The organism is Bradyrhizobium tropiciagri (genome assembly GCF_018130545.1).
In the GTDB taxonomy this organism is placed as follows: domain Bacteria; phylum Pseudomonadota; class Alphaproteobacteria; order Rhizobiales; family Xanthobacteraceae; genus Bradyrhizobium; species Bradyrhizobium tropiciagri_A.
In genome coordinates, this window is record NZ_JAFCKF010000001.1 from 170558 (window position 1) to 224712 (window position 54155).

The window sequence follows — 54155 nt, forward strand, 5'->3', positions numbered from 1 at the left end:
GCGCAAGAGCGCACCGCGACCGTGATCGCAACCGGGATCGGCGGGTTTCCCGCGATCGCCGACGCCGTGCGCACGGTGGAGAAGAGCGGGACACGCCGCCTGTCGCCATTCACCGTGCCCGCCTTCCTGGCCAATCTCGCGGCCGGGCACATCAGCATCCGCTACGGCTTCAAGGGTGCGATCGGCGCGCCGGTGACCGCTTGCGCCGCGAGCGTGCAGGCAATCGGCGATGCCGCGCGCCTGATCAGGTCCGGCGAGGCCGAAATTGCGATCTGCGGCGGCGCGGAGGCCTGCATCGATCCGGTGAGCCTTGGCGGCTTTGCCGCGGCGCGGGCGCTTTCGACGTCGTTCAACGATACGCCGACCCGCGCCTCGCGGCCGTTCGACCGCGACCGCGACGGGTTCGTGATGGGCGAGGGCGCCGGCGTGCTCGTCATCGAGGAGCTCGACCACGCGCTGCGGCGCGGCGCAAAGCCGATCGCCGAGCTCTCAGGCTACGGCACCACGGCGGACGCCTATCACATCACCGCAGGTCCCGAAGACGGCGACGGCGCCCGCCGCGCGATGCAGGCGGCGCTCGAGCAGGCCGGCTTGCGGCCCGACCAGATCCAGCATCTCAACGCGCATTCGACATCGACACCGGTCGGCGACCTCAGCGAATTGGAGGCGATCAAGCGCGTGTTCGGGCGCGAGGGCGGGATTGCCGTCAGCGCGACGAAGTCGGCGACCGGACATCTGCTCGGTGCTGCCGGCGGCGTCGAGGCGATCTTCACGGTCCTGGCGCTGCGCGATCAGGTCGCGCCGCCCACGCTCAATCTGAAGAACGCCGATCCGGCGGCGCAGGGTATCGACCTCGTCGCTGATGTCGCGCGGCCCATGGCGATCGAACACGCGATCTCGAACGGCTTTGGATTTGGCGGCGTCAACGCCAGCCTGGTGTTTCGACGCTGGTCGTGAGGCGGCCGGCTGAGCCGCCGGTCAATCGCCTCACGGCTTCACGACGCTCGCATCGATCAGGAGCTTCGCCACCGTGAGCGCCGACTGCGCCGGCCCGCCTTCCGACTGCTGGCCGGTGACGTAGATGCCTTCGATCAGCAGCAGCAGGGCGTCGCCGAGCACGGCGGGCTGGCGCGCGCCCATGCCAGATGCGAGCTCGCGCAGGCGCTTGCGGAATAGCCTCTTGTGCGCTTCTGCGACCTGCCGCGCGGGATTGTCGCGCGACGGATATTCCACGGTGGCGTTGGTGAGGCCGCAGCCGCGATAGCCCTCGGCCACGGCGTTGGTCGACAGCACGCGGATATAGGCGAGCACGTGCTCGCGCGGATCGCTGTATGATTTTCCGCCGGGCTTCTCGAACTTCTCCCAGAAGTTCGCTTCGTAGTCGCGCATATAGGCGGCGGCGAGATCGTCCTTGGAGGCGAAGCTGCGATAGAGGCTCGGCTTGGTGACGCCGGCCCGCTCCACCACCTCATCGACGCCGACGGCGCGGATGCCCTCGCGATAGAACAATTCGCTCGCGGAGGCGCGGATCCGGTCCGCCGCTTTGGCCGGGCGCTCCGCTGACGGTTCGACGGTTTTCTTCATGGCAGCCATCCGGATCCTCCCGCGCGACGCTCTTGACAATGTTACTGACCGGTACGTATACAGGCCGCATCGCAATACGTACCGGTAAGTAACATGCTCGACACATCCCTTCAAGCCGCCGCCGTCCGGAAACGCCCGTTCGGCCAGAACTACGCCTTCGTCGTCGTCGCCGTGATCTTCCTCGCGCTGCTCGCGTCCGCCGGCCTGCGCGCGACGCCCGGCGTGCTGATGCTGCCACTGCAACAGGCATTCGGCTGGGACGTCGGCGTGATCTCGTCGTCGGCCGCGGTCGGCATCTTCCTCTATGGCCTCGCCGGCCCGTTCGCCGCGGCGGTGATGCAGCGCTTCGGCATCCGCCGCACCGTGCTCGGCGCGCTGCTGCTGATGTCGGCCTCGACAGGCGCGAGCTATTTCATGACCGCGCCGTGGCAATTGTTCCTGACCTGGGGGCTGCTGTCGGGCATCGGCTCCGGTGCGGTCGCCAACGTGCTCGGCGCCACCATCGTCAATCGCTGGTTCACCACCAATCGCGGCCTCGTCATGGGGCTTTTGACTGCGTCGACCGCGACCGGCACGCTGATCTTCATGCCGGGCCTCGCGACGCTGGTGGCATGGGGCGGCTGGAAGCCGGTGGTGCTGACGGTGGCCGCATGCAGCGCGGCGCTGATCCCGCTGGTGTATTTTCTGGTGCCCGAGCGGCCCGCATCGGTCGGCCTGCGCTCGTTCGGCAGCCGGCACGACGATCAACCCGCGCCGCCGGCTGCGGGCAATCCGTTCGTCGCCGCACTCAGCAACCTCGCGCGCGCCGCCAGGACGCGGGCGTTCTGGTTCCTGTTCGCGACCTTCTTCATCTGCGGCTTCACCACCAACGGTCTGGTCGGCACCCATCTGATCGCGTTCTGCGGCGACCATGGCATCGTCGAGGTGCAGGCCGCGAGCCTGCTCGCCTTGATGGGATTCTTCGACCTGTTCGGCACCACGCTGTCGGGCTGGCTCACCGACCGCTTCGATCCGCGCAAGCTGTTGTTCCTGTATTACGGGCTGCGCGGCCTGTCGCTGATCTACCTGCCCTATTCGGACTTCTCGCTGGTCAGCCTGTCGGTGTTCGCGGTGTTCTATGGTCTCGACTGGATCGCGACCGTGCCGCCGACCGTGCGGATCGCCAACGAAGCGTTCGGCGACAAGAACGCGCCGCTGGTGTTCGGCTGGGTGGTCGCCGGCCATCAGCTCGGCGCCGCCTGCGCCGCGTTCTTCGCCGGCTTCATGCGCTCCGCCCAGGGCGATTACCTGCAGGCCTTCATGATCGCGGGCCTGACCGGCATCGTCGCCGCCGTGCTGTCGCTGATGATCACGCGGCGGCCGGCGCAACCGGTGCTCGCCGCGGCGTGAGGCCCTCTCCGCGCTAAACCTTGTGCACGGCGTTGTCGCCGGTGGTGACCTTGATATCGGCATAGCGGCAGGCGCCGTGGCGGCGCTGAAACGGCGCCACGGCCAGCAGCCAGATTTTCGAGATCGCCTTTGCCGATCCGCCGATATGGGCGGCGTAGTCTGCGGCGATGTCGCGTTGCTGCGCCTGCCAGGTTCCGAGATCCGCCTTCCCGGAACGGACGATCATATGCGTCTCGATCGCTTTCCAGGCCGGCAGCGGGCAGCGGAAGACCTTGCCTTCGGGCAGATGCTCGCTCCAGATGTAGGTCAGGTCCTGGCCGTCCTCGAACTTCACGCCGATCGACAGATAGTCGTGGGTCGCAGCCTGATCCTCCGCGACGACGGATGGCAGTTGATCGATCTTCCAGCGCCATGCGAGCTGCGGACGGGAGGCCAACGCAAGCGGCAGCGGCCGCTCGATGATGCTGACATGGCCCGTGGTGTCGCAGACGATCTCGCCGTCGGCGCCCTGGCTGAAGACCTCCTGTCCACCGCCGAACCCGAGCAGGTTCGACCAGCCTGCCGGCAGCTTGCCGCCACGCTCGAGACGCGCAAGCTCGGACTTGAGCGCACCGCCGACGTCGCCATGCGCCAGCAGGCTCCTGATGCCCGCAGCCGCATCGCCGCGCCACAGCAGAGCGATCCCGGTGATCCTGACGTCCGCCTTCCTGTAGATGTCTTCCGGTGTTGCCAGCACGCCGTCCTCATTGGCCCATTCCGCGGCCGAACGTGCGACCTCGATCCGTCCATCATGGGAGGCCGTCATGGTCCCGGTATCGAGCATCGGATTGTAGATCGGCCGCTGCCCGCGCGTGCGCGCGCTGAAGACGAGGCCGGGACCGAACCAGAGATCGTGTTCGCGCGACAGCCACATCCGGCCGCCCAGCAGGAACGTCATCTGTTGGCCCTGCGCCGCGTCGAGACCGAGATCGGTCCATGGCAGATCGGCGCCGTTGATCTCAAAGACCCTGAAGGCCAGGAGCTCCGGCGAATTCGCCTTGGCAATGATATCCTTGATCCCGCTCACGAGGTCGGCTGCGGCCGGTCCGCCCTGCTCTGCCGCTTGCGCCAGGTGCAACGCGGGCCCGGCAAACGGCAGCACCAGACCGAGCGCCGATGCACGCAACATCGCATCACGTCGGGAAATTTTCCCGCTGCGGCCAGCGGGCGACGACACGCCAAAACCAAGACAATCGAAGCACATGCATTCCTCCCTGGTCCCGCTCGACGCCGGCGTTCGGCCGTGTTCATCGCGCGAGTTTCGAATGCTATGCTTTCGCCGCGAATTCAGCCTGCCATGACGCGCCGATGTGGCAGCCGATTTGGCGCGTGAGGGCAGATGCACCAGACTGGTTACACACGCGCGAGCACGCTTGGTCCGATCGCAGCGGTCGTGACGGCCGCCGGCGGATCGATCGAGCGGGTGTTTCGCCGCGCCGAACTTCCGCTCGGTTTGCTCGACGCGCCTGATGCGCTGTTGCCGCTGCGCGATCATTTCCGGCTGTTGATGGTGACCTCGCGCGAATTGCACGACGAGGTCTTTGCAGTCCGGCTCGGCCGCCAGACGTCGATGGCGGGGCTTGGAATTTTCGGCCGATGGGTGGCGCAGGCCCCGACCTTGCTCGAGGCGATCCACCGCGCCGGCACGAGCCTGCCGCACATGCTGCAGAACGCCACCCAGCTGGTGGTCCGCCGCCACGGCAGCGAAATTCACTGGTCGTATGAATTGAGCGACCCTGCGCGCGACGGACGTCTGCAGAACGAGATGCTCGCGATCTGGTACATGATCGCGGTCGTCAGGCATTTTGCCGGTGCCTGCTGGCTGCCGAGCCGGATCATCTTCGCCGACCTGCCGGACCGGCTGCGCTCTCCGATCGGCGCGTTGACGCATACCGACACGGCCAGCGGCGACGCCGCCAGCGCGATCGTGTTCGATCGGCGGCTGCTGACGGCGGTCAATCCAGATCTCGGCGCGGGCGATGGGCTGAACGCGAGCGAACTCGGACGCATCTTCGACCTGCCGGATCCGGAAGACCTGCCGGGCCGTCTCTCCGTGCTGATCGAATTGGAACTGCTCGGCCGGCGCCCGACCCTTTCGCGCATCGGAAGCCGGTCGGGACTGACACCACGAACGCTGCAGCGCCGGCTCGGCGAAGCCGGACTGAGCTATCGCGACCTGTTGCGAAACGCGCTGCAGCGACGCGCGGTGAAGTTGCTGTGCGAGAACGACCGGTCGATCGGCGAGATCGCGTCAATGCTCGGCTATGACGACCCCGCCCATTTCAGCCGCGCCTTCGAGCGCTGGAGCGGCGCTGCGCCCACCCGCTGGCGGCGTCTGCTTGAATCGGGAGTGCGGCCGGAAGCGAAGGGGTTGCGAGGATGAGGCGACTTGGTCGGCGGGCTCGCATTACCCGTTCCGCGATCAGCAGCCGAAAAGTTCGCAAATTGATGCGGAATGGCGCTCCCTAGGGGAATCGAACCCCTGTTTCAGCCTTGAGAGGGCCGCGTCCTAACCGCTAGACGAAGGGAGCGTTGAGAGGCAAGGCAATAGCCTCGAAATCGCCCCGCCGCAAGATGGCTTGTGCATTGCGGCGGGGATTTTGTCATCCATGCTTACCATGCCGTGCCTGCGGTTTCGGCACGACAGCAGCCCGGAAACGCCCCGTGCGCGTGCCCCGAGGGGTCGCACGTGTCGGATCCGCGCGGAGCAGCGATGCGGCCCGCGCCGATTGCATGATGACCACCCTTGATGACCACCCTTGGATGTCATCTCCGCATCGTACACGGCCCTGCTTTCGCCAAATGGAAATGCAAAACACCTGGCTGTGAAGTCACCCGTCGCCTGCCTCTGCTAACATCGCAGCCCTTCACCATGCTGCGCCCGCACGGCGCCGGACAAGCAAGAGGAGTGCTTGGAACAAAGCGCAGGCCCGCAGGCACGACCATTTGGCTCACCAACATCTTGGCAACAACAAACATCAGCGGACGCTGGCGATGGAAGACGTTCCGCGCCCCGCGCCGCAACCGGTCAATAGCTTAAAAAAGAGCGAGGACAGACCATGATCAAACTAAAAATCAACGGCCAGGAACAGAATTGGGACGGCGACCCGAACCTTTCGCTGCTGTGGTATCTCCGTGACGAAGCCGGCCTCACCGGCACCAAGTTCGGCTGCGGCCAGGCGCTGTGCGGCGCCTGCACCGTGATCGTCGACAAGGAGGCGGTGCGCGCCTGCATCACCGCAGTGTCCGACGTCGTCGGCCGCGAGGTCACCACCATCGAGGGCCTGCACCCGTCCGGCGACCATCCGGTGCAGAAGGCGTGGCGCCAGGTCAATGTGCCGCAATGCGGCTACTGCCAGGCCGGCCAGATCATGCAGGCCGCGGCGCTCTTGGACCAGAACCCGAAGCCGAGCCACGACCAGATCCGCGAAGCCATGTCGGGCAATATCTGCCGCTGCGGCTGCTATCAGCGGATCGAGAATGCCGTGCATCTCGCATCGACGGGGGTGTGACATGAATATCCGCACCAATCCCGGAAAGCTTCGCGGCTTCGAGAAGCAAGTGAAGGTCGAGAACCTTTCGCGCCGCAGCATCCTCAAAGGGCTCGGCATCGCCGGCTCTTTCGTGCTCGCTGCGCCGGTGATGACGCGCCAGGCGTTCGCCTATGAAACCGGTGCCGGCAAGATGCCGCACGGCGTCGTGGTCGACCCGCGCGTGTTCGTCGCGATCGCGCCCGACGGCACCGTCACCATCCTGGCGCACCGCTCCGAGATGGGAACCGGCGTCCGCACCAGCCTGCCCCTGATCGTCGCCGAGGAGATGGAGGCCGACTGGTCGCGCGTCCATGTCCAGCAGGCGCATGGCGACGAAGTCAAGTTCGGCAACCAGGACACCGACGGCTCGCGCAGCACGCGGCACTATCTGATCCCGATGCGCCAGATCGGCGCCTCGGCGCGCGGAATGCTGGAAGCCGCCGCCGCCAAGAAATGGGGCGTGCCGGTCACCGAGGTGAAGGCGCAGAACCACGAGGTCGTTCACAGCGCGAGCGGGCGCAAGATCGGCTTCGGCGATCTCGCGGCCGACGCCGCCAAGGAGCCGGTGCCCGATATCGCCGGTCTCAAGCTGAAGGATCCGAAAGACTTCCGCTATCTCGGCAAGGGCAAGGTCTCGATCGTCGATCTGCACGACATCACCACCGGCAAGGCGCATTACGGCGCCGACACCCGCTTGCCCGGCATGAAATACGCGGTCATTGCCCGCCCGCCGGTCACCGGCGGCAAGGTCAAGTCTTTCGATGACGGCGAGGCGATGAAGGTGCCTGGAGTCGAGAAGGTGATGGAGGTCAAGGGCTGGCCCTGGCCGTCCAAGTTCCAGCCGCTCGGCGGCGTGGCCGTGATCGCACGCAACACGGGCGCCGCGATCAAGGGCCGCGACGCGCTGAAGATCGTCTGGGACGACGGCGCCAACGCCAAATACGACTCTGTCACCTATCGTGCGTCGCTCGAAGAGGCCGCGCGCAAGCCCGGCCTCGTGGTGCGCAAGGAAGGCGATGTCGACGCGGCCCTGAAGAGCGCCGACAAGGTGATCACAGGCGAATATTACCTGCCGCATCTCGCCCATGTCAGCATGGAGCCGCCGGTCGCGGTTGCCAATGTGACGGGCGACAAGGCCGAGATCTGGGCGCCGGTGCAGAGCCCCGGCGGCACCCGCGAGGATGTCGCCAAGACGCTCGGGATTCCCGAGGACAATGTCACCGTCAACGTGACGCTGCTCGGCGGCGGCTTCGGCCGCAAGTCGAAATGCGACTTCGCGCTGGAGGCGGCGTTGCTCTCCAAGGAACTCGGCGTGCCGGTCAAGGTGCAGTGGACCCGTGAGGACGACGTGCACCACGACTTCCTGCACACGGTCTCGGTGGAGCGGATCGAGGCCGGCCTCGACAAGAGCGGCAAGGTGATTGCGTGGCGGCACCGCAGCGTGGCGCCGACCATCGCCTCGACCTTCGCCGCCGGCGCCAACCACGAAGCGCCGTTCGAGCTCGGCATGGGCCTGATCGACAACCCGTTCGAGATCGCCAACCTGCAATGCGAGAATCCGGAAGCGGCCGCCTTCACGCGGATCGGCTGGTTCCGCTCGGTCTCCAACATCCCGCGCGCCTTCGCGGTGCAATCCATGGTCGGGGAAATCGCGCATGCGACCAACCGCGACCAGAAGGAGATGCTGCTGGAGCTGATCGGAAGTCCGCGGATCGTCAACCTGTCTTCGGTGAAGGATCCCTGGAACTACGGCGAGCCCTATGAGAGCTACCCGATCGACACCGCGCGCTTGCGCAAGGTGGTCGAGCTGGTCGCCGAGAAGGGCGAGTGGGGCCGTACCGTGCCGAAAGGCCATGGCCTCGGCATCGCGGTACACCGCTCGTTCGTCAGCTACATCGCGACCATCGTCGAGGTGGCGATCGACGACAAGGGCAAGCTCACGGTGCCGCGGGTCGATACCGCGATCGATTGCGGCACCTACGTCAATCCGGAGCGCATCCACTCGCAGATCGAGGGCGCTGCGATCATGGGGCTGAGCCTCGCCAAATATGGCGAGATCAGCTTCAAGGACGGCAAGGTGCAGCAGAGCAATTTCGACGACTTCCCGGTGATCCGGATCGACGAGTCGCCTGCGATCACCAATGTCTACATCGTGCCGCCCGCAGCCGACACGCCACCCAGCGGCGTCGGCGAACCCGGCGTGCCGCCGTTCGCGCCGGCCCTGATCAACGCGATCTTCGCCGCCACCGGCAAGCGCATCCGCGCGCTGCCGATCGGCAAGCAACTGGAGACCTGAGGAACGTTAGGCGAGACGGGTCGTTCTCATCGAAACTCCGGAGGAGATCGATGAGAACCCCACCTCAGACATTCGGGACGCTCGCGGCAGCCTTGTTCGCGGGCGTCTTTCTTTTTGCTGCGCAGGCTTTCGCCCAAACAGCTTCGCCGCCGAGCACAACGGCCACGCGGCCGGCCAAGGTGCTGCCCGACCAGACTTCGGTTCCAAGCAACGGCCCGCCGGCGACCACCGGCCAAACCACCGGTGAGACGAGCCGTGATCCGACGATCAAGAAGATGAACGACGACGAGAAGCGGAAGGTCGACGAGAAGGGGAAATAGAAAAAGAGCAGATCGGGAAGCGGCCGGTCTCCCCAACCGCCGCTTCCCGATCGCATCGCCCCCTGTCGGTTGAAAGCGTTTGAGAGCTTCGGCTCTGATTCAATCAGAACCGAAGCTCTTATCGTGCGCTTACTTCTTGTCGAGCGCGAACACCCAGATCACGCCGCCTTGCGGGACGTTGTTCTCGAAGCCCTTGACCTTGCCGGCCAGCGCATCCTGGATGCGCTGCGCATCGACACCCCAGCCCGACTGGACCGCGATGTATTGCTTGCCGTCGACCTCATAGGACATCGGCATCGCCATGATGCCGGAGTTGGTCTTCTGCTCCCACAGCAACTCGCCGGTCTTGGCGTTGAAGATGCGGAAGGCACGGTCGTTGGTGCCGCCGGAGAGAACCAGATCGCCCGCGGTCGCAGTCACCGCGCCGAACAGCTGCGAGGTCTTGTAGTCGTGCTGCCAGACCTTCTTGCCGGTCGCCGGATCCCACGCCTGCAACTCGCCGAAATGATCGGCATTCGGCGCCGGGATCAGGCCGATGTCCTCCGGCTTGGTGCCGAGCCAGAGCTGGCCGGGAACCAATGGCTGCTTCTCGCCGGTGAAGCCGCCACAGAAGTTCTCGTTGGCCGGAACGTAGACCAGCTTGGTGTTGGGGCTGTAGGCCGCCGACGGCCAATCCTTGCCGCCCCACAGCGACGGGCAGAACTCGACCCGCTTGCCGAGCACCGGCTTGTGGTCGGGATCGAGGATCGGCCGGCCGGTCTCGGCCTCGACACCCTTCCAGACGTTGGTCTTCACGAACGGCCAGCCGGCGACATAGTTGATCTTGTCCGCCTTGCGCTCCAGCACCCAGAAGATCGCATCGCGGCCGGGATGGACCAGGCTCTTGAACGATTTTCCGTCGCGCTGCATGTCGATCAGCATCGGCGCGTCGACCTCGTCCCAGTCCCAGGAATCGTTCTGGTGATACTGGAAGTGGGTCTTGATCTTGCCGGTGTCGGGATCGAGCGCGATCACCGAGCTGGTGTAGAGGTTGTCGCCGGGATGCATCGAGCCGGGCCATGGCGCGGCGTTGCCGACGCCCCAATAGACCGTCTTGGTATCCTTGTCGTAGGTACCGGTCATCCAGGCGGAGCCGCCGCCCGACTTCCAGTCGTCGCCGCTCCAGGTCTCGTGACCGGGCTCGCCCTCACCGGGAATGGTGAAAGTGCGCCACAGCTCCTTGCCGCTGTTGGCGTCATACGCGGCAACATAGCCGCGCACGCCGAACTCACCGCCGGAGCCGCCGACGATCACCTTGCCGTCGACGGTGAGCGGCATCAGGGTCATGTACTGACCCTTCTTGTAGTCCTGGACCTTGGTGTCCCAGACGACCTTGCCGGTCTTGGCGTCGAGCGCGACGACGTGGTCGTCGGTCGTTGCGAGATAGAGCTTGTCCTCCCACAGGCCGACGCCGCGGCTGGTCGGATGCAGCTGGAACAGATCGTCGGGCAGCTGCCGCTTGTAGCGCCAGTACTCTTCACCGGTCTTGGCATTGAGGGCGATCACCTGCCCCATCGGAGTCGCGACGAACATCACGCCGTTGTTGACGATCGGCGGCGCCTCGTGGCCTTCGATCACGCCGGTCGAGAAGGTCCAGACCGGCTTGAGGTCCTTGACGTTGGATGTGTTGATCTCGGTGAGCGGACTGAAGCCCTGTCCGTCATAGGTCCGGCGATAGAGCATCCAGTTGCCGGGTTCGGGATTTTCCAGGCGCGCTGACGTCACCGAACTGTAGTTTTCGATCGGCCCCGCGATGGCATAGGTCGACATCAGGCACGTGAATGCGACACAACTCGACAGTAACCACTGCTTGCTTGTCATGAGATGCTACCTCCCTGCTCTGTTTTGTTTTTTCAGTTTTGTTTTGAGCATGATCTCCACGCAAACGCGTTCCGCGTTTGTCGCGCCGGAAAACCGCTACGCACTTTTCCGGATCATGCTTTAGGTCATACAGAACTCCCGGTGCGTCCTCATCCTCCTTGCTGAGCACCCACCTTCCCGACGAATGGCGCTGCGACCGTGATCGCGCCGTCGGCAACCGTCAGCGGCAATGCCGCGAGGCGACGTGGCGCCGGCCCGAACACGACCTGCGCATTCTGCCGCGGATCGTATTCGGAGTTATGACACATGCATTTCAGAACGTTCTTGTCGCCCTGCTCTTCCTTCACCCAGGCGGTGATCGGACATCCGGCATGCGAACAGATGACGGAGTAGCAGACGATGCCGTCGGCCGCGCGGGCGCGCGTGGCATCGTCGAGCTCGTTCGGATCGAGCTTGACCAGCACGACCTCGTTGAGCCGCGAACCCTTGCGGATGACGGAGCTCTTCGGATCCTGCGGCCAGGCGCGAATGGGCGGTCCGCCGAGCTTCAGATCATCCGACTTGATGACCTGGCCGGCCTTGTCGCCTTCGGCGCGCACCAGCAGATCGGCTTTTTGCGGTCGCTCACTGGCGCCGGGCTGTTCGTCATCGTCGGCGGCTGCGGGCTCGATCGCGGCGAGACAGGCGCAGCCCGCGAGCGCGGTCAGCAGCGCGCGGCGTGTCGGGTCGGTGCACGCCCCTGCTGCATCGGCTTCACCGGATTGTTCGATGGAAGCGCTGGGGTTGGATTGCGGCATGACGCAAGCTGAACGTGCAACTCGGCCGAAAAGATGGCGGCACACCTTCTCGATGCGCGAACGCAGGCGTAAAAAATATGCAGCGAATAGTTTGCAGCTTTTGGTTGATCAAAGCGTGCAGCTTCGCGATTGCGAACGTCAGGGCTCGTTGACGAAGCTCAACCTGCCGGCAGGTTTCAGCGTCTTTGCATCAAATGTGCGGATCTCTGTTGCACCGCCTATATCGAGTGTGACCACCAGCCGATCGCCGGCGACGCCGGTTGCGACGATGCGGGCGCCCTTCGGCAGCGCAGCAGTGACGTCGGAGACCGAAACAGGGCTTCCCTCGCTGCGATAAAGGCGGTAGCCGATGGCAATCAACACGACGGCCACGGCCAGTGCCGAGGTCAGGCCCGCGATCAGCATCATGCGCCGCACCCGCGCGATCAGCGCGGCCTGGTCGGGGGTCGGTTCGGTCACAGCGGTGTCGGTCATCACAAGGCTCTATCTTTGCAAGTTACTTCGCAGCAGGTCTCTTCGAATGGCGGTCAGAAGCTGGAGGTCATCGTCGCTGGCGACGAGGGCTCGGCCCGGCTCGACCGCGTACTCGCACAGCGCACTCCGGAGCTGTCGCGGTCCCGGCTGAAGGCGCTGATCCTCGCCGGTTCCGTGACCGTCAAGGACGCCGTCGTCCGCGACCCCGCTTATCATGTCGCCAAGGGCGATACGATCATAATCGACGTCCCGGAGGCCGCGCCCGCCGAGCCGAAGGGCGAGGACATCGCGCTCGATATCGTGTTCGAGGATGACGACATCATCGTCATCGACAAGCCGAGGGGCCTGGTCGTGCATCCCGCCGCCGGCCACGCCACCGGAACGCTGGTCAACGCGCTGATCGCGCATTGCGGCACCAGCCTGTCCGGCATCGGCGGGGTCAAGCGGCCAGGCATCGTGCACCGGCTCGACAAGGACACCACCGGGCTGATGGTGGTGGCCAAGAACGATCAGGCCCACCAGTCGCTGACCGCGCAGTTCGCCGACCATGGCCGCACCGGCCCGATGGAGCGCGGCTACATGGCGTTCGCCTGGGGCGTGCCGAACCGGCCGCACGGCACCATCGACGCGCCGATCGACCGCCACCCGCACGCCCGCGAGAAGATGGCTGTGCGCCAGGGCGGCCGCGAGGCGATCACCCATTTCGAGGTGCTCTCGAGCTTTGCCGGCCGTGACGGCAAGCCGGTCGCCTCACTCTTGGCCTGCCGGCTCGAGACCGGGCGCACCCATCAGATCCGGGTCCACCTCGCCCATCTCGGCCATCCCCTGATGGGCGACAGCGTCTACGGCCCGCACTTCAAGACCAAGGCCGGCCATCTCGGGCCGGAAGGTAAGGACGCACTTACCGCCCTCGACCGGCAAGCCCTCCACGCCTATCTGCTGGCTTTGGAACACCCCCGCACCGGGGAACTTTTGCACTGGGAAGCGCCTTTGCCGGAGGATTTGCTTCTCCTGCAACGGGCGCTGACAGCGGCGGTATGACGCACCCCTCCCGGAAAAGGCACGTCATGACAACAGGTTATACCTGCCACACGGGGACGTGACGTCAGCAATCCTTCCCTATCACGGACCGTTTAGTGTATGTTGCACCTGCGCTGAATATCCAGCGCGGAACATCGCAGCATGGCCGGCTTTAACCCAGCGGCCACCTGCCGGGCCCGCCGCTATCGGGGGTCTGAACCACTGGAGGGCGCTCGAATGGCCCGTACAGCTACGTTGCCGGTTCTCAATGGAGAATCTGGCCTTTCACGTTACCTCGCCGAGATCCGCAAGTTCCCCATGCTGGAGCCCCAGCAGGAGTACATGCTCGCCAAGCGTTGGCGCGAGCATGACGATCGCGACGCGGCGCATAAACTCGTCACCAGCCATCTCAGGCTCGTGGCCAAGATCGCCATGGGCTATCGCGGCTACGGCTTGCCGATCTCCGAGGTCGTCTCGGAAGGCAATGTCGGCCTGATGCAGGCGGTGAAGCGATTCGAGCCCGAGAAGGGCTTCCGTCTCGCCACCTACGCCATGTGGTGGATCAAGGCGTCAATACAAGAGTACATTCTGCGTTCCTGGTCGCTCGTGAAGATGGGCACCACCGCGAACCAGAAGAAGCTGTTCTTCAACCTGCGCAAGGCGAAGAGCAAGATCTCGGCTCTGGAAGAGGGTGATCTCCACCCCGACCAGGTCAAGCTGATTGCCAAGCGCCTCGGCGTGACCGATCAGGACGTGATCGACATGAACCGCCGCCTCGGCGGTGACGCGTCGCTCAACGCCCCGATCCGCGACGACGGCGAAGCCGGCGAATGGCAGGACTGGCTGGTCGACAACTCGCCCAACGCCGAAGCCTTGATGGCCGAAAGCGAGGAGTTCGATCATCGCCGCCAGGCCCTCAACGGCGCGATCGGCGTGCTCAACCCGCGCGAACGCCGCATCTTCGAGGCGCGGCGCCTGGCGGATGAGCCGATGACGCTGGAAGACCTCGCCGCCGAGTTCGGCGTGTCGCGCGAGCGCGTGCGGCAGATCGAGGTCCGCGCCTTCGAAAAGGTGCAGTCGGCCGTCAAGGGCACGATTGCCCGGCAGGAAGCAGCGCTCGAAGCCGCGCACTAATCGCGCGGCGGCGACCAAGCTCACAGACACGAAAGCCGGCGGGAACGCCGGCTTTTTTGTTTGCAATGCGGTGCTCGGCACGCACGTTGATCTAGGGCGTGCAATCGGCCTACCCCACGAATGCCGCATCAGCCTCGGGAGCGGACACGCGAGGTGCACTTGTTCGTGTCGGCCCGGGCCGGAAGCGGACGTTCGGATGCGGAGCGTCTAGCTTAAGCCGCTGGCGCGCCGCTGCGTTGAGGAGATAGCCGAGGCGCGCCCTCAGGAAGCAGCCCGTACGCCTGGAGCACGCCGTAGATGAGGGCCGCGAGAATGATGAAGCCGACAATGCGATTTGGTTTCAGCATGTCGTCAGTCCCGCTTTGGAATGAGGCCGAGAAGAAGCCAACCCAGGAAGCCGCTACCCGCAAGAGAGATCGCGAACACGAAGACGAACAGCGTTGGTTCGTCCCGATAAGTAACCCAACGAAGTGGTGCAAACCTCCCGGCGAAGAGGACACTTTCCACGAAGATGGCAGACATCACCTCAGCAAGAAGGAGCAACCACAGTGCGGCAATTGGAGCCAATGGCGCAATCGATTTAAGGAGACGCATTTCCGCGCTCGTTCTGCACGTAGCTTTCGGCAAAGACGCCAACAAACCAACCCGCAGCGAAAGCGCCGATAAGCATGAAGGGATACATCGTCGCGGAGGGACCATATTCTTGCCTGTCCCGAACTTGATCAAATCCGATCAGTCCCAGCGCACAAATTCCCGCGCAAAGCGAAGGCCAAATCGCTGCGAGCCGCCCTTGAAAGTTTCGCGATAGAAACCGGGACCGACGAAACGATACTACGGCACTCAAGACCATCACGATCAGACAGGCGGCAAGAAAGTACATGGATGTGATCCTTCGTGCCTGGACCGCGCCGCCGGCCGATACTGTTAGCTCTGCTTCGCACGGTCTGCAGCGGCGTCCACGTCATAGGGAGTCGCGTTGTGCGGGAGACCGTATTTTCTGATCACAGACCAGCCGATGCCATAGCCTATTGCCCCGCCCAGCAATGCAGAGAGAAAGGTAGCCGATCGAGGGTCGGCGACAAACTGACCAAAAAGCTTCCCTGCGAGCAGATCGATCAGTCCAAAGCAGAGAAACCCTATGCTTGCGAGCAGGACCGCAACAGGGATCGTCGACCTTACGAAACTCATGCGCGCCCACTCGCTTCTTGACCGCATCCGCTATGTGACAGATCTGCTAAAGGATCATGACCCGCCGGCTCTAAACTTTATCGAAGACCTACGAGCCACCAGCGGCCATTTGTCGCGCGATATCCTCGACGTCGGATCGGGTTTCCGCCTGTCCCCGAAAAGCAGGCGCCCCGGATTCGCGGGCGTCGCCGCCGCAAAAGCGACACGAAATCATTGCGCCATTGCGCGTCGTCAAACGATAGGTGTCCTCTCCCGTGACTTTCAAATATGGCCTTGTCGGCCTGTTCATGATCATCGCTGCGTGCGCCCATGCGCAATCGGACGACGAGATGGCAGCATGCGTCGATCGTTCGGACGGTGTCTCAAGCAAGATGCTGGACTGCGGTAAGGCCGAGATCGACAAATGGGATGCCCGGTTGAACGCCGCATACCAGCTGCTGCTGCATCGAGACAGCGGCGCAGGGCGGGCGAAGCTGCAGGCAGAACAGAAGGCCTGGCTCTCTCATCACTTGAGCGAAACCCGCCGTCTCGCGAGCGACCCTGACGCCGGCTCGGGGGCCTTCATGACGTCGCAGAGCTTCGAGTTGGATGACATCGCCAAGCGCACCCGCGAATTGGAACGCGCCCTGGCAACGCACTAATCCGAATCGCCTCAGCCGCTGAGATGACCGCATCTGTCGTGTCGGCTAAGGGCCCACAAACCGACATGGCTTGCTGATGACCAAGAGCCGGTGGCTACACTCGGGGTGGAACCGATCCATTGGCTAACCTCACTGCATCGTCGTCAGCCTTCCTCACAAGTTCAGGCCATCTCGCAATTGAAACGCGACGGGCAGAATAAAGAGCAACGGGGGCAGCCAAGAGGAATGCGAATAGCGCAGAGCTACGCTCACTAATCCCTTGAGACATCATGCCGCCAGCGACGGCCAGAAGCGTTGGCACAAAGACACAGAAAGCGATTAGGAGAGTTCGTTCGCGGACCCTCATTTGGTTGTCGGTCCAACTTCCCGCTATCGGAAGCGCATCTATCCACCAGAAGTTCCGTATCCAGAATTCGTTGGTTGGCAGGTACACACGTCCGCCAAGTCGCTCGGCTGCCGCATCGTCGCCACTGATAACCGCCTGCGGGAACAAAGTGCTGGCGAGGCCGCGCAGGCCGGGCAAGTTAAGTGGCCACGCAACGATCAACCAGACAACCAGACTTCGTTGAGGGCCTAGCCGCAGATAGTCATTCAGGAAGAACCAAGCTGGGACCCCAGTAGCAATCACAGCAAATGTCCAGGTTAGAAAAAAGTACAGCGCCGCGCGCAGCTCGATCCTTGACCATTCTCCAACTTGATCCACACGCAACCACCACCATCTTGTCCAACCCCTTTGGCCGCCTTCACTCACTTCTTCGCTCCGTCAGTCTGGTCGCCACGGGTGCGGCGGCCATTTCTTCAAGGAAGCAAGGCGCGCCCGTTCCTTCTTTCGAAAAGACGACGGAGCGGTGCACGCTGCGACAACGCATACAAGCCCCGTCACTAGGATGAGCAAGTTCTTGAAAACTGCGGCTACGAAAAGTCCCGGCGCTTCGCTGTAGGACGTGTAAATGCCATGGCTATACTTGAAAGGAGCATAAAGAGCCCCCGTGAAGTACCAATCGTAGAAGTCGGAACCGGCTATGGCCAGACTGCCGGCGCCGATCAGGCCAAACAGCAGCATGAACGGAACTGTACCTTTGACCAGTGAGGAATTTCGAGCCATCAGCTACTGCTCATCTTCCTCGCGCTCATCGCACCTGTCGAAGCTCTCCATAATTCGTTCTCGGCCGCGCCTTTCAGCCTCCATTCGGCCGCCGTCCGTTGACATCCATGCATCAGCCGTCAGATGCCGCAGCAACCAAAGAACAAAGCAACCTGCGGCAAGCAGCGCGTGCCAACCTGCATGCCAATGCGAAATTGCGTACAACACGTCCCGATCTCGCCAATGTTTCTGTCGGTTGCATACACGCATTCCGTCAACCTTTCAGGTAATAGATCGAGCTAATTTTAAGGGACCTAACGGAAGTCGGCTCTGAGTCAGAGGATGATATCCCTGACGTCGGATTTCGCTTCCGCTTCGTCTCGAATGCAGGCGTCTCCGGCGAGGCGTGGCGGCTGATCCTCGGCGACCTTGTCCTCCAGGATTTTGATGAGTGCCCGCCCTGCTCGCTTGCTTCCTGGACGACGCTTGTCGCAGGCCCCTTGCGGGTGTATGTGCTGCCGCCCCGGGCGCGATGTCGCGCCCTTTCTGTTCAGCGCTCATCAGGGAGGCGGCATGAAGTACAGATCGATACGTTTCGACCGCCGCCCATCCGGGATCGGCTAGCGGTCACGCGTTGAGCGCCGCTTCGCGGCTGCGCTTCCATTCATCACGTCTGGCTACGAGGGGCGTGACGCAACACGGCGTCGCGCCGTAGCGTCATGTATTTGCGGTTCGTTACACCGCTCATCCACCCGCACAGCCGCGTGGAGAGCGGCTTCTTTCGTGCGGCCTGGTACATCCACCGCAACGACTGTCCGGATTGGATCCGGCAGGAGCTCTCCGACCAGTTCGACTGGTTCGGACAGCATCTGCCGATTCCGGGCCGTATCGCGCGGCACTTCAAGCGGCGCGATTCGATCTGGGGGATCTGCTGGTTCGATCCCGAAGCGCGCGAGGCGATCAGCCGCGCGCGCTACTGCGCCTGGCTGCTTGAAGAAGGCGGCCTGCCGGTGCGCCCGATCACCACCTCGCGCCAGCGCGAAGTGCTCTGGCGCGACGCGCACCAGATCGTCACCAAGCCGTCGGCCGACCTGCCCAGGGCATTTGCCTGATGAAGGGTCGACGCGGTCACTGTTGATTGTCGTCCGGCACCGGCGGTTTCGGCCTTCGGTTGCCGGACGCGTCGCGTCAACCACCACACTACTCGCCCAACTCAGCTGCAAGCGTAGGACAGAGGCATTGAGCTACTGGGCCTCGGCCAGCTCCGGCCGGGATGCCTGCAGCTGCGCGCTAGTTGCCGGGGGCCGGCTCGACGGCGACCGGAGGGCGGCGTCGGACGGTGCTCCCTCAGGTGGTCGATGGGTAGCGGCTGCCGGAAGCACGATCACCTTGGCTCCGACCTTCACCCGCTCATAGAGATCCGCGACGTCCTCGTTGGTCAGCCGGATACAGCCCGACGAAACCCGCTTGCCGATCGTATCGGGCTTGTTGGTGCCGTGAATTCGATACTCGGTCTCGCCGAGATACATCGCCCGCGCGCCGAGCGGATTGCCGGGACCGCCTGCCATGAACCGCGGCAGATAAGGTTGCCGCGTCAGCATCTCCGCCGGCGGACGCCAATCCGGCCATTCCGTCTTGCGGGCGACGGTCTGTTCACCGGACCATGTGAAGCCTTCGCGGCCGACACCGATGCCGTAGCGCATCGCCTGCCTGTCGTTCAGAACGAGATAGAGGAATGTGTTTCCGGTATCGATGACGACGGTTCCCGGCGTCTGACGGCTGGCGTAGTCGACCACCTGCCGAGCAAATTTTCCGGGACCATCAGCGGCTTTGGGTGGCTCGACCAGGGGCGTGGGGGCCGGGACTGGGACCGGTACCGGAGCTGGCGCTGCGACACGCACCGGAGCTGATGTGTGAGCCGGCGTTGACGGTACCACGGCCTGCTGCGCGGCCGGCTTGCGTACCGGTTGAACGCTCGCCGGGTGCCACAGCAAACCGTACCCTAATGCAGCAGCGGCGACGGCGCCGATTGCAACTCTTCCGGCCACCGGTATGGCGAGCGCCTCTGTCTTTTTCTTTCCGCGTTTGGCCCGCTGACCCATGTCTTTCCCCAGATCACTGTGCCTGGAGGACTAGCCAGCAAACTCTAACAAACTTCGAAGCGATTTCGCTCAGGCTGGATATCGTTAAGCGTCGTTAACGCCGGAGATGGCGACGGAAGTGGAGGACTTCGGCTTCACCTCGGAGTGCTGACGTTCTCGACGATCATGCCAGCTAGGGGCCAACGCCAGACGCTTACTCAGCATTGGAGCACCTACACATCGCGATCCGCGGAACGAAGTTCATTCGCATCAACAATACTCGCCCCCATGTGCTTGATGAACACCGCCTCCAGCAACCTCAGTTCAGAAACATTGAGTTGGTCGGGATCGAGACCGTCCGCCGTTATGAGCCATCCGGCGAAGTCTCTCGCCGTTATTGGCCCAATTTCTGGAATGAAGTCGGATACGCGCAGTGGCTTGCCATCCTTGACCCAGCCACACCAACCTAGCTCCACGCAGAATTCGTGCATCATTCCGTGAAAAGCATTCGGCCGGCCCATCCAAGGCTCCTAATACTTCTCCGATGTCGGATAGCTTCGTCCCCGAAAGCAGACGTCCCGGATCTTGATGAATACCCGTCCCTACTCGCCCCACTCCCGCGCCATGGTCGCGAGCGCGCAGCCTTCGCAGTAGCGGGCGTCCTTGAAGTCGATCCAGTTGTGGGCGTAGACGCGATCGAGCGGAATGCCGTAGCGCGCGCGCAGCACGCGCACCAGCACCCGCCAGGCCGAAACTTGCGCATCGGTCGGTGCCTTCGTGACATCGGGATAGTTGCCGGCGAACTCGACGCCGATCGAGGTGTCCTTGTTGACCTGGCGATAGGTCTTGCTGTTGTCGATGTATTTGTTGTCGTTGCGATCGGCACCGTCGGTGTGGGTCGGAACGAGGTTATCGGCGACCGCCCAATAGACCGTGCCGTCGGTTTCGACCCAGACCATGACGCCGCGCCTTGTCGGGTTCTTGTGCTGCTCTTGCGCGCCATAGCGCGCCGAGCCGGCCGGCCCCTCGGTCTGGTGCACGATGATGTTGAGCCAGGGATGCGCTCTGGCGACGTCGCCCCAGGGCGACAGCCAGACCATCTTCAGGCCGGGAATCTCGGGCGTCCCCTGCGATCGCGCGATGACCGCGAGATCGGGCGTTTCGGCGAGGGCAGCAGAAGATATCAGGAGCGCAAAAAGCGCGCTGAGCAGGCGGGGCATCATCACAGCAGGATTCCAGTGTCGCCCTCGTTTGAGCATGACCTCCGCGCAAACGCTCCGCGCTTGTCGCGAGGGAAAACCGCTTCGCACTTTTCCGGATCATGCTCTAGCACGCTCAGGCGCGCTTGCGCAGGCCTGCCTCCAGCGCATCGGCCATCTCCGGCGGCAGCTTCGGCTCATAGGCCGCATAGCCGTTCTTGCCGCCCTTCTTGGCGTCGTACAGCGCGTGGTCGGCGGCGGCGATCAGGCGGTCGGGATGCATGCCGATCTCGCGGGTCCATTGCGCGATCCCGATCGAGACCGAGATCGGAATGTCGTTGCCGGCGCACTGCTCGGCATCGGCGCGACAGACCTCCAGCACGCGGCGCGCGATCATCACGCCCTCGCGGAGCGTCGAGGACGGCAGCACGATACAGAACTCGTCGCCACCGGTGCGGGCCAGCATGTCGCCCGGGCGAAGCCTGGTCTGCGCCATCAGCGTGAAGTGCTGCAGGCAGGCGTCGCCGGCCGCGTGGCCATGGGTGTCGTTGACGCCCTTGAAGCCGTCGAGGTCGATCACCAATAGCGCGAACGCCTCGCCGTTGCGGTCGGAGCGCGCGCATTCCTCGGTCAGCCGCTGCACCAGATGGCGGCGGTTGCCGACGCCGGTGAGATCGTCGAGCAGCGCGAGGTCGGCGACCTCGTTGCGCAGCCGGTCGATCGCCATCAGCAGGAAGCCGAAATTGAGCGCCATCGACAGGAACACCATCAGCAGGATCACCAGCGACTGGCCCGCATTGAAGCGGACAAAGGAGAATTCGCCGGGTTGCAGCAGGGCGCCGACCAGGCGCAGCCCGTAGATGCCGATCAGCACCGAGGCGACGATGCCGGCGAGCCGCGCGCCGGGGTTGACCCGGCCGTTCTCGGGCGACAGCAACAGCTTCAGCGTCAACGCCAGCGGCATGACCTGGGCGACGGTGTAGACCAGGATGCGCATCGGCATGCTGTCATAGGCAAAGATGAAGATGCCGAGGCCAACGAAGGCGAGCGCGGCTGACAGCGCCGTGCTGCGCCAACGCACGGGTTTGTCGTAGAACCGTTCGATGCCCATCGCGGCAAGGCCGGCGGCCAACACCATCAGCGTCCCCCCCGCAAGCAGCGGCAAGAGCGAGTCCGTCATCATCACGCGGAGCATCGCGCAGGCGGTACCGGCGGAGGCGACAAGGGCGGACGCGGTCCAGAACCGCGCCGCGCCGAAAGCAGGATAGCTGTGCGCGACATAGGCCCAGATCAGGCCGAGCGCGAGAAAATTGATAATGAATACCGTCCAAAGCGTCGGAACGCTCAACATCGCCCCTGTTCGAGACCCGTATCGGCCTCGCCTCTTCTGAAATAGCCTGCCGCGCCCCAAGGGCGTTTCCCAATGGCAATCCCCGTTGCCTTACGGGAGAGGATGCGGCCGCGCCGCTTAACGGAACGTCACCCGCGAAGCGTCGATCCGCACCGTGGTTTTGAATTGATGAAGAAGTCCGCATCCGCCGTTTGCGCATCGTTAAGCATGCCGGATGCGACGACGCCGCGAGCGAGACACGCGCATACGTACGAAAAACTGGCGAAAAACACGTAACAGCTGTGGATAACACGATGACAGCGTCGTGACAGCACGCGGCAGCCGCCTCCGAATCTGCTGAGTTTGATACTGAGGATGTTGCGAGGCTGGCCCTCCGCCAAGCATGCCTCGGAGTCGCGTTCAATCCATGAAACCTTGAGAGGATACTATGGCTAAGAAAGCGAAGAAGGCGAAGAAGGCGAAGGCGAAAAAGGCGACGAAGAAGAAGGCCGCCAAGAAGTAGCGAATTCCAGCCCGGGTAGCGGCTCCTGCCCTGCCCGGGCACTCGGACCGGGGACGACCGGCCAAAGCGACGCCAACCCCGGACTCATCAACCGCAAATTCACCCTTCCATCGATCGGCCGAGACAGACGGGTGCAAGTGGCAGACGGGATGCAAGGCAGCAGGCGCAAGGCCTGCTTTTTTATTGCCTCGATCAGGCGTGGGCGACTGTGGCGTCAGCGCTCCGCGAAAGCGAGCTTGGCGCCGAGCACGGCAAAGCCCGCGGCGAAGCTGCGCCGCAGCCAGGCCATCACCCTGGGCCGAGTGATGACGCGGTCGCGCACCGAGGCCGCGAACAGCCCATAGACCGCGAACACCGCAAACGTCATCGCCATGAACACACAGCTGAGCTCGACCATCCGCGTCAGCGGGTGCGGCTCGTCGACCGCGATGAACTGCGGCAGGAAGGCCAGGAAGAAGATCGACAGCTTCGGATTGAGGATGTTGATCAGGATCGCGGTCACGATCACCCGCCCGCTCGAGCGCGGCTTGATCTCGGTATCGACGGCCAGCGCGCCGTGCTCGCGCAGCGCCTGCCAGGCCATGTAGAGCAGGTAGAGCACGCCGCCCCATTTCAGCGCCGCGAACGCCATGGCGCTGGTGTGCAGGATGGCGGCAAGGCCGAGCATCGCCGCGATCATCTGCGGCACGATCCCGAGCGTGCAGCCGAACGCCGCCGCCACGCTGGCGCGCGAGCCCCGGGTCAGCGCCACCGCCAGCGTATAGAGCACGCCGGTGCCGGGGGAAGCGACCACGACCAGGGTGGTCAGCAGGAAGGACCAGGTCATTTCAAATCCTCAAGCCGACCACAACGGTCGGCCATCGGAAATATCACGCTGGCCGGGCGGGCGGAAGCAGCGGCCTTCCGTCCGCCATTCGCCCGCGCCGGCAATACCGTTACGAACGCCGTTGCCTTGTCAGGACCGACGCGACCCGCCGCCCGATATCTCGGACGCCTTGGTCTCGGCGAGGCGGATCACGTCGAGCGGCGCCCAGGGCTTCGACCAGAACATCGCGCCGTCGGGCAGGCGCTGCCGCAGCGGCCGGCCGGAGGTGACGACCACATCGAGATCGGGCCGGTATTTCTTCGCGGCATGAGCGAGCTCGATGCCGGTCATGTGTCCGGCCAGCTCGACATCCGTCAGCATCAGCACGACATTGTCGCCGCTGCCCCGCAACACCAATTCCGCGGCTTCCGCGCTCTCGCAGGAAATGACATCGAACTCGCTCTCCGCGAGCAGCAATTCGATCATCTCGCGCTGCATCGGGTCGTCTTCGACGACCAGGGCCTTCGCCCGAAAGGGCCTCGACTGTCCCATGGCTGGACCTCCCTTCATTGATCGCAGTGTTTCAAAGCGAGCACAGATTAAATGCCTAAAATGGCTGGATGGTTCGGTTCCAATCTGAGAAAAGTGAGGGAACCCGCGGTGCCTCTGCACGGCACCGTCCCTCTCTGTTCTGGAGCCGACCCGACATGACCGCGATCTCTGGATCCGCCGCCGCCGTGACCGGGGCCGCCAGTGGCATCGGCCGCGCGCTCGCGCATGAACTCGCGCTGCGCGGCTGCGACCTCGCGATCGCCGACCGCGACGAGGCCGGCCTGCAGGCCACCGCCGCCGAGATCGCCAAGGCGACCGGGATCGCCAAGGTGAGCGCGCGCAAGGTCACGGTGCATCGGCTCGACGTCAGCGAGCCCGGCGAGATCGCGGCATTCGCCGAGGCCGCCGGCGCTGCGCACCCCACGCTCAACATCGTCGTCAACAATGCCGGCGTGGCGCTGCTCGGCCAGTTCGACGAGATCGAGCAGGCGCAGATGGAGTGGCTGTTCAACATCAATTTCTGGGGCGTGGTGCACGGCACCCGCGCCTTCCTGCCGCTGCTTTCGCGGCAACGCGCAGCGCATATCGTCAACATCTCCTCGATCTTCGGCATCATCGCCCCGCCCGGCCAGAGCGCCTATTGCGCCGCCAAATTCGCGGTGCGCGGCTTCTCGGAAAGCCTGCGCCACGAGCTTGCAGTGGCGAACAGCCCGATCAAACTCTCCGTGGTTCATCCCGGCGGCGTCGCCACCAACATCGCGCGCAACTCGCGCACCGGGGCCGGCGTCACCGACAATGCCCGCCGCGTCCAGTCGATCGAGCGTTTCGAGGCGCTGGCCAGGACCACGCCGACCGCTGCCGCGCAGCGCATCATCACCGGCATCGAGAAGAACCAGCCGCGCATCCTGATCGGCAACGACGCCCGCTTCATGGACCTGCTGCAACGCTTCCGCCCCGGCACGTATTGGAAGGTGCTGCAGCGGCAGATCGAAAAGGCGACGGCGAAGGTGGCGGCGAGTTGAATGCGCGGCGGCGCCAAGTAATCCGTCGTCATCATCCGCGAAAGCGGGTGATCCAGTATTCCAGAGACGTCTGTGCTTGAATCGAGGGGCCGCGGCGTACTCGATCGCTCGGTCGAGCCGGGCGATGACAGCTGTGATTGGGGCGCGTTCCCTGCATCGTCGTCCCGGCCTAGTGCGCAATTGCGCACGGGAGCCGGGACCCATAACCACAGGATCCATTGTGGCGCTATGCTGGGGCCACAGCTCGCTTCAACAACACGACCCTGTGGTTATGGGTCCCGGGTCAAGCCCGGGACGACGGCGAGTATGCGGCGCGTTCAATGAGCCACGCCTGGCACCGATCACCCGCCCAGCTGCTTCTTCACCCCGAGCGCCAGCCGAAACAGCGGATCGCTTTTCTCCGACGGATACAGCGCGCTTCGCGTCACCTGCGGAAAATTGTCGTTCTTCCAGAACGACGCCGACACGAACGAGAATTTCGCCACCAGCCGCCGGCCGAAATCCATCTCGTAGGGGAAATAGTTTTCCCGCTCATCGGTGCCGGATATCTCGGGATATTCGCCGAGCAGATAGCCCTCCTGGATATGCGGCCGCACCGCCGCCGGCGGGCAGACGCTGGAGAGCCGCACGATCTGCAGGCCGGCCTCGGCGCTCGCGGTGATCGCGCCGCTCAAATTCGGCACGCCAAGCACATAGAGGAAGGCGGTGCCGGTCTCCGCCAGCGAGGCAAAGGAGGCGGCGATCCGGATCGAATGGGTGACGTCGAGCAGCGGCGTGGTGCAGACCTCGTAATGCTGCAGGATCGACCAGCGTAGGATGCGATGCCGCTTCAACCGCTCCAGCCCGAGCAGCTTTGCCTTGGCGTAGTCGGCAACCAGGATCTGTTCGGCGCGACGCAGGGCCTCGAACCGCTCAGCCAGCGTTTCGCGATCCGGGTTGCCGCGGCCGCCGCGGAACAGCGTCGGCTTCAGCGACGAGTTGTTCTTGATGTTGCGGTGATCCGCGCCCTGGCCGCGAAACAGCAGCACATGGTCGCGGTTGAGGAATTGCAGCTCGGCGATCTTGGTGGCGAGCTCCAGATAGGTACCGACACGATGCCCCGGCCCCTGGCGCACCGCGGAGCTCTTCGCGACCTGGCATCCGCGGCGGTCGAAGAACGACCAGATCTTTTGGCTGCCGATGGTTTCCATGGGGTGCCGAATTCTCGGTGAATGTAGGGCGGATTAGCCGAAGGTGTAATCCGCCGTCACGAGCGGGATGCGGCGGATTACGCTGCGCTAATCCGCCCTACGATAGCCGCTCCCGCCTCACCGCCCCACGAGCTGATCGGCAAAATACCCGATGGTCTTGCGATAGATCACCGCCCTGTTCCACTCGCGCATCGCCTCGAAATTCGCGCTGCCTTCGCCATAGGGCGCGCCCATCTTGAAGCCGTTCGAGTGCAGCAGGTTGGCGGTCGAGGCCAGCACGTCGGGCACCGAGTGGCGCAGATCGACATGGCCGTCGCCATCGAAATCGACGCCATACTTGATATAGGACGAGGGCAAGAATTGGGTCTGGCCGATCTCGCCGGCATAGGCGCCGATCATGTCGTTGAGACGGAGATCGCCGCGTTGCAGGATCTTGAGCGCGGCGAGCAGTTCGCCCTGGAACAGATCGGTGCGGCGGCAATCATGCGCCAGCGTGGTGAGCACCCGGAACACCGGCAGCTTGCCCATGTCGCCCTTGCCGAAATCGGTCTCCAGCCCCCAGATCGCGACCAGGATCTGGCGCGGCACGCCGTATTGCTGCTCGATCTTCGACAGCAGCGCGGCGTGACGCTGCAACATCGCGCGGCCGCCATTGATGCGCCCGGCGCCGACGCGGGTTGCGACATATTGTTCGAACGTCTTGTTGAAAGTGTAGCGCTGCCGCCGGTCGAAGGCGAGCACCCCGCCATCCTGCTGCACCCCGCCGAGCGCCTGCGAGATCACGTCCTGCTGGATGCCGGCCGCGGCTGCTTCCTGCGAGAACGACTGCACGAAGGCCGGAAAACTGCCGCCGCAGCGTGCGGCGTAGGAGGGGGTGGCAAGCAGCAAGGCGCCGAACGCAACCGCCAAACGACACCTGAGCATGCAACAATCCCTCCTGCTTCGAATGGCCGATCATGCCATGGCGGGAACGAGGCAGTCAAAGCATCGGCACCGACATTCCACCCGCGACCGCATCATCCCGCCGCTCGGCAACTGCACCCTCGCCCCTCCACCTCAACGGCGCATTGACCAGGCTCACCAGCGTGTAGCTGACGATCACGAGCAGAAACCACGAGCCGAGCTTGTCGATTCCGACCAGCGACCAGCCGAGCCGCTGCGAGGGGTAGAGCCAGGTCTTGGTGAAGGTGCCGATGTTTTCGGTGAACCAGATGAACAGCGCCACCAGCACGAGGCCGAGCAGCAGCGGCATCGAGCGATAATCGGTCCAGACCTTGAAATGGATGCGGGTGCGGCCGAACAGCCAGATCGCCCAGCCAAACAGCAGCCAGCGCAGATCGACGATGTAATGGTGGCTGAAGAAGTTGATGTAGATCGCGGCGCTGAGGGCAATCAGGGCGAGCCGGCGCGGATGCTGGACAAAACGGAAATCGAACAGCCGCCAGCAGCGGCAGATGTAGCTGCCGATGCAGGAATACATGAAGCCCGAGAACAGCGGCACGCGGCCGATGTGGAAGATGCTGGGCTCCGGATAGATCCAGGAGCCGACATGCGTCTTGAAGACCTCCATCGCAGTGCCGACGACATGGTAGATCAGAATGACCCTTGCCTCCTCCCAGGTCTCGAGCCGTCCGGCAAGCAGCACGACCTGGACGGCGAGCATGCAGAGAAACAGGAAGTCGTAGCGCGCAAGCGCCGCATCCGGCGGATAGAAGCGCCAGGTGCCGATCATCAGCGCCACCGCGATGCCGCCGAACAGGCAGGCCCAGGCCTGCTTCACGCCGAAGCGCAGGAATTCGTAAAGCGCCGCGGTCCAGCGGCGCTGCGCCATCGCCAGGCCGAGGCGATGTTCGGCGGCGATGAAGCGGCGCAGCGGCGGCCAGTTGGCCGCGGCGCTCGCGATCGGTTCGGTGTGAGGTGTCAGCCGGTGATGCACGCCGCCGACGATGGCGGCGGATCACGGTTGGAGCGCGGCGGAGTTGTGCAGATTTTGCTCAATCCCTGAGCTGGCGCTCCAGATCGACAAAGTCGATTTCCGCCCAGCGCTCGGAGATCCTGCCGTCGCGGATCCGCCAGAACGTCATGCCGCGAAACTCGACGTGACGGCCGGTCGGGGCGATGCCGCGCCATGGGCTGCGGTGGCGGCCGCGCCAGACGAAGCGGCCGGCGACGATGTCGCGCTCGGCCACCAGGCATTCGGCCACCGCCGACAGCTCGGCAAAGGTCTCGTGCATATCGGCCGAATGCGCGATCACCTCCTCGGCGCTCATCCGCTTGCCGGTCGCATGGTCGAAGAAGTCCAAAGCCAGCTGCGCGCGGATCGCATCGGGATCGAGACGGTTGGTCACCGCATCATAATGCGCGAGCACGAGCGCCTTGTTGGCGTCGAGGATGGCGTTGGACATCGGCGATCGGTTTCTCAAAAGGGAAAGTTGTAGAAAGGCAAGGATGCGCCTCATACGCGAATCGGACGGCATGGTGCAAGTGACGATGGTCAGAAATGTCAGCACTTTCGGCCTTTGCGCGTTTTGATTCCAAAGCGAAAGGCGCTTGCCGAGACTGCGCGGCTGTCGTTCGCCGCCGCGCTCGCGCAGGCGAACGGCAAGCCGACAGGCACACCGGCGGTAACATCATCCGATGGCGTGATCACGCCACTGGCATACAAGCAGGGGCACATGCCGCCGAGCGACGCACTGCACGGCAGCATTTCAGCGCGCGACGCATGAACGGCGCGGGCGCCGGTTGCGACCAACAAGCACAGGCGCGCCGGTTCCGCCCGCGCGGCCATCCGCGCTGTCTTGTTCATGCAAAGGTGCGACGCTAGAGCCAAGCCGGCTGGCTGCTACGACGCCGTCATCTGCGGACGCCACCCGGCGACGTGTTTGGAATGAGGATGTGCTGCTGATGATAATCGCCGGGGGTTTCGCACGCGCGCGCAGGGCCGCCGCATCGCTCAGCATCATCCTCGCGTTTGGCGCCGTCCTGACCGGACCGATCAACACCGCCGCCGCGCAGAACGCCCCCGCCAAGCGCGCGCCGGCTCAAGGCGCCGGCAACACGCAGGCAATTGCCGTACAGCTGAAGAGCGCGACCGCGCTGACCCGCGGCGGCAAGGTCGATGCCGGCTATGCGCAGCTCGTTGCCGCGCTCGATGCCGCGGACAAGCTCGACGATGCGCAGTTCGTCATGGAGCAATATTACGACGCCACCGCCACGCTGCGTGCGGTCAAGCGCGACGATCTCGCTGAGAAGCTGTTCGTGCACGCATTCCAGAGCAAGGCATCCACGCAATCGCCGCCGGCCAATGCCGACGTGCGGCTGGCCTATGCCATCCTGCTGTCCAACAATGCCAGGATCGCCGAGGCAGTCCCGCTGTTCATGCAGGCGATCGGGGCCTTCAACGCCTATTGGGGCCAGGGCTCCGAGGAATCGCTGATCGCCAACGACCAGCTCGCGGTGGCGCTGTCAGCCAACGGCTCGGCGGCATCGGCGACAAATCTGGGCCGGCATAATTTCGAGCTCTCGGAGAAGGCGCTGGGGCCCGACCACCGCACCACCGCGAAGCTCGCCAACAATTATGCCGACTCGCTGCGCGAGATCGGCGCGCCGGCGAAGGCGCTCGAGCTCGACCTGTTCGCGATCGAGAAGCGCGCCAAGCGTTACGGCGAGAACCATCTCAACACGCTGGTGTCGGTCAACAACGCGGGGCAGGACTTCCTCGCTCTCGGTCGTTTCGACGACGCCCGCCGCTGTTTCCGCCGGCACCGCGCGATCGCGGTAGCAATGGCGCCGAAGGATCCGAGCTTTGCCGGCCAGGCCGACGCCTGGCTGTTCTACACCGACATGCTCGCCGCCGGCGACGCTGCGATGTCACCGGCCGACCTGGCGCGGCTGGAGGCGATCACAGCCAATGAGGAGAACTTTGCGGATTTCCTGCGCATCAAGGCGGCGGTGCTGGCCGCCGGCCAGCACGATAAGCGCGGCGAGCTAGATGCGGGCATGCGGCTGCGCGAAACCGCGCTGGCGATTTCGACCAAGGCTTTCACCGCGCAGCATCCGATCAGCTTCGAGATCAAGCTCGGCATCGCGACGGCCCTGATCGCCGCCGATCCGAACCGCGCGGTGCGCGCGTTCGCCGCGCTCGACCGCGAGATGTTCGACTGGATGAAGCGCGAGGTCGGCACATCAGGCGATCGCGCCGTCGCGGAAGCGATCCGCGCCCATGCCGATCATCTCTTGTTCGCATTCGGCCGCTTCGCCACTGGCGCAGGGTCGTCAGTGGCGCAGCCCGCGTTTGCCGCCGCCGTGCTGCGCTGGAAGACGCTCGGTGGCGGCGACGCCACGGCGCTGCGCCAGCTCGAGACGCAAATGGCCGGCAAGGACGAGGAGACCGCAACGCTCATACGCGCGGCGCTACGGCTCAACGGCGAGAAGCAGGAGCTGTTCTCGTCGGGCAATATCGACGACTGGGCGCGGTCGGTGTGGGGGCGGCAGGACGCGGCCGAGAAGGCGCTTGCCAAGCGGCTCGACGCAATCGACGTCAAACTGCCGCAGGACCCGATCCGGCCATCGCAGTTGCTCGCGCCGCAGGAGGTCGTGGTCAACTACTTCATCACGCGGCAATGGAAGGCGGACCGGCAGGCGAAGGAGCCGCTGGCAGCGACCGTGCTCTACGCCATCGTCGAGACCGCAACGAGCGAGCCGCGCGTGGTCGATCTCGGCGATCCCGGCCGGATGGTCGACACCGGCGTGCGCACCGAGATCGCGCGGCTACGTTCGACGCGGGCCACCGCGCCTGATCCCGACACCAAAATAGCCGACAACAGGGGTCCCGACAGCAAGGGCCGCTTCCAGACTCTGCGCGCGCGGCTGCTGGCGCCGCTGGAGCCGCTGCTGAAGGACAAGACCACGCTCTATGTGGTGCCGGACGGTTTCCTGTTTGCCGTGCCGTTCTCGCTGCTGCCGGGCGCCGATGGCGGCCTGCTGGAGGACCGCACCACGATCCGGATGCTGACCAGCCCCGACGCGCTGATCGCGATCCATGCACGCGAGAAGCTCGATCAGCACGGTGCGATGCTGCTCGCCGGCGGCATCGAATACGGCGTGCCGGGGCCGATGCCGCTGCCCGGCACCAAGACCGAGATCGAGGCGATCGCCAAGCTCGCCCGCGCGCGCGGCGCGCCGGTCGAGCTGCTGACCGGAAACGGCGTCAGCGAAGCCACGTTGCGCCAGGCGATCGGAAAGGTGCGCATCGCGCATCTGGCGACCCACGGCTTCTATCACGACAGCACGGCGTCCGGCCTCGACACGCTGTGGCAGAGCGGCATCGTGCTGTCGGGCGCCGGCGACAGCCGCTGGCCGCTGCGCGACGACAAGGACGGCTATCTCTATGCCTTCGAGGTGATGGACTGGGACCTGTCCGGGCTTGATCTGCTGGTGCTGTCGGCCTGCGAGACCGGCCGCGGCGACGAGAGTTTTGTCAGCGGCCTGCGCGGCCTGCCGACCGCGCTCGGCATTGCCGGTGTGCGCCGCGCATTGCTGACGCTGTGGCCGGTCGCCGATGAAGGCACCGCGAACTTCACCGTGCGCTTCTACGAGCACCTCGCCGAGGGGCTGACCTATTCCGATGCGCTGCGCCAGACCCGGCGCGATGCCCGCGACGGCAAGATCGCGGGTGCGAGCGACGCCAGCGTGTGGGCGGCGTTCGTGCTGTTCGAGGGCTGAGCGCGTCATCAAATTTACATGTGCGGACGGCCACCGGGGCGCATGCCGGCCGAACTGGGCACCACCGTTACACAAGGGTTTCGGCGCGCAAGGCAGACCGGCGCGGGACTGCGGGCGATTTGCTTTGACAGCGGCGCCCCGATCGAGGACAAGCCGCGCATGCCGAAAAAACCCGGGACCAATCCCAAAGGCGAATTCGCCTTCTTCAACGTCTTCTATGAAGACGGCTCGCAGCGCTCCAACCGCCGCGTGCCCTCGGAGCTGTTGGGCGGGCTCGATGGCGAGGAGCCGGTGCGCGCCTTCCTGCGCGACCAGGACCGCGAGATCGCCGAAAAGGGCGGCCGGCCGCCGCTCGAAATCAAGTCGATCGAGCGGGTTGGGGCGAAGAAGAAGTAGCGCGCGCGAGGCGGTCGCATCTGACGACATCTCCGCCGAGCCGCTGCCTTCCGCATACTGCAAGCATCAGAGCAAGCAGCACCCCTCTCCCCGCCCCTCCCCCGCAAGGGGGAGGGAGCTCTTCCGCCGGTGCCTCCCTCACATTTTGCAAACGACATGCGACGCGCACCAACAGCGCGCGGCAGGCTGTGGCGCGACTGCACAAGCAAGAAGCGACGTGAGGCGAGCACGCTATTCAGGCTCCCTCCCCCTTGCGGGGGAGGGTTGGGGAGAGGGTGGCCGCGGGCGTTGACGTCAGTTTATCGCGACCCGTCTAGAAACAAAAACGGCGGGCCCAGGCCCGCCGTTCTTGTTTCGATGGATGCCCGGGTCAGGCCCGGGCATGACAATGCGAATTAGTTGTCCAGGAAGCTCCGCAGCTTGCGCGACCGCGACGGGTGCTTCAGCTTGCGCAGCGCCTTGGCTTCGATCTGGCGGATGCGTTCGCGGGTAACCGAGAACTGCTGACCGACTTCTTCCAGCGTGTGGTCGGTGTTCATGCCGATGCCGAAGCGCATGCGCAGCACGCGCTCTTCGCGCGGCGTGAGCGAGGCCAGCACGCGCGTCGTGGTCTCGCGCAGGTTGGACTGGATCGCCGCATCGATCGGCAGGATCGCGTTCTTGTCCTCGATGAAATCGCCGAGATGCGAATCCTCTTCGTCACCGACCGGAGTTTCCAGCGACAGCGGCTCCTTGGCGATCTTGAGGACCTTGCGGACCTTTTCCAGGGGCATGCCGAGCTTCTCGGCGAGCTCTTCCGGGGTCGGCTCGCGGCCGATCTCGTTCAGCATCTGGCGCGAGGTGCGGACGATCTTGTTGATCGTCTCGATCATGTGCACGGGAATGCGGATGGTGCGGGCCTGGTCGGCGATCGAACGGGTGATCGCCTGCCGGATCCACCAGGTGGCGTAGGTCGAGAACTTGTAGCCGCGGCGATACTCGAACTTATCGACCGCCTTCATCAGGCCGATATTGCCTTCCTGGATCAGGTCGAGGAACTGGAGGCCGCGGTTGGTGTACTTCTTGGCAATCGAGATCACGAGACGGAGGTTGGCTTCCACCATCTCCTTCTTGGCCTGACGGGCCTCGCGCTCGCCCTTCTGCACGCCGTGTACGATCTTGCGGAATTCGCCGATCTCAAGCCCGGTGAGCGCCGCCAGCGACTGAATCTCGTGGCGCAAATCCTTGATGCGGTCCTTCTCGTGATGGACGAAGTTCTTCCAGCCCTTGGCCGAGAGCTTCGAGACACGGTTGAGCCAACGCGGATCGAGCTCGGAGCCCTGGTAGTTGCGCAGGAAGTCCTCGCGCGCGACGCCGTGGCTGTCGCCGAGGCGCAGCAGGCGGCCCTCGAACGAGACCAGCTTCTTGTTGATGTCGTAGAGCTGCTCGACCAGCGAATCGATGCGGGCCTGGTTCAGGCGCAGCGACTTCACCTCGACGATGATCTCGTCCTTCAGCTTCTTGTACTTGCGCTCCTGCGAGGGCGACAGCGACTCGCTCTGCAGCTGGTTGGCGATGTCCTGCTCCTGCAGGCGGCGCAGCTTCTTGTACTCGGATGCGATCTTGTCGAAGGTCTCGACCACCTTCGGCTTCAGCTCGGCCTCGATGGCGGCGAGCGACATCTGGTTCTCGAATTCGTCGTCGTCCATATCGCCTTCGGCGGCGGCCTCGCCCGGATCCTTCTCCTCGCCGCCGGCTTCGCCACCGGCGGGCGCGGCGCGGAACGGGGTCGGCGACGGCGGCGCGGCAGGCGGCGCGACATGCGCCGGCGCGCTGCCCTGCGCTTCGCCGCCATTGCCTTCGGCGGCGGCACCCTCGGCACCGTTGTTGCCGATCAGGTTCGGATTGATGCCGCCCTTCGACTCCGGGCCGGCATAGGTGGCTTCGAGATCGATGATGTCGCGAAGGAAGATCTTTCCTTCGTTCAATTCGTCGCGCCAGATGATGATGGCCTGGAAGGTCAGCGGGCTTTCGCAAAGGCCCGCGATCATCGCCTCGCGGCCGGCCTCGATGCGCTTGGCGATCGCGATTTCGCCTTCGCGCGACAGCAGCTCGACAGTGCCCATCTCGCGCAGATACATGCGCACGGGATCGTCGGTGCGCTCGCCGGGCTCCGACTTCTTGACCTCGGTGACGGCCTTCTGCGTGACCTCGACGAGCTCGTTGTCGGTCTCGTCGTCGCCGTCGTCCTTCTCGTCCTCGCCTTCGCTATCGTCGGCTTCGGTGACGTTGATGCCCATGTCTGAGAGCATCGACATGATGTCTTCGATCTGTTCGGGCGAGGTCGTGTCGGAAGGCAGCACTTCGTTGAGCTGATCGAAGGTCACGAAGCCGCGCTTCTTGGCCTGCTTGATCATCTTCTTCACCGCGGCATCCGACAGGTCGAGCAACGGCGACGGCGCGTCAGCGGCATCCTTCTCAGGAGCATCCGCTGCCTTGTCGTCTTTTTCCTTGTCCTTAACCTGCAGCGTCTTTGCCTTGGTGGCCATTCACTAAGCTCCCGAAACGCGGTCATGCAAAATGGTGCCACGCACGCACGTTTGCACGCTATCTAGAATTACTCTCGACGCACAAAGGGCGGCGCTCGAATTTCGCCACCCCTGTCATCCGTCTCGATGGTTTCCATCTGCAATAGCCGCGAGGCTATTAAGTTTCGCTTAACCCTGTTTTTGCAGCCAAACCATGGATTTGGCGAGTCTTTTTGCGGGTGTGGCCAACGCCGTCCGCAGCATTTTTGTTATCAGACATTACGTTGGAACCGGCCCGATAATTCGCCGAACCCTTCAATCAGGGCTTCGGTGCCGTCGGCTTCTGCCATCCGGGCCTGGATATCCTGCAACCATGCCAGATTAGCCTCGCTGGAGTCTTCAGCCAAAGCCGCTTCCGCATCTTTTCTTTCCCTAAGTAAGGCGTGGGTTTTCTGATGCAAGGCAACCAGTTGACGCCAGGTCGATAAAACATCCTCGCGCGCGGCGCCAATCTGTGCACCCCACACCGCCTGGGTTGTGATCGCCCGCTCAACCCTTTGAAGAATCTGTGATAATCCGCCCGCTTCGAGGTCGGCGCGCATCTTCTCGGCCTGCTCCTCGGCGTCCGGGGAGTGGTGATGATCGTGGGCAAAGGCCGCGATAATGGCGGCCCTGAGCTTGTGGGCTTCGGGATGAGCGAGCTCGAGTGCCGCCACCTCCTCGAGATGGTCGTGCAGCAGCCAGGGGTGGTTGATCAGCGATTGCAGGATCAGCGCCTCGCGGCGGGAGATCGCGCTGCGCTGGCCGCGCATGATCGGGCTGTTGGCGAGCTGGGGGCTCGCGGCCTGGTAGGGCCCACGGGAAAGGGCCGGTGCGGCCCCTTTGGGCGCGAACCGACCACCCTGGGCCGGGCCACGGGGCGCAAATGCGCGGGGTGATTCGCCGCCGCGGCCGCCGCCGAAATTGCCCCGGCCATAGCCGCCGCGGCCGTAACCGCCACGACCGCCTTCCGGGGCGAAGCTGCGTTGCAGCCGCTCCTGCAGGTCCTGCCGGTAATAGCGGCGCACCACCTCGTCGCGGATGCCATTGGAGAGCTCGCCGATCCTGGCCTCCAGCGCCGCACGGCGCTCGGGCGTATCGAAATTGCCGCCCTCGATCTCGCGCGACCAGATCAGGTCGGCGAGCGGACGCGCGACCGAGATCACCTCCTCGATCGCGGCACGGCCGCCGGAGCGGGCGAGATCGTCGGGGTCCTGCCCTTCCGGCAGCAGCGCGATGCGCAGGCTCTTGCCGGGCTTGAGCTGCGGCAAGGCAAGGTCCGCAGCACGATACGCCGCCTTCTGGCCGGCACGGTCGCCGTCGAAGCAGAGGATCGGCTCGTCGACCATCTTCCAGAGCAGCGCGAGCTGGTTCTCGGTCAGCGCGGTGCCGAGCGGCGCGACGGCGCCGGGAAAACCTGATGTCACCATCGCGATGACGTCGACATAGCCCTCGACCACGATCAGCTGCGCGCCGTCATGCGCGGCCTGGCGCGCGGTGAACAGATTGTAGAGATTGTCACCCTTGTGAAACAGCGTGGTTTCCGGCGAATTCAGGTACTTGGCCGGAACGTCCTTCTCCAGCGCGCGGCCGCCGAACGCGATGACGCGGCCGCGGCCATCCGTGATCGGAAACATGACGCGGTCGCGGAAGCGATCGAACGGCACCGGCTTGTCCTCGCCGGACACCAGTAGCCCCGCTTCCACCATGTCCTCGGTGGAAATGCCCTGCGAGCCGAGATGCTCCTTCAACGCAAAGCGATCCGGCGGCGCGTAGCCCATCCGGAACTGGAGTTGGGTCGCCGGCGAGATGCTGCGGTCGGCGAGATAGCCGCGCGCCTTGGCGCCATTGCGCGAGGCCAGCGTGTCGGCGAAGAATTTGGTCGCCAGTTCCATCACGTCGTGCAGGGTGCGGCGATGCTGTTCGTGCCGTGCCGCATCGGGCGTCACGGCCGGCAGCGGAACACCTGCCATCGCGGCGAGGCGTTCCACCGCCTCGGGAAACGTCACCCCCTCGGTCTTCATCAGGAAATCGAAGATGTTGCCGTTCAGCCCGGACGAAAAGTCAAACCAGGCCTGCTTCTGGTCGTTGACGAAGAACGACGGGGTCTTCTCCTGCTGGAACGGCGACAGCCCCTTCCATTCCCGCCCGGCCTTCTTCAGCTTGACGCGCCTGCCCACGACTTCCGAGACCGGAAGCCGGGCGCGCAGCTCATCGAGGAATTCGGGCGTGAAACGCATGGGACGGTTTTGGCGTGGTATCCGGTGAGTCGCTGGTCAACCGGTTAGCCATATAGGGGCGACCGCCGGTTGGACGAAGAATGTAGGGTTTTTCCGGACTATTCACAGGTCCCGTCATGTCACGGTCGGCGGGCTACCCCGTAATCCTCGGTGGAGAGAAGTTCGAGCCAACTTGAACCCTCCCCGGTTCCGGGATTGGATAGGCCATGTTCACGACATTCAGAGGCGGACAGAGCGGCGGCTGGCAGGTCACGTCCATCACGCGGGTGAAGGGCGAGACGCTGCCGAAGGTCTCGGCGCTGTCGGTGGTGACCAGCGAGTCGATCGCGCTGCCGCTGTTGCCGGCGCAGACCTCCTGGCGGCTCGCCGGCGTCGCCAGCAATCTGCGTTACACCGAGAAGGAAGAGCGCGAGAAGCTCGCCGCCGTGCAGGCCGGGCTCGGCCGCAGCGAGGCGACGCATGCGGCGCTGATCCCGATCAAGAAATCCGCGGCGTGGTGGGACCTGACGCAGGAGGAGCGGCGCAAGGTCTTCGAGGACAAGTCGCACCACATCTCAGGCACAATGAAATTCCTCCCCGCGATCGCCCGCCAGCTGTTTCACGCCCGCGACCTCGGCATGCCATTCGACTTCCTGACCTGGTTCGAGTTCGCGCCCGATCATGTCAGCCTGTTCGACGAGCTGGTCGGCATGCTGCGCGCGACCGAGGAATGGAGCTTCGTCGAGCGCGAGGTCGACATCCGCGTCGAGCGGGAAGTGTGACGTCTCTCTCGGTCATTGCCGGGCTTGACCCGGCAATCCATCAAACCAAAGGACTGCTGCGAAGTGAGATGGATGCCCGGGTCAAGCCCGGGCATGACACGATATGCGGTTGCGGCTGAGCACTAATGCTCCAGAAACTTCCCTGACGCGATCCGCGGCAGCTGGGTGACCGGCCAGTTGTAGAGATAGGTCCACGCCTCGCTCACGCTGCCGTCGGCGCGCGTGACCTCAAGCATCTCGCGGAGATATTCGGTCGGCGGCGGAAAGCCTTCGCCGCAGGCCTCGTACATATCGAACTCGCGCAGCATGGCCTCGGGCTCGCGCAGGCGGAACAATTCGCCATGTACGACGTCGGCGGGATCGTCCGACAGAACCAGGCCCGGATAATGCTTCACCAGATAGAGCCGCCCGCGGCACTGCGCCGATCCAAGGAATTCGGCATTGCCCGCGAGCAGCTTCGCCATCGGATGGTCGAAGCCGCGCATCAGCGTGCCGTAGACGAAGAGGAGATCGGAGGTCATGGCCCTCTATGTCATTGCGAGCGAAACGAAGCAATCCATGCCGCCACGAAGATGGATTGCTTCGTCGCTTGCACGCCTCGCAATGACGAGGGACCAGTTCAGGCCACCACCTCATCCGTCACCACGACGAACTTCGCCAGCGTCATGCGGCCAAAACTCGTGGTGAGGGCGACATCGGCGGCGTCGCGGCCGGTCGCCATCAGGATACGGCCGATCCGCGGCACATTGTGGCGGGCATCGAAGGTGTACCACTGGCCCGACAGATAGACCTCGAACCAGCCGGAAAAATCCATCGGCGCGGGATCCAGCGGCACGCCGATGTCCCCGAGATAGCCGGTGCAGTAGCGCGCCGGAATGCCCATACAGCGGCAGAAGGTGAGCGCCAGATGCGCGAAGTCGCGGCAGACGCCGGCGCGGCTTTCATAGACGTCATGCGCCGACTTCATGTGATGGGCATGCTGATAGCCGAACGTCACGTGGTGATGCACGAAATCGGTGATCGCCTGCACCCGCGCCCAACCGGGCTGCGTGTTGCCGAACAGCGACCAGGCGATGTCGGTCAGCTTGTCGGTCTCGCAATAGCGGCTCGGCATCAGATAGAGCAGCATGTCATCGGGCAATTGCTCGACCGGCAGCTGCTGCGCCGCTTGGTTGACGATGTCAGGCAATCCGGAATCGCGCACCAGCGCGCTGCCGCGAAAGGTGACGCCGCCGGCGGGAGCGACCAGACGGCCGCAGACATTGCCGAAGCCGTCGCGATAAAGCCCGATCGAAACATCCGGCTCGGTCGAAATGCGCTCGGTGCCGACGATGTCGGCGTAGCGCGACGGATGGATCGACAACATGATCACCATCGGGGTCGGCTGCGCCGCCGTGTAGGTGATCTCGAAGCCGACCTTGATCTGCATCGTCAGGCCGTCTCCTGCTCCGCCACGCTCTCGCCGACCGAGACGACCTTGATGTCGACATCCATCGCAAGAAAAGCGTCCGCAGCGCCGAGATAGACGCCATGCAGCGGGACCGCCTGGCGCGGATCGCGCGCCACCGCGACGCGGATCAGGTCGCGGGTGCCGACGATGCCGTTGGTCGGATCGAACTCGATCCAGCCTGCGCTCGGCAGATAGACCTGCACCCAGGCGTGGGTCGAGCCGCCGCCGACATAGCCGTGCGCGCTGCCGGGAGGCATCGCGAGATAGCCGGAGACGAAGCGCGCGGCGATGCCGAGCCGGCGCAGCGCCTCGATCATGAACAGCGCATAGTCGCGGCAGGTCCCGGACTTCGTGCGCAGCGTGTCGAGCGGATGCTGGGTGCCCTGCTCGTAACGCTTGCGATAGCTGAACGCCTCGCGAATGCCATGGGTCATGTCGCTGAGGATCTTGAACGTCAGCGTCGGCGCCTCGACATCGAGGAACCGCCGCGCCCAGGCCGACAGCTCGCCGTTCGGGTCGCCATATTGCGGCGTGATGAACTGCTGCAGATCGGGGAATTCCTCATCGTCGTAGAGGAACGGATAGAAGTACGCGGGGTCGTCCGGCGTCAGCGCGAACGTATCGGCCGGATTGTGCTCCACCGTTGCGGTCGAGACAAAGGACAGCGTGTCGGCGCGCTCGTCGAAGGACGCGATCGCCACGCTGTTGCCGAACACGTCATGGATCCAGCGCAGCGACATCGGTTTCGGATCGATCACAAGCGCGCTGTCGAGCACGCGCAGATCATGGCCGTCGCGGGGGCGCAGCATGATGCGGTGTTCGCCGAACGCCACCGGGCGCGCGTAGCGATAAACGGTCTTGTGATGGATAGTCAGGAGCGGCATCTTCAAACAATCATCGTGATTTCGGACGGTATAATCTATAGAGAAAGCTGCTCGATTCCAAACCAGCATGCCGCTTGAATAGGCAAAGTTGAGGAAAAAGGCCCTTGAATTACGGTGGCGGTCCATCGTTTCTGCTCGCAAGCACCGATGTTTCACCGGTTCTTGAACGTAATGCGGCCGGCCGCTCGCCGTTCCTGTTCACCTGCGATCACTACGGCAGGCTGATTCCCTCCCCGCTCGGCGATCTCGGCCTGCCCGAAACCGAGTTGGTCCGGCACATCGCCTGGGACATCGGCATCGCCGGCGTCGCAACTCAGCTCTCCGACCTGCTCGGCGCTCATCTGATCGCGCAGCGCTACTCGCGACTCGTGATCGACTGCAACCGTCCGCCACATGTCGCAAGCTCGGTGCCGCTGATCAGCGAAGCCACCACGGTGCCCGGCAATGAAGGCCTGTCGCGCGAGGCCGCCGAGTTGCGCCGCGCGCAGATCTTCGATCCCTATCACCGGCGCATCGACGAGATCATCGACGAGCGTTCGCACCAGGGCATGCCGACGGTGCTGGTGTCGCTGCACAGCTTCACGCCGGTTTATGCCGGCATCGCGCGGCCCTGGCACATCGGCACGCTGTATCACCACGACAAGGCGCTGCCGCCGCTGCTGCTGAAGCATCTGCGCAGCGAGGGCGATCTCGTGGTCGGCGACAACGAGCCCTATGCGGTCAGCGACGAGACCGACTACACCATCCCGGTGCACGGCGAAAAGCGCGGCTTGATGAATTCGGGCATCGAGATCCGCCAGGACCTGATCTCCGACCAGGCCGGCGAAACCGCATGGGCCGAACGGCTGGCGCGCATCCTCGGCGAGATCGAGACCACGCTGCGCGCGGAAGCTTTGATCTAGCGCAGCGGCAATGAGGCGAGCCGGATCAATTCGGCCGGCGCCGCCAGATGAACACGAGATAGAGCAGCACCGGCAGGCCGAGCGCCACCCAGGAGACGGCGTCCCACCAGCCGTCGCCGACCAGCGCGCTGATCAATCCCACCGTGCTCACGATCGCGATCACGAGCGGAGCGGCGAAGATCTCTGTCAATGAGCGATGTGCGACCATGCCGATGTCACGACGTGAGTGCGGGGCTGTCGATGGCGGCGGCGTTGGCGATGGCGCGCTCCTGGCTGACGCCCGCTTTGCGCCGGCGCATCCATAAGTACACGCCAGTCACCAGGATGAAGATCGTCAGGATGTCGAGCAGCGCCCAGACGATCTTCAGCGGCATGCCGCCGTAATCGCCGAAGTGCAGCGGCTGCGAAATATACAGCGTCGACACATACCAGGGCATATCGCGGCTGTCGGTCAGCGCGCCGGTTTCGGCATCGATCAGCGCAGGCTTCAGCAACCGCGAGGTCAGCGGCGTATCGCCGTGCAGGAACACCGCATAGTGGCTCTTGCTGCTGAACAGCGTTCCCGGGAAGGCGACGAAGCTCGGCGTCATGCCGGGCACCGCGTGCCGCGCCACCTCGACTGCGCCGTTCAGCGAGGTCAGCTTCGAGGGCACCGGCCGGTCCTTGTACTGCGCGGTCATTTCGGCGAGCTGGCCGAATTGCCACATCTTGAGCACGAGGTCGGCCCAGGTGTTGATGACGCCGGTGAAGCCGACCACCAGCGTCCAGGCAACCAGTAGGATGCCGGCGAGATTATGCACGTCGAGCCAGCGCACGACGCGGGTTCGCTTCGCGCGGTAGGCGCCGAAGCGCAGCTTCCGCATCGACGGCGCATAGACCACGATGCCGGAAATGATCGCGACACAGAACAGGATCCCCATGAAGCCGAGGAACAGCTTGCCCGGGAGGCCTGCGAACATGTCGGTGTGCAGCTTCAGCATGATGTAGGTGAAGCGGCCGGTCACGTCGGGCGAATCGAGATAGGCGCCGCTATGGGTATCCATCCGGATCAGGCGGTTGTTGGTCGGATCGGCGTCGATCGTCGGGCCGACGCTGACCCAGATCGCGCCGGGTTCGTCACGATCCCAGATCAGGAAGTGCGGCACCTTGCCCGGCGCCTGCGCCAGCGCGTTGGCGAGCAGATGGTCGAGATTAGCCGGTGGCGTACCGGCCGGCGCCTCGGCCGGCTTGACCGAACTGTGCAGGAGATCGTCGATCTCGTCGTGGAAGATCAGCGGCAGGCCGGTGATGCACAACAGCAGCATGAACAAAGTGCAGATCAGGCTGGTCCATTTGTGGACGGCGCCCCATCGCCGCAGGGATTTGGTCGTCACAGTCAACTTCGCTACCTGAATTCCAGAGTCTCCATCGTTGCCGTCACTAACACGATGAAAGATGCGCGCAGCCGCGCGGCGATTAGAACTCGTCCAGTGTTGGACGTATCGTTGTGCGTGTTGCGATCACGCAACGAGAACTGCGGGGAACTGCGACGATGCGTCTCGGCTGTCAGCGCGATTTCTTAGGAGCGTTCTAAGTCGAATCGACGCGATCGGGTCTGCGTCAACCAGCCAGCGCAGCCTGAACGGGATGCTTCGCATGCCATTTCGGCCCCGGCCCGCGCATGTAGTGCAGCTCGGGCCGGTAGGGATCGCGAACTCGCGCGATCAAATTCCGCCAGCCGGTCGTGATCGCATTCATGCCGCGGCGAAGAGATGACAATGACGGCATGGCTCGCTCTCAGTGCGGTTTGCCGAGAACGAATGCAAACGGCAGGATCACGATCTCCTCGCCGTCCTCGTCGCTGACATGCACGGCCCAATCGCGCCAATCTTCCAGACTGTCGGTCGCAACCAGCGAGCGCATCATGGAGGTCGCCGCCTCGCAGGCCTCGGAGAGGCTGGCCACCGACGTGCCGCGGCGATCCATCAACACGCCGCGCGTATTCGAGCAATGGAAATAGACCTGTGTCATGTCCGTATCCTCGCAAGCGCCGGGCGATCGGGCTCGCCCTTGCATGACGAAGCTTTACGCAGCCGGCGCGCGGCCATCCGTGACGCGGTTCACACAGGCTCAGGCCCAGCCTCACCAAATCGCGATTTGACAGTTCTCCTAGAACTGTCAAAATCGTCAAATGGGACCGAAAACCCGCATTCTCGACGCCACCATGCTGGTTTTCCGCCGGCACGGCTTTCGCCGCTCCTCGATCGAGCAGGTCGCCGAAGCGGCCGGCCTGACGCGGCAGGCGCTCTATCACCATTTCGAATCCAAGGAGGCGCTGTTCCGCGCCGTGATCGAACGCGTGCATGAGAGCGCCATCGCGGCCGAGGAGACTGCCGTTGCCGAGGCCGAGACGGCTGGCGGCAATCTCGGCGACATTCTCGCCGCGGGCATGACCGCGCGGATGTCGACCATGATCGCCTCGCTGGACGGCTCGCCGCATCTCGAGGAATTGTATTCCGAGCACCTCGTGCACGCGCGCGACCTCTATCAGACCTATGCCGCGCGCTATGCGGAGCGCATGGTCGCGACGATCAGCCGGATCGTACGCAAGCAGCAGCTCGCGCTGCCGCAGGACCTGTCGCCGGTCGAATTCGCGCGGCTGGTCGAGATGTCGATGTACGCCGCGAAGTCGCAATATCCGGCGATGCAGCCGGCCGATGCGTTCCTGAAGGACATGACGATCATGGTGCGGACGCTCTGCGCCGGCGCCATGTCGAAATCCGAGACGAAATCCTCGTCGAAATCACAACAGCTGCCCGCCAAGAAGGCGGCAATCCCGAAAAAGCCGACACGCAGGACAACTGGAGGACAGTCATGACCACGACGACCGTCAACGGCCGCGTCGAATCCCTGCCCGATGATCCCGACGCGCTCCTGATCGACATCGTGCGCGACCAGCTCAAACTCACCGGCACCAAGCTGGTGTGCGGCGCCGGCGTCTGCGGCGCCTGCACGGTGCTGGTCGACGGCACGCCGGTCGCAAGCTGCCTGATGCCGGCGCAGGCCGCCGCCGGCAAGGCGGTGACGACGGTGGAAGGCATCGGCGCCACGAGGCTGCATCCGGTGCAGAAGGCGTTCATGGCGCATGACGCGCTGCAATGCGGCTTCTGCACGCCGGGCTTCATCGTGGAGGCGACCGCGTTCTGCGATCAATGGCGCGCGACCAGGGGCACGGCCGTGCCGTCGCGCGAGGAGATCGGCGCGGCGCTGTCGGGCCATCTCTGCCGCTGCGGCGCCTATGACGGGATCTTCCGCGCGGTGGCGGACGCCTGCGCCGGCCGTTTCGACGGCGACAATGTCGCGGCACCCCGCATCGAGGCGCGCGACAAGGTGACGGGCGCGGCAAAATACACCGTCGACATCAATCACGATGGCCAACTCGAAGGCCTGATCCTGCGTTCGCGCGAGGCGCATGCGCGCATCGCCGCGCTCGATCTCGCCCCGGCGCGGGCGCTACCCGGCGTCACCGCGGTGTCGTTGCTCGGCGACGACAAGATCGTGCGCTATGTCGGCGAGCCGATCGCGGCGGTCGCAGCGAACGATCGCAAGGCAGCGCTGGCCGCGCTCGCCGCGATCAAGCTGACCTATGAGAAACTGCCCGCAGTGGTCGGGCTCGACGCCGGACGCAAGGACGGCGCGCCCGTCGTGTTCGACAAAGCGAGCCGCAAGCGCGCCGGCAACGTCTCGGAAGCGGCCGGCGGACCGGCGCCATGGAAGCAGAACATTCGCGGCCCGACCGCGGTGTTCTCGACCCGCGCCAAGAAGGCCCGCAGCTGGGTGGATGAGGCGCGCCAAGCGAGCAACAAGCTGCTGATCGAAGCCACCTTCCGCACCGCCACGCAGCAGCATGCGTGTCTCGAGCCGCACGCCGCGGTGGCGCGCTTCGACGGCGACCGGCTGACCTTGCACGCCTCGACCCAGCAGGTGTTTCATCTCAAGGAGCAGATCGCAAAACGCTACAAGCTCGCTCACGACAAGGTCCGCGTCATCGCCGATCATGTCGGCGGCGGCTTCGGCTCGAAGGCGAGCCTGGGCACCGAGACGATCGCCGCGATCGAGCTGGCGCGCGAGGCCAAGGCGCCGGTGCGCGTCGCCTACGATCGGCAGGAGGAGCTCTCGGTCGCCGGCTATCGGCCGGCCGCGGAGTTGAAAGTTGCGCTGCTGCCGTCAGACCAGGGCGGCTTGAAAGCGCTCTCCGTCACCGCGCACGCCGATACGGGGGCCGCGACCAACTCGACGATCGCGGGCCTGGCGCGGCTGATCTATCCGGCCGAGGCGAAGGACCTTTCGGATTTCGACGTCATCAGCAATCTGCCGCCCGGCGCGGCGTTCCGCGGCCCCGGCGGTCCGCCGATGGCGTTCGCGGTGGAGCAATCGATCGACGAGGCCGCGCTGCGGCTCAAGGTCGATCCGATCGCGTTGCGCAAGCGCTGGGATCCCGATCCCAACCGCCAGCGGCTCTACGACTGGGCATCCGGGCTCGAGATCTGGCGCAATCGCAAACCACAGCAGACCGGCCGCTATCGCCGCGGCATCGGGATGGCGACGGGTTACTGGCTCTATCTCTGGCAGCCCAATGTGAAGGTCGAGATTGCGGTCAAGGGCGGCCGCATCGTCGCCAGCACCGCGACGCAGGACATCGGCACCGGTACCCGCAGCATCCTCGCCGACACCATCGCGCGCGAATTCGATCTCGAACCTTCTGACATCGATGTGCGGATCGGCGATTCGTCGCTACCCGAAGGACCCGGCTCCGGCGGCAGCCGCGTCACCGCCTCGGTGATGCCGCCGACCTTGCAGGCGGTGCGGAAACTGAAGGCCGCGATCCTCGAACAGGCGACACGCAAGCCTGCGCCCGGCTCGAACGCGCCGTGGCGCGAGCTGATCGCGCGCTCGCCCGACATCGCGGTGACGGAGGCGCGCGGCGAGGACGGCAAGAATACCGCGCCCGGCATTCGCTCGCCGCTGCGCGAAGTCGGCCTGATGGGCATGGTGTTCGGCTGGATGATGCGGCGTTTCTCCAACATCGCGGTCGGCGCCGGCGTGCCGAGCTCGGTGCAGGTGATCGAGGTGGAGGTCGACACCTGGCTCGGCCATGTCCGCGTGCTCAACGTGCATACCGGCATCGCGGTCGGAAAGATCGCGTCGCCCGCGCTGGCACGCAGCCAGGCCTGCGGCGCGGTGATCCAGGGTCTCGGCTACGCGCTCTATGAGGCGCGCGAGCTCGATCCGCACAGCGGCGACATTCTCACCGCCGGCATGGAGGATTATCGCATCCCTGGGATCGCCGACACGCCCGAGATCGACGTGCATTTCGACGAAGCCGGCTTCGACCATGTGCTCGGCAACAGCGTCGGCATCGGCGAAGCATCGACGGTGCCGACCTCGGCCGCCGTCGCCAACGCGATCTACAATGCGATCGGCGTCCGCCTCACCGAGATTCCAATCCGGCCCGACCGTATCGTCGCCGCGCTGAAAGGGAGGGTTGCTGCATGAGCGCCGCAACTGCATTGGCAATGTCCGCGCCCGAATTCCGTGCCGCCGGCACCGACCTGTCGGAGCGCCGCCGCAGCGGCCTGTCGTGCGGCGCGGTCCTCGACCTCACCGCCAGTCCCGATACGATCGGGATCGCCTGGGGCGCGGACGGCGCGGCGCGCATCGGTGCGCTGACCGCAATCGCTGCGATCGCATCCGACACGCGGCTCGCACAAGCCTATCCCGGCATCGCCGCAAGTGCGCAGGGCCTCGCCACGCCTCAGATCCGGCACATGGCGACACTCGGCGGCAACCTCGCCCAGCGTTCGCGCTGCTGGTATTTCCGCAATCCGCAGATCGCCTGTCTCAAGAAGGGCGGCTCGGACTGTCCGGCACGATCCGGCAATCACCTCTATCACGTCGCGTTCGATCTCGGCCCGTGCGTGGCGCCGCATCCATCGACGATGGCGATGGCGCTCTTGGCCTATGATGCGAAGGTCACCACCGACCGGCGCAGCGGATTATCGATCACCGACCTGCTCGGCGACGGCAGCAACGGCACCGTCGACAATCTGCTCGCAGCGGGCGAGCGGATCGAACGGATCGAGCTTCCCGCTCCGTTGACCGGCGAGCGCGCGCTCTACAAGCGCGCGATCAGCCGCTCCTATGCGGAATGGCCGCTGGTCGAGGTCTGCGTGCGGGCCGTGATAGCGGGCGGCGTGTTTCAGGAGGTCCATCTCACCGCGGGCGGCATCGCGCCGGTGCCGCTGCGTCTCACCGCCAGTAAGGCGGCGCTGCAGGGGAAACCGGCTAATGCGGCCAGCGCTGCGCAAGCTGCCGAGCTTGCGATATCGGGAGCCAAGCCGCTGCCGATGACCGGCTACAAGCTCGAGCTGCTGACGGGCCTGGTGCGCGACGTCGTCGAGCGGATCGCAGTGTAGCGCTGGCGACCGTTTCGGCGCCGGGCTCACCGCGCCCGGGTCAGCGCCAGCCAGATGCCGCCGCCGATCATGAAGCCGCCCGAGATGCGCGACATCAGCCGCGTCCGCTCCTTGGAGAAGAATTTGCGGGCACGGCCGGCCGCCAGTGCGTAGGCGGCGTCGGTCAGCACCGCGGTCGCCATGAAGGTGACGCCGAGCAGCGCCACCTGCGGCAAATGCGGCTTGTCCATGTCCATGAACTGCGGAATGAAGGCGCCGAAGAACACCAGCACCTTCGGGTTCGAGAGCAGCACCAGAAAGCCCTGCAGGAAGAACCCACCGCGCGGCGGCGGTGGCTTGTCGTCGGTGCCGACGCCTTCGACCGGCGAGCGGATCAGCTTGATGCCGAGCCAGACCAGATAGGCGGCGCCGGCGAAGCGCACCCAGTTGAACCAATAACCCATGGTGGCCATCAACGAGGTCAGGCCGACCGCGACGATGCCGATCACGATCGCAAGCCCGACCTGGGCGCCCAGCACATTGGTCAGCGCGGCGCGCGTGCCGTAGCGCAGCCCGTTGGCGATCACCATCGTGACGATCGGACCGGGCAACAGCGCCAGCGCGATGCAGGCGGCGACGAAGGCGAAATAGGCTTGCAGGGACATGGGGGGCTCTTCTGTTCTTTGCCAACATTATGCATGCGGACGATGTCGATGGAAGCGGCCCGATCACTCCCTCTCCCCGTCCTTCACGGGGAGAGGGCTGGGGTGAGGGGCTCTCTCCGCCAGGCGGTGCGAGTCGTTGGACCAGTACCCCCTCACCCGGATCGTATCTTGCGATGCGATCCGACCTCTCCCCGCAAGCGGGGCGAGGTGAACAAGAGCGCGACGCTCAACGGCCTTCCATCGCCGCCGCCATCCACGTTCTGATCTCTCGTCCCTCCAGAAACTTCAGTGTCGCTTGTTGGACCCGCGCAGCATCTCCCCCGCCCCGCGCTGCCACCGCCATCAGATCGCAACGGTGCGACACCGCGATGCCGATCGCAGTGCGCTTCCCATCAAGATCATAGGCCCTGATCCGTCCGTGCATGTCGGCGACCTCGACCACTTCGCCCGCCCTTAGCGCCACGAAGCGCGGGCTGATCATGTCGACATCGGCAACGCGGTCGACTTCGTCGTCATCGGCGACGCCGCTGTCGCAATTGCAGAAGCCGAGCTTCGGCCGTGCGTAGACCTCGACGTCTGTACCGCACTCTGCGGCGCCGCAGCGAAAGGCGCGGCCGGCAGGCCAGCCGTCGCGCGGGAACGGCCAGGCGATCTCGTGCCACTGAGCTCCCCTCGGCGGCGCCATCTCGTAGCCGGCCACGGCCGAGAGGCCGCCGAGCGCCAGTAACATCGTTGCGATGACCGGCCACGCGCGCATCATCAAGCCCTCACGGCAAACCGGCGACGGCGCGCGCCGCGCCGGTCAGTTCGAGGATATGCAGGCCGGTGTTGGCGCGGTCGACCGCATAGATGTAGCCGCGATCGTCGGTCTCGACATTGTTGGTCTGGATCGCGACCTTGCAACGGTCACGGCCGTCGATGGTGACGCAGCGCTTGTCGGTCGCCGCCGTGATGGAGGGAATGAAGTAGCCGACTTCCCTGGGATGATAGGGATCGCGGATGTCGAGCGCGCGGACCCCGGCGTTAAAGAAGGCGATGAAAGCCATCTTCTTGTAGTAGACCGGCGCCATGCTCTCGTTCGACGAATGCGAGCCGAACCGGCCGCCGCGCTCGCAGAAACGGCCGGAGGCCTCCGGCACCGTATAGCTCGAGATCAACATCGGCCGCGCCTCGGTGGTAACGTCGGCGAACCACACCATCTGCCGCGCCTCGCCGCATTCGTTCTGGATCGCCTCGTCGACGATCATCACGATGTCGCGGGTCTTGCCATCCTTGTCATGGGCGAATTCCGCGATCGGCATGCCGGGCATCGGAAACACCGTGTGCGCGCCGTTCAGCGCCGACAGCGGCATTCGCGCGATCTCGGGGTATTTCAGATTGTCCGGCGTCGGCTCTCTCGGCCCGTTGAGCAGTTTGTCGCGGTCGACGATCTGCAGGAAGCCGCCTTTGTCGGTGCCGTAGCCAAAGTAGACGCGATTGCCCTGCGGTCCGGTCGAGATCGGCCCGTGCAATTCGGTCGGCACCGCGCCGGTCGCGCCCGGCTCCTGCCCCGGCAGCCCGAAATCCCTGATCTTCACCGGATGCGCGGGATCGGAGAGATCGTAGATTTGCGTCATGCGCCGCGTGCGCCAGTCCGGCGCGCCCGACACCAGGTAAGCAATGCCGGTGCCGCATTCCCAGAAACTCTTGTGCGTGTCCTTCAGGCCCTCGCCAATGTGGGTCACGAGAACAGGATTGGCAGGATCGGCGACATTCCAGATTTCATGCCCCTCGGTACCAACCGCGCGCAGCATGTACACCGCGTTCCGATCGCCCTTCGGCAAATCCTTGCCGTCGCAGATCCGTACCATCTGCGCGCCGCCGGATTCATATTTGCCCTCCTGTCCGGGAATGTGCCGCAGATATCTGGGATGCGCGGGATCGGTGACGTCGACGATCGAGGTGCCGTTCGGCTCGGCCTTTCCGGTCATCGGGTTGACCGGATCGGGAATGTCGTCGGTGCCGCCGTGATGGCCGATATAGGCGATCCACCTGTTACCCTGATGATGGATGGTCGGCTGATAGGCGCTGCGCGCCTGCAAATCGTTGCTTCCAACCAGCCGCATGTTGGAGGCTTCGGGCGGATCGCCGATCTTCGGCTGCTGCGCGCTCGCAGCATGTGCGAGCAGGACGACAACAACCGTGCAGCAAACCGCCGTAACGCGACCACCCATGCGCACCACCCCGAGTTCCCTGCCAATCTGCGTTGACTGCGCGGGACGCTAGCACGGCGAAACGGCTGCCCAAACACACGCTCTTGACATGCAACCATTTGGTTGCCTATCATCCGACCCATGGATGAAGTCTTCAAAGCCCTCGCGGATGCCTCACGGCGCACGCTGCTTGACCGGCTTCACGAACAGAACGGGCAGACGCTCGGCGAGCTCTGCGACGGCCTCGACATGACGCGTCAGGCCGTCACCAAGCACCTTGTGATTCTCGAGGAGGCCAACCTCGTCACCACGATCAAGCATGGCCGCGAGAAGCTGCACTACCTCAACCCGGTTCCGATCCATCAGATCGGCGAGCGGTGGATCAGGAAGTTCGAGCGCGGGAAACTCGCCGCGCTCAGCGAATTGAAGCGACAGTTGGAGAAGCGTGATGAGTAAACCGGACTACGTCTACGTCACCTATATCGAGACCACGGCCGAGAAGCTGTGGCATGCGCTGACATCGAGCGAGTTCACCGAGCGCTTCTGGTTCGGCTATCGCGTCAGCTCCGACTGGAAAGTCGGCTCGCTCTATCATTTGACCAAGGACGGCCGTCGCAGCGTGCAGGGCGAGGTGCTGATCGCCGATCCACCCAGGAGGCTCGCTTACAGCTGGGACGTCGTGAAGGAAGGCGTCGAGCGCGAGCAGGTTTCGCGCGTGACCTTCGACATCGAACCCCACGGCGGAGTGGTCAAGCTGACCATGACGCACGACAATCTCGGTCCGAAGACACTGCGCGACATCTCCGGCGGCTGGCCGATGGTCATTGCGAGCCTGAAGAGCTTCCTCGAGACCGGGCGCGAACTGCCGGCCGACCTGCTCACCAGCGGTGCGAGGGAGGCTTACCATGCCTAAGCCCGAATTCGTCTACGTCACCTACATCGAGACCACGCCGGAAAAGCTGTGGGATGCACTGACATCAAGCGCATTCACCCGGCAGTACTGGTTCGACACCGAGCTGAAATCGGACTGGAAGGTCGGCTCGCCGCTCGCGCTGGTGATGAGCGGCAAGACCACCGACACCGGCGAGATCCTTGAAGCCGACCGGCCGCGGCGCCTCGCCTACACGTTCAAGCACGAGGCCGACCCTGAAATGCGCAAGGAACCGGCTACCAGGGTCGTGTTCACGCTCCAGCCGTTCGGCAACATCGTGAAGCTGACCGTGACCCATGAGGGCTTCGGCGTCGGCAGCAAGCTGCTCGACGGCATCTGCAAGGGCTGGCCGGCGATCCTGTCCGGGCTCAAGAGCCTGCTCGAAACCGGCAAGGTGGTCGCGATCCCGCCTGCCGCGCTCGGGATCGACGGCTTCGAATGACAATGAAGATCTATCGAAGGATACGTGCGGACATGAACATCGACAAATTCAAACCGGCGATCGTCTACGCGATCTACATCGCCGCGACACCCGACAAGGTTTGGCAGGCCCTGACGAACGCCGAATTCAGCCGGCAGTACTTCTCAGGCAACGCGGTCGAGGTCGACCTCCGGATCGGCGGCGCTTACATCGTGCGCACGCCCGACGGTGCGTTGCACATCTCCGGCGAGGTGATCGAGTGCGATCCCCTGAAGCGGTTGAGCGTCACCTTCAACGTCAACTGGCCGCAGCTGGTCGAAAAGCTCGGCCCGACGCTCGTCACCTGGGAGATCGAGCAGGCCGGCGATGGCGTCAAGCTGACCTTGCTGCAATCGCATGACCGCCCGATCAGCGACGACATCCTGTCCGGCGGCCGCACCGGCTGGCCGGCGATCCTCTCCAGCCTGAAGAGCCTGCTGGAGACCGGCAAGGCCATGGTGATCCCGATGCAGCCGCCGGCGCGCATGCTGGCGGCGCTGAAGGAGTTGGGGATACCGATGCCGGGATGAGGTTTCCCACGCCCTCATATTCGATGCTCCGCTGTCGCCCACACTCCCGTGTCGTCCCTGCGAAAGCAGGGACCCATAACCACCGAACGTCGGGATGGAGCGAGTTGGGGCCACAGCGTCGCACAACAACTACACCCTGTGGTTATGGGTCCCGGGTCGCGCTGCGCTTGCCCGGGACGGCGGGGAGATTGAGCCGAGACGCGCGTGAAGCGCTAAACGAGCAACAGCGCGACGCCGAGATTCGCCACGAACAGGGTCGCGTCGATGACGAAGATCCGGAGCATCGGGCCCTTCAGCACCGGCCAGTAGGCGACTCCGACGCGGCCGCCGCGCATCAGCACCGGCAGATTGTAGGCGAACTGGCTGAAGTGACATGCGGCGAAGAACAGGAACAGCGCGAGCTGCGCCTCGACGGCGTGAAAGAACGGCGGCCTTGCGGCCAGGAAATACAGTGACAGCAGCCCGATCGGCAGATTGATGCCGCCGAGAAACGCGACGCTGGCCGAGAGTGTCGGCGCGATCGGATTGCCGCGCTCCTCGCGCGGGACCAGGATCTTCAGCGTGTTGCGCTGGGCAATGCTGAACTGGACGAAGGCGGCGCCGAACCAGAGCGCGTTGAGCAGCAGAACGAAATCCGAAAATCGCATGGCTTATTTTCCGTAGAATGCTTCGCTGCGCACCACACGGCCGGCGCTATCGAAGTCCATGAACTCGCTGGCGCGCGTGTCGCCCAATTGCCACCACACCGTCAGGCGCGCGATCGTCTCGTCCCAGCTCCAGTTCAGGATCTTGAGGTCCGCGCTTTCGATGCTGCCGTAAGCCTGGCGCCAGTAGGCACGGATATTCTCGGCCCCCGCGACCACAGGGCTATCCGTCAGCTTCAGCGCCAACGGGCTGCGCATCTCCGCATTGTCGGCAAAATGCGCGACGACGGCGTCGATATCGACCTTGCACCAGTTCGCGCACCACGCCTCGACAAAGCGCTCGGCCGCCGCTCGGTCCATGATCTCTCCGCCCATGCGCTCCCCCTCCTCCGCTTGACTACGGCGAAGACTGGCACGGCGAAATTCTCACGTCAACTAAGTTGACATTAGAAGCCTAATTGTTGTCGGCAATCGCTCCCATCACCGCCATCCACGCCGCAGCGCCGGGCGCGCCGACACGATCGAACGCCTCGCGAAGGACCTTGCGCTCGTGGTCGGACGCGCTCTGTTCGATGCGTTGACCTGCTGCGGTCAGGCGCAGCAATTTGGAACGATGCTGCTCGGGCGACCGCTTCGACACCAGCAATTTGCGCTCGAGCAACAGACCAAGCGGCCGATTCAATGCCTGCTTGGAAATGCCGAGCACCTCGATCAGCGCGCCGATCGAGATGTCGGGCCGCCGCGCAACAACATAGAGAATGCGATGGTGCGGGCGCGACAGGCCAAGCGCGGCAAGATATTCATCGGCCGCCAGCGTCATCCCGCGCCAACCGTAATACATCAGCTCCAGCGCCGCATCCAACTCGTTGAGCTTCGTGAGCGAAGCGCGGTGCAGGCCCGGGGCCTGGGTGGCAGTCTTTTGCATTTGCGTATCGTGACGAACTCGCGGAAAAGAATCTAGCCCAGCGTCCGCAGCTCCCGCCGCAGCACCTTGCCCGTCGCCGTCATCGGCAGGCTGTCGGCGAACTGCACGAAGCGCGGATATTCGTGGGCGGCGAGTTGCACCTTGACGAACTCCTGGATCTCGCGCGCCAGCGCGTCACTCGGCGCAAAGCCCGGGCGCAAGACGATCCAGGCCTTGATCGATTCGGTGCGGATCGGATCGGGGATGCCGACCACGGCCGACATCGCGACCGCCGGATGCTTCATCAGCGTGTGCTCGATCTCGGACGGACCGACGCGATAGCCAGCCGTGGTGATGACGTCGTCCTCGCGGCTGACGTACCAGAAATAGCCGTCCTCATCCTGCACGCCGAGATCGCCGGTCAGCAGGAA

The 54155-nt window shown here is 64.6% G+C and carries 57 protein-coding genes and 1 tRNA gene (2 of these 58 running past the window's edge); 21 read left to right on the plus strand and 37 right to left on the minus strand.

Annotated elements, in window-relative coordinates; genetic code table 11:
* Positions 1 to 957: the 3' portion of a beta-ketoacyl-ACP synthase II gene (fabF, locus tag JQ616_RS00780; RefSeq protein WP_212011490.1), read on the plus strand. The gene continues 306 nt to the left of window position 1, outside the view; only the last 957 of its 1263 coding nucleotides appear in the window; the start codon falls outside the window, past its left edge; the stop codon is at positions 955 to 957.
* A gap of 30 nt (positions 958 to 987) precedes the next feature.
* Here the strand turns inward: fabF and JQ616_RS00785 are convergent, their stop codons facing one another.
* Positions 988 to 1584: a TetR/AcrR family transcriptional regulator gene (locus tag JQ616_RS00785; RefSeq protein ID WP_212011491.1), complete on the minus strand. Its 597-nt coding sequence runs from the start codon at positions 1582 to 1584 to the stop codon at positions 988 to 990.
* Between the two features lie 93 nt (positions 1585 to 1677).
* On the opposite strand from JQ616_RS00785, the gene JQ616_RS00790 reads away from it, so the two are divergent.
* Positions 1678 to 2973, plus strand: a complete 1296-nt coding sequence (locus JQ616_RS00790; protein ID WP_212011492.1) for an MFS transporter — start codon at positions 1678 to 1680, stop codon at positions 2971 to 2973.
* Between the two features lie 13 nt (positions 2974 to 2986).
* On the opposite strand, the gene JQ616_RS00795 is transcribed toward JQ616_RS00790, so the two are convergent.
* Positions 2987 to 4141: a DUF3047 domain-containing protein gene (locus JQ616_RS00795; RefSeq protein WP_249136306.1), complete on the minus strand. Its 1155-nt coding sequence runs from the start codon at positions 4139 to 4141 to the stop codon at positions 2987 to 2989.
* 210 nt (positions 4142 to 4351) lie between these two features.
* Between JQ616_RS00795 and JQ616_RS00800 the strand changes: the two genes are divergently transcribed.
* Positions 4352 to 5395, plus strand: a complete 1044-nt coding sequence (locus tag JQ616_RS00800) for a helix-turn-helix domain-containing protein (RefSeq protein WP_212011494.1) — start codon at positions 4352 to 4354, stop codon at positions 5393 to 5395.
* A gap of 73 nt (positions 5396 to 5468) precedes the next feature.
* On the opposite strand, the gene JQ616_RS00805 is transcribed toward JQ616_RS00800, so the two are convergent.
* Positions 5469 to 5543 (minus strand) — tRNA-Glu (locus tag JQ616_RS00805).
* A 528-nt stretch (positions 5544 to 6071) separates the two neighbouring features.
* Between JQ616_RS00805 and JQ616_RS00810 the strand changes: the two genes are divergently transcribed.
* Together JQ616_RS00810 and JQ616_RS00815 are read left to right on the plus strand one after the other, a co-directional pair.
* A complete protein-coding gene (locus JQ616_RS00810; protein WP_212011495.1) occupies positions 6072 to 6524 on the plus strand; it encodes a (2Fe-2S)-binding protein in 453 nt (150 codons plus the stop codon).
* A gap of 1 nt (position 6525) precedes the next feature.
* Positions 6526 to 8841 (plus strand): xanthine dehydrogenase family protein molybdopterin-binding subunit, encoded by a 2316-nt coding sequence (locus JQ616_RS00815; protein WP_212011496.1) that lies wholly within the window; start codon positions 6526 to 6528, stop codon positions 8839 to 8841.
* A gap of 64 nt (positions 8842 to 8905) precedes the next feature.
* Here the strand turns inward: JQ616_RS00815 and JQ616_RS00820 are convergent, their stop codons facing one another.
* From JQ616_RS00820 to JQ616_RS00835, 4 genes are all read right to left on the minus strand, one after another.
* A complete protein-coding gene (locus tag JQ616_RS00820) occupies positions 8906 to 9217 on the minus strand; it encodes a hypothetical protein (RefSeq protein ID WP_212011498.1) in 312 nt (103 codons plus the stop codon).
* 73 nt (positions 9218 to 9290) lie between these two features.
* Positions 9291 to 11021: a methanol/ethanol family PQQ-dependent dehydrogenase gene (locus tag JQ616_RS00825; RefSeq protein WP_212011499.1), complete on the minus strand. Its 1731-nt coding sequence runs from the start codon at positions 11019 to 11021 to the stop codon at positions 9291 to 9293.
* Between the two features lie 149 nt (positions 11022 to 11170).
* Positions 11171 to 11818: a ubiquinol-cytochrome c reductase iron-sulfur subunit gene (locus JQ616_RS00830; RefSeq protein ID WP_212011501.1), complete on the minus strand. Its 648-nt coding sequence runs from the start codon at positions 11816 to 11818 to the stop codon at positions 11171 to 11173.
* Positions 11819 to 11956: 138 nt separating this feature from the next.
* Complete coding sequence (locus JQ616_RS00835; protein ID WP_212011503.1) at positions 11957 to 12292, minus strand: hypothetical protein; 336 nt, start codon at positions 12290 to 12292, stop codon at positions 11957 to 11959.
* Positions 12293 to 12352: 60 nt separating this feature from the next.
* Here JQ616_RS00835 and JQ616_RS00840 point away from each other — a divergent pair, with 60 nt between their 5' ends.
* Positions 12353 to 13333, plus strand: a complete 981-nt coding sequence (locus tag JQ616_RS00840; RefSeq protein ID WP_212013066.1) for an RluA family pseudouridine synthase — start codon at positions 12353 to 12355, stop codon at positions 13331 to 13333.
* A gap of 216 nt (positions 13334 to 13549) precedes the next feature.
* Positions 13550 to 14446 (plus strand): RNA polymerase sigma factor RpoH, encoded by an 897-nt coding sequence (gene rpoH / locus JQ616_RS00845; protein ID WP_024581019.1) that lies wholly within the window; start codon positions 13550 to 13552, stop codon positions 14444 to 14446.
* A 580-nt stretch (positions 14447 to 15026) separates the two neighbouring features.
* Here the strand turns inward: rpoH and JQ616_RS00850 are convergent.
* Together JQ616_RS00850 and JQ616_RS00855 are read right to left on the minus strand one after the other, a co-directional pair.
* Entirely contained in the window at positions 15027 to 15326 is a 300-nt protein-coding gene (locus tag JQ616_RS00850) for a hypothetical protein (RefSeq protein WP_212011505.1), read from the minus strand.
* A 44-nt stretch (positions 15327 to 15370) separates the two neighbouring features.
* Positions 15371 to 15634 (minus strand): hypothetical protein, encoded by a 264-nt coding sequence (locus JQ616_RS00855; protein ID WP_212011507.1) that lies wholly within the window; start codon positions 15632 to 15634, stop codon positions 15371 to 15373.
* 254 nt (positions 15635 to 15888) lie between these two features.
* On the opposite strand from JQ616_RS00855, the gene JQ616_RS00860 reads away from it, so the two are divergent.
* Positions 15889 to 16275: a lysozyme inhibitor LprI family protein gene (locus JQ616_RS00860; RefSeq protein ID WP_349629935.1), complete on the plus strand. Its 387-nt coding sequence runs from the start codon at positions 15889 to 15891 to the stop codon at positions 16273 to 16275.
* 763 nt (positions 16276 to 17038) lie between these two features.
* On the opposite strand, the gene JQ616_RS00865 is transcribed toward JQ616_RS00860, so the two are convergent.
* Positions 17039 to 17380 carry a hypothetical protein gene (locus tag JQ616_RS00865; protein WP_212011509.1) on the minus strand — a complete coding sequence of 114 codons (342 nt, stop codon included), beginning with the start codon at positions 17378 to 17380 and terminating at the stop codon, positions 17039 to 17041.
* Between the two features lie 698 nt (positions 17381 to 18078).
* Between JQ616_RS00865 and JQ616_RS00870 the strand changes: the two genes are divergently transcribed.
* On the plus strand, positions 18079 to 18471 hold the full coding sequence (locus tag JQ616_RS00870) for a hypothetical protein (protein ID WP_212011511.1): 393 nt from the start codon (positions 18079 to 18081) through the stop codon (positions 18469 to 18471).
* A 132-nt stretch (positions 18472 to 18603) separates the two neighbouring features.
* Here JQ616_RS00870 and JQ616_RS00875 read toward each other — a convergent pair whose 3' ends face one another.
* From JQ616_RS00875 to JQ616_RS00900, 6 genes are all read right to left on the minus strand, one after another.
* Positions 18604 to 19461 carry a L,D-transpeptidase gene (locus JQ616_RS00875; protein WP_212011513.1) on the minus strand — a complete coding sequence of 286 codons (858 nt, stop codon included), beginning with the start codon at positions 19459 to 19461 and terminating at the stop codon, positions 18604 to 18606.
* 212 nt (positions 19462 to 19673) lie between these two features.
* Positions 19674 to 19961 carry a hypothetical protein gene (locus tag JQ616_RS00880; protein WP_212011516.1) on the minus strand — a complete coding sequence of 96 codons (288 nt, stop codon included), beginning with the start codon at positions 19959 to 19961 and terminating at the stop codon, positions 19674 to 19676.
* Positions 19962 to 20042: 81 nt separating this feature from the next.
* Positions 20043 to 20663 carry a peptidoglycan recognition protein family protein gene (locus JQ616_RS00885; RefSeq protein WP_212013068.1) on the minus strand — a complete coding sequence of 207 codons (621 nt, stop codon included), beginning with the start codon at positions 20661 to 20663 and terminating at the stop codon, positions 20043 to 20045.
* A gap of 112 nt (positions 20664 to 20775) precedes the next feature.
* Complete coding sequence (locus JQ616_RS00890) at positions 20776 to 21990, minus strand: GGDEF domain-containing protein (protein ID WP_212011518.1); 1215 nt, start codon at positions 21988 to 21990, stop codon at positions 20776 to 20778.
* A 716-nt stretch (positions 21991 to 22706) separates the two neighbouring features.
* Positions 22707 to 23318, minus strand: a complete 612-nt coding sequence (locus JQ616_RS00895; RefSeq protein WP_212011520.1) for a LysE family translocator — start codon at positions 23316 to 23318, stop codon at positions 22707 to 22709.
* A gap of 129 nt (positions 23319 to 23447) precedes the next feature.
* Positions 23448 to 23849 (minus strand): response regulator, encoded by a 402-nt coding sequence (locus JQ616_RS00900; RefSeq protein ID WP_212011522.1) that lies wholly within the window; start codon positions 23847 to 23849, stop codon positions 23448 to 23450.
* Positions 23850 to 24004: 155 nt separating this feature from the next.
* Here JQ616_RS00900 and JQ616_RS00905 point away from each other — a divergent pair, with 155 nt between their 5' ends.
* Positions 24005 to 24871 (plus strand): SDR family NAD(P)-dependent oxidoreductase, encoded by an 867-nt coding sequence (locus JQ616_RS00905; RefSeq protein ID WP_212011524.1) that lies wholly within the window; start codon positions 24005 to 24007, stop codon positions 24869 to 24871.
* A gap of 341 nt (positions 24872 to 25212) precedes the next feature.
* On the opposite strand, the gene JQ616_RS00910 is transcribed toward JQ616_RS00905, so the two are convergent.
* From JQ616_RS00910 to JQ616_RS00930, 5 genes are all read right to left on the minus strand, one after another.
* Positions 25213 to 26061: an FRG domain-containing protein gene (locus JQ616_RS00910; protein ID WP_212011525.1), complete on the minus strand. Its 849-nt coding sequence runs from the start codon at positions 26059 to 26061 to the stop codon at positions 25213 to 25215.
* Between the two features lie 117 nt (positions 26062 to 26178).
* Positions 26179 to 26985 carry a lytic murein transglycosylase gene (locus JQ616_RS00915; protein ID WP_212011527.1) on the minus strand — a complete coding sequence of 269 codons (807 nt, stop codon included), beginning with the start codon at positions 26983 to 26985 and terminating at the stop codon, positions 26179 to 26181.
* A gap of 55 nt (positions 26986 to 27040) precedes the next feature.
* Positions 27041 to 27997: a DUF817 domain-containing protein gene (locus tag JQ616_RS00920; RefSeq protein ID WP_349629936.1), complete on the minus strand. Its 957-nt coding sequence runs from the start codon at positions 27995 to 27997 to the stop codon at positions 27041 to 27043.
* Positions 27998 to 28055: 58 nt separating this feature from the next.
* Positions 28056 to 28538 (minus strand): ester cyclase, encoded by a 483-nt coding sequence (locus JQ616_RS00925; RefSeq protein ID WP_212011529.1) that lies wholly within the window; start codon positions 28536 to 28538, stop codon positions 28056 to 28058.
* Positions 28539 to 28564: 26 nt separating this feature from the next.
* Complete coding sequence (locus JQ616_RS00930) at positions 28565 to 28867, minus strand: hypothetical protein (RefSeq protein WP_212011531.1); 303 nt, start codon at positions 28865 to 28867, stop codon at positions 28565 to 28567.
* 98 nt (positions 28868 to 28965) lie between these two features.
* Between JQ616_RS00930 and JQ616_RS00935 the strand changes: the two genes are divergently transcribed.
* Both JQ616_RS00935 and JQ616_RS00940 read left to right on the plus strand, forming a co-directional pair.
* Positions 28966 to 31785, plus strand: coding sequence for a CHAT domain-containing protein (locus JQ616_RS00935; RefSeq protein ID WP_212011532.1), 2820 nt, complete (start codon positions 28966 to 28968; stop codon positions 31783 to 31785).
* 159 nt (positions 31786 to 31944) lie between these two features.
* Positions 31945 to 32181, plus strand: a complete 237-nt coding sequence (locus JQ616_RS00940) for a hypothetical protein (RefSeq protein WP_212011533.1) — start codon at positions 31945 to 31947, stop codon at positions 32179 to 32181.
* 395 nt (positions 32182 to 32576) lie between these two features.
* Here the strand turns inward: JQ616_RS00940 and rpoD are convergent, their stop codons facing one another.
* Both rpoD and dnaG read right to left on the minus strand, forming a co-directional pair.
* A complete protein-coding gene (gene rpoD, locus JQ616_RS00945; RefSeq protein ID WP_212011534.1) occupies positions 32577 to 34709 on the minus strand; it encodes an RNA polymerase sigma factor RpoD in 2133 nt (710 codons plus the stop codon).
* Positions 34710 to 34960: 251 nt separating this feature from the next.
* The gene (dnaG, locus tag JQ616_RS00950; RefSeq protein WP_212011535.1) at positions 34961 to 36967 is read right to left on the minus strand and encodes a DNA primase; all 2007 of its coding nucleotides are present in this window, start codon (positions 36965 to 36967) and stop codon (positions 34961 to 34963) included.
* Between the two features lie 206 nt (positions 36968 to 37173).
* Between dnaG and JQ616_RS00955 the strand changes: the two genes are divergently transcribed.
* Complete coding sequence (locus JQ616_RS00955; protein ID WP_212011536.1) at positions 37174 to 37728, plus strand: chlorite dismutase family protein; 555 nt, start codon at positions 37174 to 37176, stop codon at positions 37726 to 37728.
* 122 nt (positions 37729 to 37850) lie between these two features.
* Here JQ616_RS00955 and JQ616_RS00960 read toward each other — a convergent pair whose 3' ends face one another.
* The 3 genes from JQ616_RS00960 to JQ616_RS00970 all read right to left on the minus strand — a co-directional run bounded on the left by JQ616_RS00960 (position 37851) and on the right by JQ616_RS00970 (position 40062).
* The gene (locus JQ616_RS00960) at positions 37851 to 38249 is read right to left on the minus strand and encodes a gamma-glutamylcyclotransferase family protein (RefSeq protein ID WP_212011538.1); all 399 of its coding nucleotides are present in this window, start codon (positions 38247 to 38249) and stop codon (positions 37851 to 37853) included.
* Between the two features lie 98 nt (positions 38250 to 38347).
* Positions 38348 to 39157 (minus strand): transglutaminase-like domain-containing protein, encoded by an 810-nt coding sequence (locus JQ616_RS00965; RefSeq protein WP_212011540.1) that lies wholly within the window; start codon positions 39155 to 39157, stop codon positions 38348 to 38350.
* A gap of 2 nt (positions 39158 to 39159) precedes the next feature.
* The gene (locus tag JQ616_RS00970; RefSeq protein WP_212011541.1) at positions 39160 to 40062 is read right to left on the minus strand and encodes a transglutaminase family protein; all 903 of its coding nucleotides are present in this window, start codon (positions 40060 to 40062) and stop codon (positions 39160 to 39162) included.
* Between the two features lie 104 nt (positions 40063 to 40166).
* On the opposite strand from JQ616_RS00970, the gene JQ616_RS00975 reads away from it, so the two are divergent.
* Positions 40167 to 40964, plus strand: a complete 798-nt coding sequence (locus JQ616_RS00975; RefSeq protein WP_212011542.1) for an N-formylglutamate amidohydrolase — start codon at positions 40167 to 40169, stop codon at positions 40962 to 40964.
* A gap of 25 nt (positions 40965 to 40989) precedes the next feature.
* On the opposite strand, the gene JQ616_RS00980 is transcribed toward JQ616_RS00975, so the two are convergent.
* From JQ616_RS00980 to JQ616_RS00995, 4 genes are all read right to left on the minus strand, one after another.
* Positions 40990 to 41172 carry a hypothetical protein gene (locus tag JQ616_RS00980; protein ID WP_212011543.1) on the minus strand — a complete coding sequence of 61 codons (183 nt, stop codon included), beginning with the start codon at positions 41170 to 41172 and terminating at the stop codon, positions 40990 to 40992.
* 7 nt (positions 41173 to 41179) lie between these two features.
* The gene (locus JQ616_RS00985; protein WP_433995939.1) at positions 41180 to 42337 is read right to left on the minus strand and encodes a PepSY-associated TM helix domain-containing protein; all 1158 of its coding nucleotides are present in this window, start codon (positions 42335 to 42337) and stop codon (positions 41180 to 41182) included.
* Between the two features lie 226 nt (positions 42338 to 42563).
* The gene (locus JQ616_RS00990; protein WP_212011545.1) at positions 42564 to 42731 is read right to left on the minus strand and encodes a hypothetical protein; all 168 of its coding nucleotides are present in this window, start codon (positions 42729 to 42731) and stop codon (positions 42564 to 42566) included.
* 9 nt (positions 42732 to 42740) lie between these two features.
* A complete protein-coding gene (locus JQ616_RS00995) occupies positions 42741 to 42974 on the minus strand; it encodes a DUF6894 family protein (protein WP_212011546.1) in 234 nt (77 codons plus the stop codon).
* 160 nt (positions 42975 to 43134) lie between these two features.
* Here JQ616_RS00995 and JQ616_RS01000 point away from each other — a divergent pair, with 160 nt between their 5' ends.
* The 3 genes from JQ616_RS01000 to JQ616_RS01010 are packed head-to-tail and all read left to right on the plus strand — an operon-like array spanning position 43135 to position 47419.
* Positions 43135 to 43821 carry a TetR/AcrR family transcriptional regulator gene (locus JQ616_RS01000; RefSeq protein WP_212011548.1) on the plus strand — a complete coding sequence of 229 codons (687 nt, stop codon included), beginning with the start codon at positions 43135 to 43137 and terminating at the stop codon, positions 43819 to 43821.
* The gene (locus JQ616_RS01005; protein WP_212011550.1) at positions 43818 to 46499 is read left to right on the plus strand and encodes a molybdopterin-dependent oxidoreductase; all 2682 of its coding nucleotides are present in this window, start codon (positions 43818 to 43820) and stop codon (positions 46497 to 46499) included. Before JQ616_RS01000 ends, JQ616_RS01005 begins: the two co-directional genes overlap by 4 nt.
* The gene (locus JQ616_RS01010) at positions 46496 to 47419 is read left to right on the plus strand and encodes an FAD binding domain-containing protein (protein ID WP_212011552.1); all 924 of its coding nucleotides are present in this window, start codon (positions 46496 to 46498) and stop codon (positions 47417 to 47419) included. Before JQ616_RS01005 ends, JQ616_RS01010 begins: the two co-directional genes overlap by 4 nt.
* A 26-nt stretch (positions 47420 to 47445) precedes the next feature.
* On the opposite strand, the gene JQ616_RS01015 is transcribed toward JQ616_RS01010, so the two are convergent.
* The 3 genes from JQ616_RS01015 to JQ616_RS01025 form a co-directional block, all read right to left on the minus strand.
* Entirely contained in the window at positions 47446 to 48063 is a 618-nt protein-coding gene (locus JQ616_RS01015) for a LysE family translocator (RefSeq protein ID WP_050426284.1), read from the minus strand.
* 226 nt (positions 48064 to 48289) lie between these two features.
* Positions 48290 to 48823: a hypothetical protein gene (locus JQ616_RS01020; RefSeq protein WP_212011554.1), complete on the minus strand. Its 534-nt coding sequence runs from the start codon at positions 48821 to 48823 to the stop codon at positions 48290 to 48292.
* Between the two features lie 7 nt (positions 48824 to 48830).
* Positions 48831 to 50276, minus strand: a complete 1446-nt coding sequence (locus JQ616_RS01025) for an LVIVD repeat-containing protein (protein ID WP_212011556.1) — start codon at positions 50274 to 50276, stop codon at positions 48831 to 48833.
* Positions 50277 to 50396: 120 nt separating this feature from the next.
* Here JQ616_RS01025 and JQ616_RS01030 point away from each other — a divergent pair, with 120 nt between their 5' ends.
* The 4 genes from JQ616_RS01030 to JQ616_RS01045 are packed head-to-tail and all read left to right on the plus strand — an operon-like array spanning position 50397 to position 52176.
* Positions 50397 to 50711 (plus strand): ArsR/SmtB family transcription factor, encoded by a 315-nt coding sequence (locus JQ616_RS01030; protein WP_212011557.1) that lies wholly within the window; start codon positions 50397 to 50399, stop codon positions 50709 to 50711.
* Complete coding sequence (locus JQ616_RS01035) at positions 50704 to 51168, plus strand: SRPBCC family protein (RefSeq protein WP_212011559.1); 465 nt, start codon at positions 50704 to 50706, stop codon at positions 51166 to 51168. The genes JQ616_RS01030 and JQ616_RS01035 overlap by 8 nt, the downstream gene beginning before the upstream one ends.
* Positions 51161 to 51628, plus strand: a complete 468-nt coding sequence (locus JQ616_RS01040) for an SRPBCC family protein (RefSeq protein ID WP_212011561.1) — start codon at positions 51161 to 51163, stop codon at positions 51626 to 51628. Before JQ616_RS01035 ends, JQ616_RS01040 begins: the two co-directional genes overlap by 8 nt.
* A gap of 32 nt (positions 51629 to 51660) precedes the next feature.
* Positions 51661 to 52176 (plus strand): SRPBCC family protein, encoded by a 516-nt coding sequence (locus tag JQ616_RS01045; protein WP_212011563.1) that lies wholly within the window; start codon positions 51661 to 51663, stop codon positions 52174 to 52176.
* Positions 52177 to 52388: 212 nt separating this feature from the next.
* Here the strand turns inward: JQ616_RS01045 and JQ616_RS01050 are convergent, their stop codons facing one another.
* The 4 genes from JQ616_RS01050 to JQ616_RS01065 all read right to left on the minus strand — a co-directional run.
* Positions 52389 to 52823 carry a hypothetical protein gene (locus JQ616_RS01050; protein ID WP_212011565.1) on the minus strand — a complete coding sequence of 145 codons (435 nt, stop codon included), beginning with the start codon at positions 52821 to 52823 and terminating at the stop codon, positions 52389 to 52391.
* 3 nt (positions 52824 to 52826) lie between these two features.
* On the minus strand, positions 52827 to 53180 hold the full coding sequence (locus JQ616_RS01055) for a nuclear transport factor 2 family protein (RefSeq protein WP_249136307.1): 354 nt from the start codon (positions 53178 to 53180) through the stop codon (positions 52827 to 52829).
* Between the two features lie 94 nt (positions 53181 to 53274).
* The gene (locus JQ616_RS01060) at positions 53275 to 53745 is read right to left on the minus strand and encodes a MarR family winged helix-turn-helix transcriptional regulator (protein ID WP_212011569.1); all 471 of its coding nucleotides are present in this window, start codon (positions 53743 to 53745) and stop codon (positions 53275 to 53277) included.
* Between the two features lie 32 nt (positions 53746 to 53777).
* Positions 53778 to 54155, minus strand: the end of a protein-coding gene (locus JQ616_RS01065) for an acyl-CoA synthetase (protein ID WP_212011571.1). It continues 1233 nt past the right edge of the window; only the last 378 of its 1611 coding nucleotides appear in the window; its start codon lies off the right edge, out of view — the gene reads right to left on this strand; the stop codon is at positions 53778 to 53780.

What these genes read in the sequence shown, in the direction of transcription:
- JQ616_RS00785 (WP_212011491.1), bottom strand. Translation starts at nt 1,584, where the DNA reads ATGAAGAAAACCGTCGAACCGTCAGCGGAGCGCCCGGCCAAAGCGGCG.
- JQ616_RS00790 (WP_212011492.1), top strand. Translation starts at nt 1,678, where the DNA reads ATGCTCGACACATCCCTTCAAGCCGCCGCCGTCCGGAAACGCCCGTTC.
- JQ616_RS00795 (WP_249136306.1), bottom strand. Translation starts at nt 4,141, where the DNA reads ATGTTGCGTGCATCGGCGCTCGGTCTGGTGCTGCCGTTTGCCGGGCCC.
- JQ616_RS00800 (WP_212011494.1), top strand. Translation starts at nt 4,352, where the DNA reads ATGCACCAGACTGGTTACACACGCGCGAGCACGCTTGGTCCGATCGCA.
- JQ616_RS00810 (WP_212011495.1), top strand. Translation starts at nt 6,072, where the DNA reads ATGATCAAACTAAAAATCAACGGCCAGGAACAGAATTGGGACGGCGAC.
- JQ616_RS00815 (WP_212011496.1), top strand. Translation starts at nt 6,526, where the DNA reads ATGAATATCCGCACCAATCCCGGAAAGCTTCGCGGCTTCGAGAAGCAA.
- JQ616_RS00820 (WP_212011498.1), bottom strand. Translation starts at nt 9,217, where the DNA reads ATGCGATCGGGAAGCGGCGGTTGGGGAGACCGGCCGCTTCCCGATCTG.
- JQ616_RS00825 (WP_212011499.1), bottom strand. Translation starts at nt 11,021, where the DNA reads ATGACAAGCAAGCAGTGGTTACTGTCGAGTTGTGTCGCATTCACGTGC.
- JQ616_RS00830 (WP_212011501.1), bottom strand. Translation starts at nt 11,818, where the DNA reads ATGCCGCAATCCAACCCCAGCGCTTCCATCGAACAATCCGGTGAAGCC.
- JQ616_RS00835 (WP_212011503.1), bottom strand. Translation starts at nt 12,292, where the DNA reads ATGACCGACACCGCTGTGACCGAACCGACCCCCGACCAGGCCGCGCTG.
- rpoH (WP_024581019.1), top strand. Translation starts at nt 13,550, where the DNA reads ATGGCCCGTACAGCTACGTTGCCGGTTCTCAATGGAGAATCTGGCCTT.
- JQ616_RS00850 (WP_212011505.1), bottom strand. Translation starts at nt 15,326, where the DNA reads ATGTACTTTCTTGCCGCCTGTCTGATCGTGATGGTCTTGAGTGCCGTA.
- JQ616_RS00855 (WP_212011507.1), bottom strand. Translation starts at nt 15,634, where the DNA reads ATGAGTTTCGTAAGGTCGACGATCCCTGTTGCGGTCCTGCTCGCAAGC.
- JQ616_RS00865 (WP_212011509.1), bottom strand. Translation starts at nt 17,380, where the DNA reads ATGGCTCGAAATTCCTCACTGGTCAAAGGTACAGTTCCGTTCATGCTG.
- JQ616_RS00870 (WP_212011511.1), top strand. Translation starts at nt 18,079, where the DNA reads ATGTATTTGCGGTTCGTTACACCGCTCATCCACCCGCACAGCCGCGTG.
- JQ616_RS00875 (WP_212011513.1), bottom strand. Translation starts at nt 19,461, where the DNA reads ATGGGTCAGCGGGCCAAACGCGGAAAGAAAAAGACAGAGGCGCTCGCC.
- JQ616_RS00880 (WP_212011516.1), bottom strand. Translation starts at nt 19,961, where the DNA reads ATGGGCCGGCCGAATGCTTTTCACGGAATGATGCACGAATTCTGCGTG.
- JQ616_RS00885 (WP_212013068.1), bottom strand. Translation starts at nt 20,663, where the DNA reads ATGATGCCCCGCCTGCTCAGCGCGCTTTTTGCGCTCCTGATATCTTCT.
- JQ616_RS00890 (WP_212011518.1), bottom strand. Translation starts at nt 21,990, where the DNA reads ATGTTGAGCGTTCCGACGCTTTGGACGGTATTCATTATCAATTTTCTC.
- JQ616_RS00895 (WP_212011520.1), bottom strand. Translation starts at nt 23,318, where the DNA reads ATGACCTGGTCCTTCCTGCTGACCACCCTGGTCGTGGTCGCTTCCCCC.
- JQ616_RS00900 (WP_212011522.1), bottom strand. Translation starts at nt 23,849, where the DNA reads ATGGGACAGTCGAGGCCCTTTCGGGCGAAGGCCCTGGTCGTCGAAGAC.
- JQ616_RS00905 (WP_212011524.1), top strand. Translation starts at nt 24,005, where the DNA reads ATGACCGCGATCTCTGGATCCGCCGCCGCCGTGACCGGGGCCGCCAGT.
- JQ616_RS00910 (WP_212011525.1), bottom strand. Translation starts at nt 26,061, where the DNA reads ATGGAAACCATCGGCAGCCAAAAGATCTGGTCGTTCTTCGACCGCCGC.
- JQ616_RS00915 (WP_212011527.1), bottom strand. Translation starts at nt 26,985, where the DNA reads ATGCTCAGGTGTCGTTTGGCGGTTGCGTTCGGCGCCTTGCTGCTTGCC.
- JQ616_RS00925 (WP_212011529.1), bottom strand. Translation starts at nt 28,538, where the DNA reads ATGCCGTCCGATTCGCGTATGAGGCGCATCCTTGCCTTTCTACAACTT.
- JQ616_RS00930 (WP_212011531.1), bottom strand. Translation starts at nt 28,867, where the DNA reads ATGAACAAGACAGCGCGGATGGCCGCGCGGGCGGAACCGGCGCGCCTG.
- JQ616_RS00935 (WP_212011532.1), top strand. Translation starts at nt 28,966, where the DNA reads ATGATAATCGCCGGGGGTTTCGCACGCGCGCGCAGGGCCGCCGCATCG.
- JQ616_RS00940 (WP_212011533.1), top strand. Translation starts at nt 31,945, where the DNA reads ATGCCGAAAAAACCCGGGACCAATCCCAAAGGCGAATTCGCCTTCTTC.
- rpoD (WP_212011534.1), bottom strand. Translation starts at nt 34,709, where the DNA reads ATGGCCACCAAGGCAAAGACGCTGCAGGTTAAGGACAAGGAAAAAGAC.
- dnaG (WP_212011535.1), bottom strand. Translation starts at nt 36,967, where the DNA reads ATGCGTTTCACGCCCGAATTCCTCGATGAGCTGCGCGCCCGGCTTCCG.
- JQ616_RS00955 (WP_212011536.1), top strand. Translation starts at nt 37,174, where the DNA reads ATGTTCACGACATTCAGAGGCGGACAGAGCGGCGGCTGGCAGGTCACG.
- JQ616_RS00960 (WP_212011538.1), bottom strand. Translation starts at nt 38,249, where the DNA reads ATGACCTCCGATCTCCTCTTCGTCTACGGCACGCTGATGCGCGGCTTC.
- JQ616_RS00965 (WP_212011540.1), bottom strand. Translation starts at nt 39,157, where the DNA reads ATGCAGATCAAGGTCGGCTTCGAGATCACCTACACGGCGGCGCAGCCG.
- JQ616_RS00970 (WP_212011541.1), bottom strand. Translation starts at nt 40,062, where the DNA reads ATGCCGCTCCTGACTATCCATCACAAGACCGTTTATCGCTACGCGCGC.
- JQ616_RS00980 (WP_212011543.1), bottom strand. Translation starts at nt 41,172, where the DNA reads ATGGTCGCACATCGCTCATTGACAGAGATCTTCGCCGCTCCGCTCGTG.
- JQ616_RS00990 (WP_212011545.1), bottom strand. Translation starts at nt 42,731, where the DNA reads ATGCCGTCATTGTCATCTCTTCGCCGCGGCATGAATGCGATCACGACC.
- JQ616_RS00995 (WP_212011546.1), bottom strand. Translation starts at nt 42,974, where the DNA reads ATGACACAGGTCTATTTCCATTGCTCGAATACGCGCGGCGTGTTGATG.
- JQ616_RS01000 (WP_212011548.1), top strand. Translation starts at nt 43,135, where the DNA reads ATGGGACCGAAAACCCGCATTCTCGACGCCACCATGCTGGTTTTCCGC.
- JQ616_RS01005 (WP_212011550.1), top strand. Translation starts at nt 43,818, where the DNA reads ATGACCACGACGACCGTCAACGGCCGCGTCGAATCCCTGCCCGATGAT.
- JQ616_RS01010 (WP_212011552.1), top strand. Translation starts at nt 46,496, where the DNA reads ATGAGCGCCGCAACTGCATTGGCAATGTCCGCGCCCGAATTCCGTGCC.
- JQ616_RS01015 (WP_050426284.1), bottom strand. Translation starts at nt 48,063, where the DNA reads ATGTCCCTGCAAGCCTATTTCGCCTTCGTCGCCGCCTGCATCGCGCTG.
- JQ616_RS01020 (WP_212011554.1), bottom strand. Translation starts at nt 48,823, where the DNA reads ATGATGCGCGCGTGGCCGGTCATCGCAACGATGTTACTGGCGCTCGGC.
- JQ616_RS01025 (WP_212011556.1), bottom strand. Translation starts at nt 50,276, where the DNA reads ATGGGTGGTCGCGTTACGGCGGTTTGCTGCACGGTTGTTGTCGTCCTG.
- JQ616_RS01030 (WP_212011557.1), top strand. Translation starts at nt 50,397, where the DNA reads ATGGATGAAGTCTTCAAAGCCCTCGCGGATGCCTCACGGCGCACGCTG.
- JQ616_RS01035 (WP_212011559.1), top strand. Translation starts at nt 50,704, where the DNA reads ATGAGTAAACCGGACTACGTCTACGTCACCTATATCGAGACCACGGCC.
- JQ616_RS01040 (WP_212011561.1), top strand. Translation starts at nt 51,161, where the DNA reads ATGCCTAAGCCCGAATTCGTCTACGTCACCTACATCGAGACCACGCCG.
- JQ616_RS01045 (WP_212011563.1), top strand. Translation starts at nt 51,661, where the DNA reads ATGAACATCGACAAATTCAAACCGGCGATCGTCTACGCGATCTACATC.
- JQ616_RS01050 (WP_212011565.1), bottom strand. Translation starts at nt 52,823, where the DNA reads ATGCGATTTTCGGATTTCGTTCTGCTGCTCAACGCGCTCTGGTTCGGC.
- JQ616_RS01055 (WP_249136307.1), bottom strand. Translation starts at nt 53,180, where the DNA reads ATGGACCGAGCGGCGGCCGAGCGCTTTGTCGAGGCGTGGTGCGCGAAC.
- JQ616_RS01060 (WP_212011569.1), bottom strand. Translation starts at nt 53,745, where the DNA reads ATGCAAAAGACTGCCACCCAGGCCCCGGGCCTGCACCGCGCTTCGCTC.